At 70.6% G+C, this 57,671-nt stretch carries 46 protein-coding genes; 27 read left to right on the top strand and 19 right to left on the bottom strand.

The features are described 5' to 3' along the window. The first annotated feature begins 153 nt into the window (after nt 1–153). From AB0H62_RS43900 to AB0H62_RS43890, 3 genes are all read left to right on the top strand, one after another. The gene (locus AB0H62_RS43900) at nt 154–1,041 is read left to right on the top strand and encodes a 5'-methylthioadenosine/S-adenosylhomocysteine nucleosidase (RefSeq protein WP_360592224.1); all 888 of its coding nucleotides are present in this window, start codon (nt 154–156) and stop codon (nt 1,039–1,041) included. Continuing rightward, nucleotides 1,038–3,212 (top strand): hypothetical protein, encoded by a 2,175-nt coding sequence (locus AB0H62_RS43895; protein ID WP_360592223.1) that lies wholly within the window; start codon nt 1,038–1,040, stop codon nt 3,210–3,212. Before AB0H62_RS43900 ends, AB0H62_RS43895 begins: the two co-directional genes overlap by 4 nt. Nucleotides 3,213–3,449: 237 nt before the next feature. Then, nucleotides 3,450–3,677 (top strand): hypothetical protein, encoded by a 228-nt coding sequence (locus AB0H62_RS43890; protein WP_220244172.1) that lies wholly within the window; start codon nt 3,450–3,452, stop codon nt 3,675–3,677. A gap of 13 nt (nt 3,678–3,690) precedes the next feature. Here the strand turns inward: AB0H62_RS43890 and AB0H62_RS43885 are convergent, their stop codons facing one another. After that, nucleotides 3,691–4,125 carry a cupin domain-containing protein gene (locus tag AB0H62_RS43885; protein ID WP_360592222.1) on the bottom strand — a complete coding sequence of 145 codons (435 nt, stop codon included), beginning with the start codon at nt 4,123–4,125 and terminating at the stop codon, nt 3,691–3,693. Further along, entirely contained in the window at nt 4,122–4,649 is a 528-nt protein-coding gene (locus AB0H62_RS43880; protein WP_220244170.1) for a molybdenum cofactor biosysynthesis protein, read from the bottom strand. Before AB0H62_RS43880 ends, AB0H62_RS43885 begins: the two co-directional genes overlap by 4 nt. A 114-nt stretch (nt 4,650–4,763) precedes the next feature. Here AB0H62_RS43880 and AB0H62_RS43875 point away from each other — a divergent pair, with 114 nt between their 5' ends. After that, nucleotides 4,764–5,543: a hypothetical protein gene (locus tag AB0H62_RS43875; RefSeq protein ID WP_220244169.1), complete on the top strand. Its 780-nt coding sequence runs from the start codon at nt 4,764–4,766 to the stop codon at nt 5,541–5,543. Here the strand turns inward: AB0H62_RS43875 and AB0H62_RS43870 are convergent. From AB0H62_RS43870 to AB0H62_RS43845, 6 genes are all read right to left on the bottom strand, one after another. After that, nucleotides 5,509–5,736, bottom strand: coding sequence for a hypothetical protein (locus tag AB0H62_RS43870; protein ID WP_360592221.1), 228 nt, complete (start codon nt 5,734–5,736; stop codon nt 5,509–5,511). The two genes, AB0H62_RS43875 and AB0H62_RS43870, sit on opposite strands and share 35 nt — an antisense overlap. A gap of 168 nt (nt 5,737–5,904) precedes the next feature. Continuing rightward, nucleotides 5,905–7,257 (bottom strand): ricin-type beta-trefoil lectin domain protein, encoded by a 1,353-nt coding sequence (locus tag AB0H62_RS43865; protein ID WP_255638444.1) that lies wholly within the window; start codon nt 7,255–7,257, stop codon nt 5,905–5,907. 385 nt (nt 7,258–7,642) lie between these two features. Then, the gene (locus AB0H62_RS43860; protein WP_360592220.1) at nt 7,643–9,061 is read right to left on the bottom strand and encodes a GH1 family beta-glucosidase; all 1,419 of its coding nucleotides are present in this window, start codon (nt 9,059–9,061) and stop codon (nt 7,643–7,645) included. Nucleotides 9,062–9,063: 2 nt separating this feature from the next. Further along, the gene (locus AB0H62_RS43855) at nt 9,064–9,909 is read right to left on the bottom strand and encodes a carbohydrate ABC transporter permease (protein WP_360592219.1); all 846 of its coding nucleotides are present in this window, start codon (nt 9,907–9,909) and stop codon (nt 9,064–9,066) included. After that, a complete protein-coding gene (locus AB0H62_RS43850; RefSeq protein WP_220244165.1) occupies nt 9,906–10,892 on the bottom strand; it encodes a sugar ABC transporter permease in 987 nt (328 codons plus the stop codon). The genes AB0H62_RS43855 and AB0H62_RS43850 overlap by 4 nt, the downstream gene beginning before the upstream one ends. Further along, nucleotides 10,889–12,199 (bottom strand): ABC transporter substrate-binding protein, encoded by a 1,311-nt coding sequence (locus tag AB0H62_RS43845; RefSeq protein ID WP_360592218.1) that lies wholly within the window; start codon nt 12,197–12,199, stop codon nt 10,889–10,891. Before AB0H62_RS43845 ends, AB0H62_RS43850 begins: the two co-directional genes overlap by 4 nt. Before the next feature lie 171 nt (nt 12,200–12,370). Between AB0H62_RS43845 and AB0H62_RS43840 the strand changes: the two genes are divergently transcribed. Beyond that, nucleotides 12,371–13,399, top strand: a complete 1,029-nt coding sequence (locus AB0H62_RS43840) for a LacI family DNA-binding transcriptional regulator (protein ID WP_360592217.1) — start codon at nt 12,371–12,373, stop codon at nt 13,397–13,399. A 6-nt stretch (nt 13,400–13,405) separates the two neighbouring features. On the opposite strand, the gene AB0H62_RS43835 is transcribed toward AB0H62_RS43840, so the two are convergent. After that, complete coding sequence (locus AB0H62_RS43835) at nt 13,406–13,957, bottom strand: hypothetical protein (protein WP_360592216.1); 552 nt, start codon at nt 13,955–13,957, stop codon at nt 13,406–13,408. 563 nt (nt 13,958–14,520) lie between these two features. Here AB0H62_RS43835 and AB0H62_RS43830 point away from each other — a divergent pair. Genes AB0H62_RS43830 through AB0H62_RS43815 form a run of 4 tightly spaced genes read left to right on the top strand, consistent with a single transcriptional unit; the run spans nt 14,521 to nt 19,958 of the window. Then, nucleotides 14,521–16,053, top strand: a complete 1,533-nt coding sequence (locus AB0H62_RS43830) for a hypothetical protein (RefSeq protein ID WP_360592215.1) — start codon at nt 14,521–14,523, stop codon at nt 16,051–16,053. Further along, nucleotides 16,050–16,577, top strand: a complete 528-nt coding sequence (locus AB0H62_RS43825) for a hypothetical protein (RefSeq protein ID WP_220244160.1) — start codon at nt 16,050–16,052, stop codon at nt 16,575–16,577. Before AB0H62_RS43830 ends, AB0H62_RS43825 begins: the two co-directional genes overlap by 4 nt. Beyond that, entirely contained in the window at nt 16,561–19,065 is a 2,505-nt protein-coding gene (locus AB0H62_RS43820; RefSeq protein WP_220244159.1) for an Hsp70 family protein, read from the top strand. The genes AB0H62_RS43825 and AB0H62_RS43820 overlap by 17 nt, the downstream gene beginning before the upstream one ends. Continuing rightward, entirely contained in the window at nt 19,065–19,958 is an 894-nt protein-coding gene (locus AB0H62_RS43815) for a hypothetical protein (RefSeq protein WP_360592214.1), read from the top strand. The genes AB0H62_RS43820 and AB0H62_RS43815 overlap by 1 nt, the downstream gene beginning before the upstream one ends. A 3-nt stretch (nt 19,959–19,961) precedes the next feature. On the opposite strand, the gene AB0H62_RS43810 is transcribed toward AB0H62_RS43815, so the two are convergent. Both AB0H62_RS43810 and AB0H62_RS43805 read right to left on the bottom strand, forming a co-directional pair. Continuing rightward, a complete protein-coding gene (locus AB0H62_RS43810; protein ID WP_360592213.1) occupies nt 19,962–20,837 on the bottom strand; it encodes an oxidoreductase in 876 nt (291 codons plus the stop codon). A gap of 58 nt (nt 20,838–20,895) precedes the next feature. Continuing rightward, nucleotides 20,896–22,092 carry a glycoside hydrolase family 3 N-terminal domain-containing protein gene (locus AB0H62_RS43805; RefSeq protein ID WP_360592212.1) on the bottom strand — a complete coding sequence of 399 codons (1,197 nt, stop codon included), beginning with the start codon at nt 22,090–22,092 and terminating at the stop codon, nt 20,896–20,898. A gap of 170 nt (nt 22,093–22,262) precedes the next feature. Here AB0H62_RS43805 and AB0H62_RS43800 point away from each other — a divergent pair, with 170 nt between their 5' ends. The 5 genes from AB0H62_RS43800 to AB0H62_RS43780 are packed head-to-tail and all read left to right on the top strand — an operon-like array spanning nt 22,263 to nt 27,249. Further along, nucleotides 22,263–22,856 (top strand): LuxR C-terminal-related transcriptional regulator, encoded by a 594-nt coding sequence (locus AB0H62_RS43800; protein ID WP_220244155.1) that lies wholly within the window; start codon nt 22,263–22,265, stop codon nt 22,854–22,856. A gap of 14 nt (nt 22,857–22,870) precedes the next feature. Then, nucleotides 22,871–24,142, top strand: coding sequence for an extracellular solute-binding protein (locus tag AB0H62_RS43795; RefSeq protein ID WP_360592211.1), 1,272 nt, complete (start codon nt 22,871–22,873; stop codon nt 24,140–24,142). A gap of 8 nt (nt 24,143–24,150) precedes the next feature. Continuing rightward, nucleotides 24,151–25,059, top strand: a complete 909-nt coding sequence (locus AB0H62_RS43790) for a sugar ABC transporter permease (protein ID WP_220244153.1) — start codon at nt 24,151–24,153, stop codon at nt 25,057–25,059. Further along, nucleotides 25,056–25,883, top strand: a complete 828-nt coding sequence (locus AB0H62_RS43785) for a carbohydrate ABC transporter permease (RefSeq protein WP_220244152.1) — start codon at nt 25,056–25,058, stop codon at nt 25,881–25,883. The genes AB0H62_RS43790 and AB0H62_RS43785 overlap by 4 nt, the downstream gene beginning before the upstream one ends. Next, a complete protein-coding gene (locus tag AB0H62_RS43780; protein ID WP_360592210.1) occupies nt 25,876–27,249 on the top strand; it encodes a GH1 family beta-glucosidase in 1,374 nt (457 codons plus the stop codon). The genes AB0H62_RS43785 and AB0H62_RS43780 overlap by 8 nt, the downstream gene beginning before the upstream one ends. Here AB0H62_RS43780 and AB0H62_RS43775 read toward each other — a convergent pair whose 3' ends face one another. Together AB0H62_RS43775 and AB0H62_RS43770 are read right to left on the bottom strand one after the other, a co-directional pair. Then, the gene (locus AB0H62_RS43775; protein WP_360592209.1) at nt 27,250–30,957 is read right to left on the bottom strand and encodes a BTAD domain-containing putative transcriptional regulator; all 3,708 of its coding nucleotides are present in this window, start codon (nt 30,955–30,957) and stop codon (nt 27,250–27,252) included. It abuts the gene before it with no gap. Between the two features lie 136 nt (nt 30,958–31,093). Beyond that, on the bottom strand, nt 31,094–34,414 hold the full coding sequence (locus AB0H62_RS43770) for a BTAD domain-containing putative transcriptional regulator (RefSeq protein WP_360592208.1): 3,321 nt from the start codon (nt 34,412–34,414) through the stop codon (nt 31,094–31,096). A gap of 332 nt (nt 34,415–34,746) precedes the next feature. Between AB0H62_RS43770 and AB0H62_RS43765 the strand changes: the two genes are divergently transcribed. The 3 genes from AB0H62_RS43765 (at nt 34,747) to AB0H62_RS43755 (ending at nt 36,194) form a co-directional block, all read left to right on the top strand. After that, on the top strand, nt 34,747–35,055 hold the full coding sequence (locus tag AB0H62_RS43765; protein WP_255638442.1) for a WXG100 family type VII secretion target: 309 nt from the start codon (nt 34,747–34,749) through the stop codon (nt 35,053–35,055). Next, nucleotides 35,052–35,345: a hypothetical protein gene (locus AB0H62_RS43760; RefSeq protein ID WP_220244149.1), complete on the top strand. Its 294-nt coding sequence runs from the start codon at nt 35,052–35,054 to the stop codon at nt 35,343–35,345. The genes AB0H62_RS43765 and AB0H62_RS43760 overlap by 4 nt, the downstream gene beginning before the upstream one ends. 213 nt (nt 35,346–35,558) lie before the next feature. Next, a complete protein-coding gene (locus AB0H62_RS43755; RefSeq protein ID WP_354864277.1) occupies nt 35,559–36,194 on the top strand; it encodes a response regulator transcription factor in 636 nt (211 codons plus the stop codon). Nucleotides 36,195–36,290: 96 nt separating this feature from the next. On the opposite strand, the gene AB0H62_RS43750 is transcribed toward AB0H62_RS43755, so the two are convergent. Further along, nucleotides 36,291–36,842, bottom strand: a complete 552-nt coding sequence (locus AB0H62_RS43750; protein ID WP_220244147.1) for a TetR/AcrR family transcriptional regulator — start codon at nt 36,840–36,842, stop codon at nt 36,291–36,293. An 89-nt stretch (nt 36,843–36,931) separates the two neighbouring features. Here AB0H62_RS43750 and AB0H62_RS43745 point away from each other — a divergent pair, with 89 nt between their 5' ends. After that, nucleotides 36,932–37,942, top strand: coding sequence for an aldehyde reductase (locus AB0H62_RS43745; protein WP_360592207.1), 1,011 nt, complete (start codon nt 36,932–36,934; stop codon nt 37,940–37,942). Nucleotides 37,943–37,962: 20 nt separating this feature from the next. Next, the gene (locus AB0H62_RS43740) at nt 37,963–39,285 is read left to right on the top strand and encodes an amidase family protein (protein ID WP_360592206.1); all 1,323 of its coding nucleotides are present in this window, start codon (nt 37,963–37,965) and stop codon (nt 39,283–39,285) included. Nucleotides 39,286–39,573: 288 nt separating this feature from the next. Here the strand turns inward: AB0H62_RS43740 and AB0H62_RS43735 are convergent, their stop codons facing one another. From AB0H62_RS43735 to AB0H62_RS43720, 4 genes are all read right to left on the bottom strand, one after another. After that, entirely contained in the window at nt 39,574–40,875 is a 1,302-nt protein-coding gene (locus tag AB0H62_RS43735) for a cell division protein DivIVA (RefSeq protein ID WP_360592205.1), read from the bottom strand. 121 nt (nt 40,876–40,996) lie between these two features. Next, nucleotides 40,997–42,988 (bottom strand): SDR family oxidoreductase, encoded by a 1,992-nt coding sequence (locus AB0H62_RS43730; RefSeq protein ID WP_360592204.1) that lies wholly within the window; start codon nt 42,986–42,988, stop codon nt 40,997–40,999. A gap of 388 nt (nt 42,989–43,376) precedes the next feature. Next, nucleotides 43,377–44,084, bottom strand: a complete 708-nt coding sequence (locus tag AB0H62_RS43725; RefSeq protein ID WP_360592203.1) for a class F sortase — start codon at nt 44,082–44,084, stop codon at nt 43,377–43,379. A gap of 16 nt (nt 44,085–44,100) precedes the next feature. Beyond that, a complete protein-coding gene (locus AB0H62_RS43720) occupies nt 44,101–45,606 on the bottom strand; it encodes a hypothetical protein (protein WP_360592202.1) in 1,506 nt (501 codons plus the stop codon). Nucleotides 45,607–45,938: 332 nt separating this feature from the next. On the opposite strand from AB0H62_RS43720, the gene AB0H62_RS43715 reads away from it, so the two are divergent. Beyond that, on the top strand, nt 45,939–46,805 hold the full coding sequence (locus AB0H62_RS43715) for a Bax inhibitor-1/YccA family protein (protein ID WP_360592201.1): 867 nt from the start codon (nt 45,939–45,941) through the stop codon (nt 46,803–46,805). A 340-nt stretch (nt 46,806–47,145) separates the two neighbouring features. Next, nucleotides 47,146–48,702, top strand: a complete 1,557-nt coding sequence (locus AB0H62_RS43710; RefSeq protein ID WP_360592200.1) for a DHA2 family efflux MFS transporter permease subunit — start codon at nt 47,146–47,148, stop codon at nt 48,700–48,702. A gap of 86 nt (nt 48,703–48,788) precedes the next feature. Here the strand turns inward: AB0H62_RS43710 and AB0H62_RS43705 are convergent, their stop codons facing one another. After that, the gene (locus AB0H62_RS43705; RefSeq protein ID WP_220244139.1) at nt 48,789–50,009 is read right to left on the bottom strand and encodes an acetyl-CoA C-acetyltransferase; all 1,221 of its coding nucleotides are present in this window, start codon (nt 50,007–50,009) and stop codon (nt 48,789–48,791) included. A gap of 131 nt (nt 50,010–50,140) precedes the next feature. Here AB0H62_RS43705 and AB0H62_RS43700 point away from each other — a divergent pair, with 131 nt between their 5' ends. The 6 genes from AB0H62_RS43700 (at nt 50,141) to AB0H62_RS43675 (ending at nt 57,412) form a co-directional block, all read left to right on the top strand. Next, nucleotides 50,141–50,443, top strand: coding sequence for a hypothetical protein (locus tag AB0H62_RS43700; RefSeq protein ID WP_360592199.1), 303 nt, complete (start codon nt 50,141–50,143; stop codon nt 50,441–50,443). A gap of 76 nt (nt 50,444–50,519) precedes the next feature. Further along, complete coding sequence (locus tag AB0H62_RS43695; RefSeq protein ID WP_220244137.1) at nt 50,520–51,890, top strand: cystathionine beta-synthase; 1,371 nt, start codon at nt 50,520–50,522, stop codon at nt 51,888–51,890. A gap of 215 nt (nt 51,891–52,105) precedes the next feature. Then, nucleotides 52,106–53,704, top strand: a complete 1,599-nt coding sequence (locus AB0H62_RS43690; protein WP_220244136.1) for a hypothetical protein — start codon at nt 52,106–52,108, stop codon at nt 53,702–53,704. Between the two features lie 1,163 nt (nt 53,705–54,867). Then, the gene (locus AB0H62_RS43685; protein ID WP_360592198.1) at nt 54,868–55,299 is read left to right on the top strand and encodes a hypothetical protein; all 432 of its coding nucleotides are present in this window, start codon (nt 54,868–54,870) and stop codon (nt 55,297–55,299) included. A gap of 85 nt (nt 55,300–55,384) precedes the next feature. Beyond that, nucleotides 55,385–56,122 carry a hypothetical protein gene (locus AB0H62_RS43680; protein ID WP_360592197.1) on the top strand — a complete coding sequence of 246 codons (738 nt, stop codon included), beginning with the start codon at nt 55,385–55,387 and terminating at the stop codon, nt 56,120–56,122. Between the two features lie 132 nt (nt 56,123–56,254). Continuing rightward, nucleotides 56,255–57,412 carry a cystathionine gamma-synthase gene (locus AB0H62_RS43675; RefSeq protein ID WP_220244134.1) on the top strand — a complete coding sequence of 386 codons (1,158 nt, stop codon included), beginning with the start codon at nt 56,255–56,257 and terminating at the stop codon, nt 57,410–57,412. Nucleotides 57,413–57,671 lie beyond the last annotated feature (259 nt).

Genomic DNA, 57,671 nt, shown 5'->3' with positions numbered 1-57,671 from the left:
AAAATATTCGTCGTATTGACGAGAATGTGCCGTGCGGTCTACCGTGCAACTTGCACTCATCACCTCCCGCCGCCGACCCCGTCCGACCGGGCCGCCGGTCACCCCGTGCTGCCCGGGAGGAAACGCCATGACGGAACGAATCGGAGCGACCCCATGATCGTCATCCTCACCGCGCTGGACATCGAGCACGGCGCGGTCCGTGCCCGGATGACCGGTGTGGAGCAGCGCAGCCACCGGGCCGGCACGCTGTTCGACGTCGGCACGCTCGACGACTGGCCGGGGTGCACCGTGGCCCTCGCGGTCACGGGCATGGGCAACATCACGGCCGCCGCGCTCGCGGAACGCGCCGTCGCGGAGTTCTCCCCGGCGGCGATCCTCTTCGTCGGTGTCGCCGGCAGCCTCCGCGAATGGCTCCAGCTCGGCGACGTGATCGTGGCGGACAAGGTTTATGCCTACCAGGGCGGCCGCAGTGTCGACGAAGGGTTGCTGAGCCGGCCACGGGCCTGGGAGCTGTCCCACCGCGCCGACCAGATCGCGCGCTCCCTCAAGCGCGACGGCACATGGAGCCGTTCTCTGTCGGCGGAGAGCCAGGGCAACACCCCGCGTGTCCACTTGGGACCGATCGCGGCCGGCGACGTGGTGCTCGACTCCAGGCTCTCCGACGTCGCGGAACTGTTGCGCAAGAACTACAACGACGCCGTGGCCGTGGAGATGGAGAGCGCGGGCCTGGCCCTGGCCGGTCACCTCAACGAGAACATCCCGGCCGTCACGATCCGCGGCATCAGCGACCACGCCGGAGGCGAAAAGGAACTCACCGACGGCGAAGGCTGGCAGGGGCCGGCTTCCCGCAACGCTGCCGCCTTCGCCGTCGCACTGGCCGCCGCCCTCGACGACGGGCGGGACGGCGAGGGCCGTGCGAAGGAGGATCCGGCGGTGCCGCCGAGTTCCGGCCCGACGATGATCGCGCGAGACAACGCTCACGTCGGCCAGCAGATCGGGATCAACCACGGCACCACGAACTTCGGCGGAGGGCAGTGGTGAACTTCCCTCCCGGCCAATCAGGTCCGGTTGCGCAGGACAACGCGCACGTGGACCAGCAGATCGGCGTCAACTTCGGGGAAACCACGTTCCACAACAACGGAACGTACTACGTCAACCAGGAAGACCCGCCCGAAAGGAAGTTCGCGGTCGCTCTCAACCACCTGCGGGGTGGTACGGCGCGTGCTGCCGAATCGATCTTCGCCGACCTCCTGCGAAACGGACACGCCAGCACGCAGACCGCGTACTACTACGCGCTCTCCGTCTTCAGCGAGCGCTCGCTGAACGAGATGGGCGACGAAATGTACTCGCGGTACCGCGATGCGAACCGCACAGCAGCGCGGTTTCCGGACGACGAGTGGCGGGCCGCGCTCGCCGTGGTGGCCGATCTGCTCTCGTGCGTGTGGCGGCAGGAAAGCGGGGAGGCGCTCGACCAGACCGCGCTGACGAAGGCCATCGACAACTTCAACGCCCTGTCCGTCGGCCGCCAGATCGAGATCACCCGGCACCTCGACATGATGCTCGGCGGCGCGATCCAGGACCACCTCGACGTGGTCGAAGCCCAGCGCGTGGCCGAGGCCCGAGTGGGCGGCGGCCGAGCGAGACGCGCGTGGAAATTCTTCGAGCCCGTCCCGGCGAAGCCGAGGCTCCTCGGCGTGCAGCCCGTGAACGTTCCCACGGCTACGTGGGCCCGGATCTGGCTGGGTGTCGCGGCGTTCGTGATCGCGGTGATCGTGGCGCTGTCTTCGATCGGTTCGGGGAACACGGCGCTGGGGTTGGTCGCGCTGGTCGTGTTCGGTGCCGGCGTCTACGGTGCCCTGCGATTCGGGCTCGACCGGGAGTTCCGTGCCAGGAAGCTGGCGTGGCTGGACGCCGAGCACGGATACACGTTGCAGCGACAGGCGATGGTGTCACCGGGGCACTGGGTCTCGACCGACTTCGTCCGGCAGATCCACGAGCAGGTGGACGCGCGGTTCTCCGAAGCCCGGCCGCACGTCGAAGGTCAGTGGCAGGCGGCGACCGAAGGGGTTCGCGAGTACCTCAAGTGGCGGTTCGTCATCCTCTACGGAAACGCCCAGCTCAAGGCTCCCATGGTGAACTGGCTGATCCGGTGGCACGCGAAACGCGTCGCGGACGGCTGGCTGACCGGCACGAGGTTCGGCTATCGCGCCGGCTTACTGCCGTCCTCACAAACGATCGTGTTGTTCCGCGTGGGTGTCGCGGCGGCGGTCGCCGGATTCGTGGGAATGGCGAGCTCGCAGGCCGGTTACGTCGGAGCCGCGGTCTTCGCCGCGGTCGGCGCCTTCCTCGTGTGGCGTCCGGTCGTTCAGGTCTATGCCGCACGGCAGTTGCACACGGAGCAGGAAGCGGCCGGCCGGCGGTTGTTCGCCGAGGAGCAGCAGGGCTACGACGCTTGGCTGGCAGTGCTCGCCGATCGGCCGTCGGACGCGGAGATGGCTGTGTGGCTGGACCTCGACAAGTCCCACCTCAAGACCTCGGCTCTGCGCCGGGCTTCGCTCGCGAACCGTGATGTGGTCGCTCACGTGGTTCTCACGGAAGGCGATCCGTCGGCGCTCCGCGCCCGGGAAGTCGGTGGGCCGATGCGGTACTCCAAGTATGTGGTCCTGGTCTTCCTCCTGACGCGCAGCGGGGTACGGGAGATCGAGGTGGATCTCGACTTCCTGAACGCGAACACCCACGACGAGCGGCGGACTTCCTTCCGGTACGACGCCCTGGCGTCCGCGCGGGTGTCCGAGGTGGGCGTGCGCTACGCCGACAACAAGCGCTACATCGTGCGGTCCGACGACACCGCCGGGCATCTGGACAAGCACACCCTGCGCAAACGGGCGTTCCGGCTGCGCCTGCTCGACGGGGACGACATCTCGGTGGTCGTCGAGACCTACCGCCGGCAGATCGACGTGACCGAGCAAGAGGACGAGGCCCGGCTCAATTCCCTGGCGCTCGAGGCGTCCGGCATCGTCGGTGCGCTGCACGTGCTCGAAGCCGTCGCCGCCGAGGGCCGGGACTGGATCGCCCGCGAGCAGGAACGTCGCCGGCGGCGGTCCGAGGACTGGCGCCGCGCCGGCGGACCGAGGTTGCTCGGCGACGGGTTGCGGGACCCCTTCGGTGAAGACGGCCCGGAGGCGGGACCGGAGGTCCCCGAGCCACGGTGACCCGGGGGAGGGAAACCCGGGGGCGGTCTTCGGGCCGCCCCCGGGCCTCGGCCGACGGCGCCGTCAACCGCTGAACGAGTGCTGCACGCCCCGGCCCGGGCGGTGAGGGGGCGGGAGTACGCTGGAGTCCTTCGTTGTCGTTGCTGCACAAGGGTTGTGTTGGCGCGCACACGGGGTGATCCGATCGTTTCCGAGGCAAGCTGGGGAGCGTCGGGAGCCGAGGCGCGGGTTGGAGAAGTGAACGTGGTGGATAGCGGGCAGCAGGTGCAGCCGTGCCGACGGCAGGAGTGCTCGGAGGACTCGCTGTGGCGCGGGCTGTGCGCCGCGCACTGGAGCCGGTGGCAGCGTGGCCTGGATGCCCTCGAACTGGCCGAGGACGACGTGCCGCCCCCGCCCGCGCAGGTGTGGTGGCCGCCGGAGCGCCAGGCGGTGCCGTTGAGCAGCCGGGTGCTGCCGGGGTCCTGACCTCGGCGGAGGATCAGCCCTGATCCGAAGGGATCTCCACCTCGGCCCACAAACTGGCCAGGTTCACCACGATCCCCTCCTGGCTGCTGCGCGCGATGATCACCACGGCGTCCTCGCCCGTGGGGTTCTCTTCGCGGTGCGGCACGTACGGGGGCACGAACACGTAGTCGCCCGGCGAGGTCTCCAGGCGGATCTCCGAAGCGCCGTCCGCGAAGACGAACACCGGGTGGCCCGACTGCACGTAGATGGCGGTCTCGGCCTCGCCGTGGTGGTGGTCGCCGGAGTTGGTGTGGGGCGTGACGTGCGTTTCGCCCATCCAGACCTTCTGCGAGCCCACCGTTTTGCCCGAGATGGCCTCGAGCCGGCGCATCCCGGTGGTCTGGTTGGTGTCCCCGGTCAACGAGCCGCCGCGGATGTGGCGCAACGGCTGGTGCCACTGGTCGGTCATCGGGCCTCCACGGTTGATTCCACCACCGTAAGGCGAGCCGGCCCCACCCGCAGCACGCCGTCGTCGAGGGGGACGCAGCGCACGCCGCCGCGGCCGCGCAGGCCGCGGAAGGCGCCGGGGGCGACGGAGACGTCCATCCAGGCGCACGGGTTCGCCGGGCGGCGGGCCTGGAAACGCACGGGGCCGTCACCGCTGTCCAGGGTGAACACGGCTCCCGGATGTGAGCGCGTGGCGGCGAGGTCGTCGACGCGGAAGCCGCGCAAGACGATGTTGCGGCGGGTCAGCAGAGGATCCACCGGGCCGAACGCGTCGAGCGCCGCGACATCGAACACCGTCACGGCGGCGTCGCGGTGCGCGGCGTGGTTGAAGTAGCGGTCGCCGACCAAACCCAAGCCCGCGCGCACTTCGACGCACGAGCGCGACACCGGCCCGGGATCCGGCCGCGGACCGTCGGACGGGCGGCCCTCGAACGCGTGCACCGGTGACACGAGCAGCGAAACGATCTCCACCGGCGTGCCGTCCACGATCCCGACCCTACCCGCGCCAGGATCACACGCCCTCCGAGCGCATCCGGGAAAAGGACAACCAGGATCAAACGGTGGTAGCGTCTTCCGCCACCAAACACGGGGGAGACTGCCGTGAGCTGGTACGACCGCGTCTTCGTCGACACCGGACGCGCCGCCGCGATGTGGGCGGTGGTCGGGTTCCTCGTCACGTTCGTGGTCGTGCGCGGCATCACGCGCCGCATCCGCGCGAAGCAGCGCAAACCCCAAGGTAAAACCGGCCTGATCCACGATATTCACATCGGCGGCGTCCACGTGCACCACCAGGTGTGGGGCATCCTGCTGGTGCTGGTCGTCGGCGCGCTCGAATTCCGGTTCTCGCCCGACGCGCCGTGGGGCGAGATCCTGGCCGCGCTGTTCGGGGTGGGCGCCGCGCTCGTGCTCGACGAGTTCGCGCTCTGGTTCTACCTCGACGACGTGTACTGGGCCGAAAACGGCCGCAAGTCCATCGACGCCGTGCTCATCGGCGGATCGTTGGGCATCCTGCTGCTGCTCGAAGCGTCGCCGATCGGCGAGTCGCGCGGGGAGTCGGCGATGTGGTCATACCTGCTGGGCATCGCCGTGCACCTGGTCACGGCACTGGTCTGCCTGCTCAAGGGCAAGCTCGCCACGGGCGTGCTGGGGGTTGTCGTGCCGCTGATCGCCCTGGTCGGCGCGCTGCGGCTGGCGAAACCCGACTCGGCGTGGGCCCGGCGCCGCTACGCCGGGCGCAAGCTCGACCGGTCGCGCCGGCGGTTCGGCGCCCGCTACACCGCGCGCCACAACCGCCTGCGGGACCTCTTCGGCGGAACCCCGACCCCGGACCTGAAGAAGAAACGCGTCAGCGGGAACGCGGGATCCCGTCGCCCGCAGTGAGCATCCGCTGCAGCCGCGCGCGAGCCATGCGGTGCAGCATCTCGCCGAGCTCCTCCGTCGCGATGCGGCCTTCGAGGTCCCGCCGCGTCGCGCGCACCACGTCCGCCACCGTCGTGGCGGATACCCGTCCCGAAAACTCGCCGGTCAACCAGACGCCGACCTCTTCCACCGCGTCGTGGCACTGAACGGTCATCGCTTTGCCTCGCTTCTGCTCGTGGGCTGGCCCCGACGTGGATTCGACGACCGGCCCCGCGAGCCATGACGGCAAACCGCGAGAAGTTCTTCAGAACAAGAAAAACCGGTGGGGAGCAAGGAAATCGCTCCCCACCGGCCTTGGTGAACCCGGAGGAAAATTACCGACTCAGAAGGACCACAACTGGTTCGCGGCTCCCGTGCACGACCAGATCTGCAGCTGCGTGCCATCGGCCGAGCTGGGCCCGGTCGCGTCGAGGCACTTGCCGGAGCCGGTGTTCACCAGCTCGTTGGACGAGTTGTGCGTCCACTGCTGCGCGGCCGTGCCGTTGCAGTCGTAGAGCCCCACCTTGGTGCCGTTGGTGGTGCCGGCCGCGGCGACGTCCATGCATTTGCCCAGCGCCTGCAGCGTCCCGCTGGTGGAGGTCCACTGCTGCGCAGCGGTGCCGTTGCACGTGTAGATGTCGATCTTCGTGTTGTTGGCGGAGTTGGCGCCGGCGACGTCCACGCACTTGCCGCCGTAACCCGTGATCTGCTTGCCGCCGGTCGGCGGCGGGGTGGTGCCGCCACCGCCGGTGATGGCGTTGAAGATCCGCGAGTACGCGTAGCCGGTGGCCCGGTCGTAGTCCTGAAGCTCCCAGAACGACAGCTCCTGCACGCCGTTCTGCGCCGCGAACGTCTCCAGCTGCTGCGCGTCCGACTGGCTGAACTGCGCGCCGTCATCGTTGCGCCCGGCGATCGGCGTGAGGCCCATCTTGGCGTAGGCCGCCGACGTCGAGATGCCGTAGAGACTCGCGAGCTGGCCCGCGGCCGTGCGCGCCGACGCGAGCGCGTCACCGAGCACCGGCTGGCCGTCGTAGAAGTCCATCACCATCAGGTTCACGACGCTGACGTTGAGGCCCTTGTTCTTGGCGTCGCGCAGGATGTCCATCTGCGTGGAGCCGAGGCCGCTCGGGTCGACGGCGAGGGTGTAGTCCACCTGCACACTCGGGTTCTGCTGCTGCAGCGCCGCGAGCGCGGAGTTGCGGCGCGCGTTGGCCGCGGTGTCCTTGATGGTGTCTTCTTCGATGTCGAAGTCCAGGCGGGGCGTGCCGTACGTGTTGACCACGTTGGCGTAGGCCGCCGTGAGGCTCGAGGTGTTGGTACAGGTCTGCGCGATCTCACCGCCGGCGGCGCCGCCGAACGACGGGATCACGTTGCCGCCCGCGGCCTGCAGCGAGCTGATCTGCGACTTGAACGAGCCGACACCCGTGCCGTTGGCTTCCCACAGCTGGTTGCAGCCGGAGGAGGGCGTGAGGAACGCCAGGGTGTAGAACTTCGTGCCGGTCGCGTTCATGTCGGCGGCCATCTGACCGATGTCGCCGTCGCTGACCTGCAGGTACGGGGCCGAGTAGTGGGCGGGGAAAGCGGCGCCCGCGGCCGGGGCGGCCTCGCTCACGGCGGGGCTGACGGTGGCCATGGCGACGCCGGCCAGCACGGGCAGAGCCGCGGCAGCGAGCGTTCTGAGTTTCGAAATGCGCATTCCGTGAACTCCAGGGGGACGGGGAGGGAGAATTGCGCGCACGATTACCCGCGGCCGGCCGAATTTTCGGGAAACGGCAGGACCGAGTACGGGCGGGCAATTCCGGAGAAACGGTGGGGGACCGAATTGCCAGCCACTTCGTGCGTGTTGTGAAGAAAGTTATACCGGTCGTCCCAGTCCTTGGCAACGGGTTGCGAAGCGATCACAGCAGGTCATGGCCACATCCTGTCCGACAGGTTCAGACCAGACCGGGCCAGTGGTGCGCCCGGTGTCCACAAGGGTGAACACCGGGCGTCCTGTTTGTCGCATTGGTCTCTTTGGTTGTTCCGGTGAATGAAGCTTTGCGCTTTCCGGGTGAAACGCATTCCGGCCGGCGAAATCCGGGTTAATTCACGCCCACGGCGCCGCGCGCGATCACTTCCGAGTACCACTGCGCGCTTCGCTTCGGCGTCCGCCGTTGTGTCGCGTAGTCCACGTGAACCAGGCCGAAGCGCTTGGCGTACCCCTCGGCCCACTCAAAGTTGTCCAGTAGCGACCAGTAGAAGTAGCCGCGCAGGTCCACGCCCTGGGCCAGCGCGTCGTGCGCCGCGCGCAGGTGCGCTTCGAGGAATGCGACGCGATCGGAGTCGGCGATCTCGCCGTCGTGCAGCACGTCCGGATAGGAGGCGCCGTTCTCGGTCACGTAGAGCGGCACCGGCCGGTAGTCGCGGTGCACCTGCAGTAGCGACGTGGTGAGCCCGGCCGGCTGCACCTCCCAGCCCGAGTCCGTGAGCGGCGCGGTCGGGTCAGGGACGAAGTGCACGTCTGCCGCGCCGAGCCATTCCTGGCCGGCGGGTGAGCTGCCGCGCCGAGGAGAGCCCGCGACGCGGTAGCCGCGGTAGTAGTTCACGCCGAGCCAGTCGACCGGTGCGGCGATCACGGCCTCGTCGCCGTCGCGCACCACGTCGGCGAACCCGAACGGCGCGAGGTCCGCCGCCACGTCGGCCGGGTAACCGCCGCGCAGCACGGGGTCGAGGAACAGCCGGTTCTGCTGCCCGTCGACGCGCCGTGCGGCTTCGGCGTCCTCGGGCGAGTCCGAGTCCGCCGTGACCGGATACAGGTTGAGCGTGATCCCGGCGGGCACGCGCGGGGCGTCGCGGCGCAGCACGTCCATCGCGAGCCCGTGGCCGAGCAGCAGGTGGTGGGTCGTGGCGGCCGCGGCGGTGGCCGAGACACGGCCCGGCGCGTGGATCCCCTTCGCGTACCCGAGCATTGCCGCGCACCACGGTTCGTTGAGCGTCGACCAGCTCGCCACGCGGTCGCCGAGCACGCTCACGATCGTCTCCGCGTACTCGGCGAAGCGGTAGGCCGTGTCGCGCGAGGTCCAGCCGCCGAGGTCTTCCAGCCGCTGTGGCAGGTCCCAGTGGTACAGCGTCGCCCACGGCTGGATCCCCGCCGCCAGCAGCGAGTCGACCAGCCGGTCGTAGAAGGCGATACCCCGCACGTTCGGCACGCCGCCGGGCCGGATCCGCGGCCACGCCAGGGAGAACCGGTACGCGCCGAGGCCCAGCGAGCGCATCAGCTCCACGTCCTCGCCGGCGCGCCGGTAGTGGTCGGCCGCGGGCTCGCCGGTGTCGCCGCCGCGGATCGCGCCCGGCCGGGCGGCGAAGGTGTCCCAGACGGACGGTTCGCGGCCGTCCACAGTGGTCGAACCCTCGACCTGGAACGCTGCCGTGGCAGCGCCCCAGACGAACCCGGGCGGGAACGCGAGGCCCGTCTGCGCGGACGCGGACAGGGGTTCGGCGGACAGGGGTTGTGGGGGCATGGTCACCCTTTCACGGCACCTTGCATGATCCCGGCCACGATCTGGCGGCCGAGCAGGAGGAAGACGATGAGGATCGGGATCGTCGCGAGCGTGGTGCCGGCGAGCACGAGCGAGTAGTCCACGTAGTAGCCGCTCTGCAGCTTCTCCAGCGCCACCTGCACGGTCGGGTTGCCGACGTCGAGCACGACCAGTGGCCACAGGAAGTCGTTCCAGGACATCATGAACGTGAACATCGCGAGGATCGCCGCCGCCGGGCGTACGGCCGGGAGGCACACGTTCCAGAAGATCCGGATCATGCTGCAGCCGTCCACGCGCGCGGCCTCGATGAGCTCGTACGGCACGGCGTCCACTGTGTACTGGCGCATCCAGAAGACGCCGAACGCGGTCACCAGGTTCGGCACGATCACCGCCTGCAGCCCGCCGGCCCAGCCGAGCTTCGACATCGCGATGAACAGCGGGATGATGCCCAGCTGCGTGGGCACCGCGAGCGTCACCACGATGAACACGAACAGCGCGTTGCGGCCGCGGAAGCGCAGCTTGGCGAAGGCGAACCCGGCGAGCGAGGAGAACAGCACCGTGGTGAGCGTGACCGTGCCCGACACGATCACGCTGTTGGCCAGCGCCTTCCAGAACGGCACGGTGTCGAACACCCGCGCCGCGTTGGCGAAGAAGTTGCCGCCCGGCAGCAGTGGCGGCACGCGTTCGGTGAGCATCCCGTTGTCGCGGCTGGCGACGAGGAACGACCAGTAGAACGGGACCAGCGAGCCGAGCACGAACACGGCCAGCACCCAGTAGGTGGCCTTGCGCGGTTTGCCCAGCCGGCTCACCCGCGTGGTCAGCGTGGTCATGCGCCCCTCCGCTTCGGGGTTCGGGCGATCCGGCCGGTGAGCAGGTAGTTCAGGCCCGCGATGAGGACGATGATCAGGAACAGCACCCAGGCGATCGCCGACGCGTAGCCGAGGTCGAAGTTCTCGAACGCCGTCTGGTACAGGTACAGCGTCACCGTCTGGAACTGGTGGGTGGAGCCGCCGTTGTTCGAGCCGGGCATGGCGTCGAACAGCTTGGGCTCGGTGAAGATCTGCAGCCCGCCGATCGTCGAGGTGATGGTGACGAAGATCAGCGTCGGCTTCAGCAGCGGCAGCGTGACGTGCCGGAACCGCCGCACGGTGCCCGCGCCGTCGATCAGCGCCGCCTCGTGCAGCTCCTTCGGGATGGCCTGCATCGCGGCCAGCACGATCAGCGCGTTGTAACCGGTCCAGCGCCAGTTGACCATGATGGCGATGGCCACGTGGCTCGCGAACCGGTTGGCCTGCCAGTCCACAGGGGACAGTCCGATGGTCTGCAGGAGACCGTTCACGAGGCCGTATTTGGGGCCGAACAGGTTCGCGAAGATGATCCCGAGCGCCACCAGGCTCGCCGCGTACGGCAGCAGGATCCCGACGCGCCAGCCGGTCGCGCCGCGCAGCCGCGTGGAGAGCAACGCGGCCAGTAGCACGGCGATGATCAGCTGCGGCACGCTGGAGAGCAGGAAGATGCTCACGGTGTTCTCCAGCGAGTGCCAGAACTGCGCGTCGGCGAAGAGCTCCTTGAAGTTGTCGAGGCCGATGAAATCGGGGTTGTCGTCGCCGGCGTCCCAGTGGAACAGCGACACGTACGCGGTGTAGAGCAGCGGGAACAGCCCTACGATGCCGAAGACGACGAAGAACGGCGCCACGTAAAGGTAAGGCGACGCCTTCACGTCCCACCTGGACAGCCGGTCGCGCAGCCCCGGCCGGGGTGCGGGACGCCGCACCCCGGCCTGCGTGCCTTCGCGCCTGACGGTGCTCGTCACCGTGCGAGCTTCTTCGCGCCGTCCACGAGCTGCTGCCAGCCGTCGGCGGGCGACTTGCCCTGCTCCACGGCCTGCAACGCGGGAGCCGTCACGTTCTCCTGGATCTGGCCGTCGTTCGGGCCCTTGTACTGCGGCTTCGCGACCTTCTTGGCCTGCGCCACGAACAGCTCGCCGATCTTCGCGCCGCCGAAGTACGCGTCGGTCTGGTTCAGCAGCTCGGGGCTCTCCAGTGCCTTGACCTGGCTCGGGAACGTGCCCTTCGCCTGGAACGCCTTGAGCTGCTGCTCCGGCGCCGTCAGCCACGCGGCGAGCGCCGCGGCCTCACGCGGGTGCTTGCTCTGCGTCGGCACGGTCAGGTACGAGCCGCCCCAGTTGCCGCCACCTCCGGGGAACGCGTCGGTGACCGCCCACTTGCCCGCGTTCTCCGGCCCGGCCTGCTCCTTGACCACGCCGAGCATCCAGGCGGGACAGACCTTCGTGGCGAACGCGCTCTGGCGGAAACCGGAGTTCCACTCGTTGCTGAACGCGGTGAGCTTCGCCGACTCGCCCTTCCCGACGGCGTCGGTCACCTTCGCCCACGCGTCCTTGATGCCCTGGTTGGACTCGACGGTGAGCTTGTCGTCCTTGTCGAGGTAACCGACGGGCAGCTGGTTGACCATCGCGTTGAAGTTCTGGGCGGCCGAGTCGAACCACGCCTTGCCGCCGGTTCGCTGGGCGTACTGCGCGCCCGCGGCGAAGTAGCTGTCCCAGGTGGCGAACATGGTCTTCACGGACGCGTCGTCCGTCGGCAGGCCGGCCTGCTGGAGCAGGTCCTTGCGGTAGCACATCGCGTCGGGCCCGATGTCCGTGCCGTAGCCGATGAGCTTGCCGTTCTTGTCCTTGCCGGCGTCGTACTTCCACGACAGCCAGCGGTCCGGGCTCGCGTCGGCCGGGCCGATCTGCGTGAGGTCGTAGAACTTCGACGATTTGCTGAGGATGTCGGAGAGGTGGCCCTCCTCCACGGCCTGCACGTCGGCGAGGCCGGCGCCCGCCGCGAGCTTGGTCATCATGTCCTGCGCGTACGGGCCACCCTGGCCCGTCTTGCGGTGGGTGATCTTGATGTTCGGGTGCAGCCGCTCGTACTCCGGGATCAGCGCTTCGTAGCCGAACTCCGTGAACGTGGCCAGCGTGAGCTCCACGTGCTCGTCCGGCCCGGCCGCCGCCGGGATGTCGCTGCTGCTGCCACCGCCGCCACCGCACGCCGCCACGGCTAGCGCCGTCATCGTGATGCCCAGCGTGAGTGCCAGGCCCTTCCGGAACGTTGTCACCGTCGTCAACCCCTTGAAGGTTCAGTTTCTGGGAGCGCTCCCAGACGGTTGACGAGTCTGGGTCCGCTGGAGTTCCATGTCAAGGGTGGTTATCGGAGCGTGCCCTTCCGGGAGCGCTCCCTGAATCGTGCGGCTAAGCTGTCCGACGATCACGAGTGGAGGGGTGGTGCAGTGGCGCCTCGGTCCGAGGACGAGCGCCCGACGCTGGAAGACGTCGCGGCGTTCGCCGGTGTGTCGCGCTCCACCGCTTCGCGGGCGTTGAACGACGACACCTACGTCAGCGCGCGGTCACGCGAAAAGGTGCTCGCGGCGGCGCGCGAAATCGGCTACTCGCCGAACCAGGCCGCGCGGTCGCTGGTCACGCGGCGGACGGGCGCGATCGCCCTGGTGCTGTCCGAACCCGAGGCGCGGCTGCTCGACGACCCGTACCGCACGGCCGTGATGCGCGCCGGCTATCGCGAGCTGGCCGACGTCGGCTGCCAGATGGTGCTGATCTTCAGCGACACCCGCGAAGACCTCACGCGCACGGTGCGCTTCCTCGAAGGCGGGCACGTCGACGGGGTGCTCGTCTTCGCGCCGCACCGCGCCGATCCGCTGCCCCGGGCGTTGCGGCTGCTGCGCGTGCCCGTCGTCTTCGGTGGTCAGGCGGCCGACCTGCGCCGCGGCGTGCACGTGGTCGACTTCGACAACGAGGGCGGCGCGCGGCTCGCCGTGCAGCACCTCGTGTCGGCCGGCCGCCGCCGCATCGCGACCATCGCCGGGCCCCAGGACCAGGGCGCGCCCATCGACCGCCTCGCGGGCTGGCGCAAAACCCTCGTCGACGCCGGCCTCGACCCGGCGGATCTCGCGGAGGAAGCCGACTTCACCCTCGCCGGCGGCGCCCGCGCCATGGCTTCGTTGCTCGATCGCGTGCCCGACCTCGACGCCGTGTTCGTGGCCAGCGACATGATGGCCGTCGGTGCCCTGCGCACGCTTTCGTCGGCTGGAAGGTCCATTCCGGACAAGGTCGCCGTGGTCAGCTTCGACGACAATGCCACGCTGGCGCCCGAGATGACCCCGCCGCTGACCTCCGTGCACCAGGACCCGCGCGAGCAGGTGCACGCGATGGTGGAGACGCTGATGAACCTGCTCGACGGGAAGGAACCCCAGCCGCGGCAGCAGATCCTGCCGGTGTCGCTCACCGTCCGCGAGTCGAGCTGAAATCCGTCAGGGAAAGAGTTTCACCGGCGGTCCACCGAGTTCCGCCGCGGCGCCGCGGGTGACCGACTCCGTGGGGCCGCCGAGGTATGTGCCGTCCGCGTCGAAGAGCACGACGAGCTGGACGCCGTTCGTGCCTTTCAGCGTGTACGCGGTGCCGGGCACGCCGTCGAGGTTGTGAGCCGGCGACGCGGGCGCGAGGAGGGCGGCCGTGCGTTGCAGGGCACGGGAAAGGTCGGCGGGCAGGCCGTTGGCGCGAGCGGCGCCGCGCAGGATCACGAGCTCGGCGTAGGTGCCCGCCGGCTGTTCCACTCCTGCGTCCGAGTGCGGCACGGCGGCCGCCAGCTGTGCCTTGATCACGGCCGGGTCGCGCGGGGCGCGCGCGAGGAACTCCGGTGTCGGGTTGGTCCAGCCCGGCGCGAGCGTGCACGGGTCCACCGACGTGGAGGCGTTGAACGACAAGCACTTCCCGCTGCCCGTCGTCGGCGCGCCGGAGCCGACCTGGCTGCGCCGCTGCCAGACGTCCGTCCACGTCTGCGGCTGCCAGACTTCGCTGCGCACGCGTTCGCCGCCGGTTTCGGGCTTCTGGACTGAGCGATTTCGCGCGGCCCTGGGCCGCGCGAAAATCGGGAGGGAAGAAGCCGGCTTGAAGCGATCTCGCACGCCTCGGCGGAGCCGAGGCAGACAACAGAGCACCGGTCCGCATCCACCTGGCGGCGCGCCTTGTCCGCGGCCGCCGTGGCGCCGGCGTTCTTCGCTGCGGTGAGGTCCTGACCGGCGCGGTCGAGGTCGGACTGCTTCCGGTCGAGGTCCGCGTGCGCGCCCAGCAGGTCCTGGCTGAGCTTCTCGGCCTGGCGCGAGAGCTCGCGGTACTTCGCGAGGGGAGTCGGTTCGGGGGACGCCGTCGCCGGAGTCTCCGCGACTCCGGCGACGACGACCACCGCCAGGACCAGCGGCCACCCCCAGCGGCGACCGGCCCGGCTCTTTCTGGTGCTCATGCGGGGTATTACGCGTTGGGCGCCGTCAGGTTCCACCGGCTTCCGGTGACCTGGGTCACGTCCACGGCGTGGCGGCAAGAGGACGATCGGGACCCCTCCCGGCGACCTCGGCCTAACTTCTGCGCCATGGGTGCGAACGAGAGTCGCGGGCGAGCCGCGGCCGGGCGGTTGCGGGCGATCGCGACGCCGCAGCTGTACCGGCGCAACCCGTTCCGGATCACGGGGCTCAACGCGACGGCGTCGCGGCGGACCGTGCGCGAGCAGCGGCTGCGGGTGCTCGGCGTGCTCGACGTCGGCGGCGCGCGGCCGCCCGGGGTGCCGGCCGATCCGACGCCGGAGGAGATCCGCGCTGCGTTCGACGCGCTCGGCAACACCGAGCACCGGTTCGTCGACGAGCTGTTCTGGACCTGGGGCACTCCCGAGGACTGCGGGTGCCCGCCGCAGCTGCACGACAAGCACGACCTCGCCGTCGCGGCGCACTCGGCCGCGCTCGAGGCCGAAACCGAGCACACCGAGGACCACCCGGCGCCGCTGTGGGACGAGGCCGCGCGCAGCTGGGCCGTCACGCTCAGCAGTGAGGCCTTCTGGGGGCACCTCGCCCACCGCGTGGAGAGCCTCGGCGACCGGCGGCTCGACGCGTCCACTGTGGACGGTATTCGCGGCGCTCTGCCGGACGCGCTCGTCGCCCCGCTCGTGGCGCTCACGGCCGAGTCGAGCGAACCCCACCGGCTCGTGCGGTACCTGCCGCTCTTCGGCGGCGACAAGCACACCGTGGCCGACGCCCGCAGCGAAGCTGCCGAACCCACCTACCTGCGCGTGGAGAGGCTGCTGAAGGAGCTGCGCACGCTGCTGGACCAGGGCAAGGCGCGCACGGCGGCCGAGCGCGCGCTCGCGGAGCTCTCCGTGCCGCTCGACCGGCTCGAAGACCTGGTGCCGCGCACGGACTTCCGGCGCACGGCGAGCGTCACTGAAATGGCGGCGGTCTCGCTGAACAACATCGGCGTCGCGCTCGCCGATTCCGCCGGCGCGCACCACGCGCTGACGAAGGACGTCTTCGCCCTCGCGACGCGATACAGCACGGACCCGGACACGCTCGCCACCGTCAAGCGCAACCAGCAGGGCGCGCTCGGCGTCGGCCGAGTCAACGCCCCCGTCGACGTCGGGCACCTGTGGAACACCGTGACCGGCTACATCAAGCGCGGCCGCTACAGCGACGCGAGCCTCGTGCTGAACACGATCATCGAGATCGCACCGCGCTCCGAGGATCGCGAACAGGCTCGCCGGATGATCGTCCAAATGCGACAGCTGCAGGACGGCGGACCGCCACGGCGCTACGTCTCCGCGTCACGGGTGTTCCTGGCGCTGCTCCACGTGGCCTTCGGCGTCACCTTGCTCGCGACGCTGCTGACCTCGCCGTTGCTGCCGGTGTTCCTCATCGGCGTGCCCGGGCTGGTCGGGGGGCTCGGGCTGGCCACGGACGCGTCGGTCGGCCGCGGGCGGCTGCCGGGCCTGCTCATGACCGATGCCGTGGCGGGGCTCGTGCTGTGGCTGGTGGATTCGACCGGCACGCCGATCCCCGCGTGGATCACGGTGGTGACCGCGGTGCTGCTGCTCGTGGTGGGGACCGTACGCATGCGCACGGAGAGGACAAGGGCGTGACGAACACCGAAGACCGGCGCCAGCGCCGGCACCACAGGGAGTTCCGTATCGAGGAACCCTTGTGGGGAGCGGAAGAGCGGGCGCGGCTGCGGGAGCTCGCCGACCAGGTCTCGGCCTTGCTCGTGGCCACGAAGGGTTCTGCCGCGAAGCCGGCGGGGCCCCGGCTGTCCGAATCGGACCTGGCTGTGGCGGCGACGGCGTTGTGGCGGGCGCGCAAGAAGCTCACCGGCGTGCAGGACCGCGTGGCGAAGCAGGCGGGCCGGTACTTGTCGGCGAGCCAGGAGGCGCTCGACGCGGCGGGCGTGCTGATCCAGGACCACGACGGGGACCTGTTCGACTCGGGGCTCGCGCTGGAACCGCTGGTGTTCCAGGACGAACCGGGCCTCACGTCGGAGCGGGTGGTGGAGACGGTGCGGCCTTCGGTCTACCTGGCGGGGCGGCGGATCCAGATGGGGCAGGTCATCGTGGGGTGCCCGGTCGCCCCCGGCACTACGGCGGAGGAAGCTGATGCGGGACACCCGTGACACCATCGATTTCGGTATCGACCTCGGCACGACGAACAGCGCGCTCGCCGTGCTGGACGGCGGCCAGGTCTCGGTGGTCAAGAACAACGTGCAGGGCGACTACACGCCCTCGGCCGTCTGGATGCCCAAGCCCGGCCTGATCCAGGTCGGCGCCGCGGCGAAGAGCCGCCGGGAACGCGACGCGGACAACGTCCAGATCGAGTTCAAGCAGGCCATGGGCTTCGCCGACGCCCGGCGCACCTTCGCGCGCGCCGGGGTGTCGATGACGCCGGTCGAGCTGTCTGCCGAGGTGCTCAAGTCGCTGCGCGGCGACGCCGCCCGCCGGTTCGGCGAACCGCCCGCGGCGGCGGTGATCACCGTGCCCGCCGCGTTCGCGCTCAACCAGACGGAGGCGACGAGCGAGGCGGCGAAGCTCGCCGGCTTCACGGCGCCGTGCCCGCTGGTGCAGGAGCCGACGGCGGCCGCGTTCGCCTACGGCTTCCAGAACGAGAGCCGCGGCTCCTACTGGATGGTGTTCGACTTCGGCGGCGGCACGTTCGACTCGGCGGTGGTCAGCACGGTCGACGGCGAGCTGTCGGTGCTCCACCACGCGGGCGACCTCGGCCTCGGCGGTAAGAACATCGACGCGGCCATCGTGAGCAGCCTGCTCGCGCCGGCCGCCGCGACGGCGTTCGGGCTGAAGGAGTTCACCGTCGAGAACCCGCGCTGGATCCGCAACTTCGCGTTCCTGCGCGCGGCCGCGGAGTCGGCCAAGATCGCGCTGTCGTCGACCGATCAGGCGCAGATCATGGCGGAGCTGGACCTCGGCGACGGCGTGCTCGAACTGTTCGAGTACACCCTGCGGCGCGAGGACGTCGATCGGCTCGCGTCGCCGTTCTACCTGCGCGCGGTGCATCTGTGCCGCGAAGCGCTGGCGAAGGCGAACCTGCGGCCGTCGGACATCGACCGGCTGCTGCTCGTCGGCGGCCCGACCCTGGCCCCCGGGCTGCGCGAGCTGCTCGCGGATCCGACCGACGGTCTCGGCATCGAGCTCGACCACAGCCAGGACCCGAGCACGGTCGTCGCGCGCGGCGCCGCGATCTACGCCGGCACGGTGGCGTTGCCGCGCGCCAAGGTCGTGCCGAAGCGTGGTGAGTTCTCCGCGACGCTGTCCTACCCGAAGACCACGAGCCTGCTGTCCGTTCCGGTCTCGGGCCGGTTCGAGACGCCGGGTGGCGCCGACTGGAGCCGTTTCCGCGTAGTCCTGAGCGATTCGCGGCGGCAGCCGCAGTACCGCAGCGCGGAGATCACGCTGTCTCCCGAAGGCACGTTCACCCTCGACGTGCTGCTCAAGGACCTGGTCTCCAACCGGTTCGAGGTCGAGCTGATCGACCCGGTGGGCGCGCGGGTGCCGGTGAACCCGCCGGGGTTCACGATCACCCACTGGGCGAACGAGATGCAGGGCCAGACCGTGGTCAACAGCGTCGGCCTGACCGAGGCCGACGGCACGTTCACCCCGATGCTGATGAAGAACCGGCCACTGCCGGCGGAAACCACGCAGGTTTTCTTCTCGACCGCGAGCGTGCACCGCGCGGAGGCCGGCTCGGTCATCCGCATCCCCATCGCCGAGGGAGAGTTTCGGCGCGGCGAGCGCAACAAGCAGGTCGGGCTGATCGAGATCAAGGCCCAGGACGTGCGCCGCGACCTGCCGCGCGGCAGCGAGATCCAGGTGACCTTCGCGATGGACGAGTCGCGCCTGGTCTCGGTCACCGCTTTCGTGCCGTTGCTCGACGCGGAGTTCGAGGCCGCCGTCGAGCTGAACAAGACCGCGGTCCCCGAGGCGCCGGCGCTGCGCCGGCAGCTCAACGAGCTGGAGGCCCGCCACGAACAGCTGCGGTCCGAGGCCGAGACGGCGCGCTCGGATCGCGCCCGCGGCCTGCTGATGCGGCTCGACGAGCGGGGCACGGTCGCGGCGGTACGTGAGGAGGTCACCTCGAGCGCGACCGACGAGGGCGCGGCGGTCGCGGCCGAACAGCGGATGCGCGAGGTCCAGGCGGAGCTCGACGACATCGAGGAGGAACTGCGCATCCCCGACGTGATGGCCCGGCTGCGCGACCAGATCGCGCACTGCCGGGAGCTCGTCGAGCGCGTCGGCTCCGCCGAGGACCGCACCGAGCTGGCCGACATCGAACGCCGCTACGAGACCGTGCACGACAACCGCGACGCCGCGGCCGCCGAACGCCTGTCCGACCGTGCCACGGACCTCCAGGTGGTGCTGCTTCGGCGTGACGGCTCGCTCGATGAGGAGATCTTCAACGCCCTGCGCGCGTCGCAGGACCGGATGACCGAGCCGGCGCGCGCCCGTGAGCTCATCCGAGAAGGCGAGCACGCCGTCAACACGAGCAACTGGGCGGCGCTGACGGACGTCAACCGCCGGCTGCGAGCGCTGCTGCCGCCCGACATCCAGGGCAGCGCCGACGGCGGCATCCTGCGTCAGGAGCGTCCGTGATGACCGTGTTCAGCGGGCTTTCCGAGGAGCTGACGCTCGCGGAGGCGGCCGACCTGGCCCGCCTCGGCGAATACGCGGCCGCCGCCGAGCTGTTGCAGCGCGCCGCCACCGACGACGTGGCGCGCTTGGATCTGCTGGCCCGCGTCCACGCCCAGGCCGGTGATCTGGAGCAGGCCGACGCCGCGTGGGCCCGGGTCCTGGAGCTGGCGCCGGAGTCCGAGCCGGCGCTGGCGGGACGGCGGCTGATCGCGAAGATCCGTTCGGGGCGGCTGCGCAAGCGCCCGGTCGGCCGTCGGCTCGCGGCCGCCGGCGCGGCGGTCGTGGTCGTGGCCGGAGTGGCGGTGATCGTGGCGACGCTGCCGTGGTCTTCCCCGGAACCCGCGCCGACGGCCGCACCGCTCGCGACGACCAGCCTCGCCGTGCAGGCCGAGCTGGACCGGTTGCACGCGTCGCAGTCGAAAGCGGCCGAGGAGGAGCAGAGCCGTCAGCAGAAGCTCACCGCGCTGGCGTCGCACCTCGGCGGCGACGGCGTGCAGGTCACGACCGGCTCGGCTGTCACCATCACCTTCGACGAAGGCCTCTTCGGCCCCAACGCGATCAGCCCCAGCGCCGACGGCCGGCGCGAGCTGGAGCGGTGGGGCGCCGTCCTCAAGGGACAGGACGTGCGGGTCACGGTGATCGGCCATGGCGTCGCCGTGCGCGGTGGCCCGGCCAGCGGCGGCTCGTCGACCGCGCTGGCCCGCGCGGCTTCGGCGGCGCGCGTGCTGGCGACGGCGAGCGGCCTGCCGCTCACGACGTTCGCGATCACCAGCGCCGACCAGGCCACGCCCGTGCACGAGGGCACGGACGCGGCCGCGAACCGCACGGTGACGCTGGAGGTGACTCCCGCGTAGTTCTCAGACGCCGATCGCGTCGAGCTCGGCGACGACGTCGGCCGGCAGCTCTAGCGCGGCGGCCGCGACGTTCTCCCGCAGGTGCGCCATCGACGACGTGCCCGGGATCACGGCGATCGCGGGCGAGCGCTGCAGCAGCCACGCCAGCGCGACCTGCATCGGCTTCGCGCCGAGCCGCTCGGCGCACTCGTCGAGCGCCGAGGACTGCAGCGGGCTGAACCCGCCCAACGGGAAGTACGGGACGAACGCGATGCCGAGCGCGGCGCACTTGTCCACGAGGTCGTCGTTCTCGCGGTGCGCGAGGTTGTAGGCGTTCTGCACGCACACCACCGGCGCGATCTCGCGCGCGACGTCGAGCTGCGCACCCGTCACGTGGCTCACGCCGAGGTGGCGGATCAGGCCCTGGTCCCGCAGCTCGGCCAGCACTGAAAACGGTTCCACGATCGACACGTCCACGGGGTAGCCGCCCGTTTCGTCGCCCAGGCGCAGGTTCACCACGTCGAGCGCTTCGACGGCCAGGTTGCGCAGGTTGTCGTGGACGGCGGAGATCAGCTCGTCGCGCTTGAGCGCGGGCGGCCAGCCGCGGTCGGCGCTGCGGCGCGCGCCCACCTTGGTCACCAGCACCAGCTCGTCCGGGTAGGGCGCGAGATTGGTCCGGATCAGCTCGTTGACCGTGTGCGGGCCGTAGTAGTCCGACGTGTCGATGTGCGTGATGCCCAGCGCCAGCGCCTCGCGCAGCACCGCCGACGCCTCGGCGAGGTCCTGCGGCGGCCCCCAGACCCCGGGACCGGCCAGGCGCATCGCGCCGAAGCCCATCCGGGTCACGGTCAGCTCGCCGCCGAGCTGCAGGGTGCCGGCCGCCGTGGCGTCCGTCGTCATGTGGTGCTCCTCCCGAGACGGTGATCCGGCCGCCAGCCTAGTCCGGAGTGGACTGCGATCAGGTGCACGCGTGCTTCGACTTCAGCACCCGCTTCACCGACGCGGCCACGCGGTCCGCGGGCAGCTCGCCGCTCGACACCGCCTTCACGAGCCGGTCGAGCACCGCGCCGACGTCGCCGTTGCCCGAGGAGAACAACGCCTCGTCGGCGCCCGCCTGCAACGCCTTCAGCACGGCGTCGGGCAGCGGGTACTGGTCGGTGATCGCCTTCATGCCGCCGAGGTCGTCGGTGATGATCGGGCCGGTGAAGTGGTAGTCGCCGCGCAGCAGCCGGTACGCGGCGGGCGAGATCGACGCTGGCACGCCGTCGGTGAGACCCGGCACGTCGAGGTGGCCCACCATCACTTCCACGGCGCCGTAGTCGGCGATGTTCTCGTACGGCTTGAGGTCCACCTTGCGCAGCTGATCGAGCGGCGGCGTGGTGACCGTGCCCTTGTGCGAGTCGCCGGATCCGTGGCCGTGGCCGGGGAAGTGCTTGAGCACCGGCGTCACGCCGCTCTGGCGCAGGCCCTCGGCGAACGCGATCGCGTACTGGCGCACCTTGGCGGGATCCGAGCTGTACGAACGGTCTCCGATCACCGCGTCGTCCGGTTCGTCGCTCACGTCGGCGTCGGGCGCGTAGTCGACGGTGATCCCGCGCGCGTGCAGCTGCTGGCCCCGCTGCACGCCCAGCGCGCGGACTTCGGCGGGCGTCTTCGTGGCGGCGAGCTCGCGCGCGCTCGGCATCGAGCCGTCGAGGTCGTCGATGCGCTGCACGCGCCCGCCCTCTTCGTCGACGGAGACGGACACGGGGATCTTCGCGGCCTTCTGCACGGCGTCGAGCGCGTGGTTCTGCAACAGCGTGGTTTTATCGCCTCCCACGAAGAACCCGCCGATCTGCTGCTGCTGGACAAGTTTTGTCACCGCAGTCGGATCGGCGGCGTCGACACCCGGGACCACCAGCTGCGCCACCCGCGCGCGCACGTCGAGTGAAGAGATCAGCGAGTCGCATGAAGACGGTGAAGCCGGCCGTGAAGACGGCGGCTGTGACGGCTCCGAAGACACCGTCGGCGCGGCGCTCGTGCTCGGCTGAGCACTCGGTTCGGCCAGCGCGGTACCGGAAACCGTGTGTGCGGAAGCACATCCGGCTAGGGTGCCGGCGACCAGCACGGCGCCGCCGATCGCCGCAGGTAGCCGCTTCCGTGCGGGTATCTTCATGAATTCCTTACATGTTTGTTCCCGGTGTCGACGCGACGCTAGCGGAACCCCTGGTGGGAGCCCAACTTCACGTCGTGAAGGATGACTTCATCGCGGCTAGAGAATTCGTGAAGCCGCTGTCTCCAGACTGGCAGACACGGGATGAGTGTTTCTTCAGGGAGGTAGCAGCGATGGATCAGGTCAGGGTGGCGGCGTGGGCTTCGGATCCCATCGCGCTCGCGGGGCTCATCGACCACTTGCAGGCGCGGCCCGAGGTGCAGGTCCTGCCCGGCCCGCGGCGCGGGGAAGCGGCAGTGCTCGTGTTCGCCGCCGGCCGTGTGACGCCGGAGCTGAAGGCCGCCCTGCGCGCGGCCGCCTCGGAGACGCCGGCCGCGATCGTCCTCGTCGCCGGGTACGTCGACGCCGACGAACTGCCTGAGCTGGCCGCGTGCCACGTCGTGGCCGTGCTGCCGCGCGAGGCCATCGCGGGCGACCGGCTCGTGCGCAGCATCACCGCCGCCGCGTCGGGCAGGGAGACCTCGCTGCGCGATCTGCTGGGCCAGGCCGAGAGCCTGCAGCACACCGCGGGAGGTGCCGCGCTGTCGCCGCGCGAGGTCGACGTGCTGCGGCTGATGGCCGAGGGCTGGGACACCGCGGAGATCGCCGGGAAGCTGTGCTACTCGGAACGGACCGTGAAGAACGTCATCTACGGGATGACCAATAGGCTGAAGCTGCGCAACCGACCGCATGCCGTCGCCTACGCCCTGCGCGCAGGTGTTATCTGAGGGAAGCTCACCCCGTGCGAAAGCTGACCCGGCGCCCGGCCGTCGCCGTCCTGACGACCGCGCTCCTCCTGCTGGTAACCGCTTGCAGCGGCGGCTCCGCCGCCGAAGGCGGGAAGATCAAGCTGACTGTGGCCACCTTCGGTGAGTTCGGTTACGCCCCGCTCTTCGCCCAGTACGAGAAGGATCATCCGAACATCGAGATCCAGAGCCGGGTCACCGACTTCGACACGCACTTCAAGACCCTCGCCACGCAGCTCGCGGCGGGCCACGGCGCGGCCGACATCGTCGCCATCGAGGAACAGCAGATCCCCAAGTACCTCGGGGTGAAGGACAAGTTCGTGAACCTCGCGGACTACGGCGCCGACCAGCTGCAGAACCAGTGGGCGGCGTGGAAGTGGGCCCAGGGCACCAAGGACGGCGACGTGCTCGGCCTCGGCACCGACATGGGCAGCCTCGCCATGTGCTACCGCCGAGACCTCTTCCAGCAGGCCGGCCTGCCGACTGACCGCAAGGCCGTCGCCGCGCTCATGCCGACCTGGGACGCGTACGCCCAGCTGTCGCAGCGCTTCACCGACAAGCTGCCGAAGGTGAAGTTCGCGGACTCGGCTGGAACCGTTTACACGGCGATGCTGAACCAGTCGCCGGAGAACTACTTCTCCTCGCGCGACGATTCCTACATCGCGGACAAGAACCCCGCCGTGCACAACGCCTTCATGCTCGCCGGCACCCTCGCGCAGAAGGGCCAGACGGCCGGCGCGACCACCTACACGCAGGCCTGGAACGTCGCGATCAAGCAGGGCAGCTTCGCCACCATCGCCTGCCCGGCCTGGATGCTCACGCAGATCCAAGAAGCCGGCGGCGACGGCAACACCGGCAAGTGGGACGTCACGACCGTCCCCGGCGCGAGCGGCAACCAGGGCGGTTCGTTCCTCTCGATCCCGAAGCAGAGCGAGCACCCCAAGGAGGCCTACGACCTCGCGAAGTGGCTCACGGCGCCCGAGCAGGAGAAGAAGATCTTCCTCTCCGACGGCATCCTGCCGAGCGAGCCGGGCGTCTACAAGGACCCGCAGGTCGTGGCCCACACCGACCCGTATTTCTCCGGCGCGCCGATCGGCCAGATCTACGCTGCGTCCGCCGACACTCTTCGTCCCAACTACCGCGGCCTGCATGACGCCGACGTCCGGCCGGAATTCGGCCGGGCGCTCGGGCGGATCGAGGACGGGTCCGAAAAGGTCGACGCGGCCTGGACGGACGCCGTGAAGCTCGGCCGCGAGGCCATCAAGTAGAGCCCCGCATGCGCGGCCCTCTGTCGGCGCGTTGGGACCGCAAGGTCACGCCGTTCCTCTTCATCGCCCCGTTCTTCGCGGTGTTCGTGGTGTTCGGGGCGTTCCCGCTCGTCTACACGGCCTGGGTCTCCCTGCACGACTGGGATCTGCTCGCCGGTGACCAGGGCGGGTTCGGGCTCGCGAACTACGCCGAGCTGTTCACCGACGGCCGGTTCTACAACGCGCTGTTCAACACCACGAGCATCTTCCTGCTCGCCGCGATCCCCGAGTTCTTCCTGGCGCTCGGGATCGCGGCGCTGCTGAACCGGCCGCTGCGCGCGGCGACGTGGTGGCGCACCGGCGTGCTGCTGCCCAACGTGGTGTCGGTCGTGGCCGTGGGGCTGGTGTTCGCGCAGCTCTACAGCCGCGACTACGGCGTGGTCAACGAGGTGCTCGGCTGGTTCGGGATCGACCCGATCTCGTTCCAGGCGCGCAAGTGGTCCTCGCACCTGGCCATCGCGACGATGGTGATGTGGCGCTGGACCGGCTACAACTCGCTGATCTACCTGGCGGCGATGCAGGCCGTGCCGCAGGACCTGTACGAGGCGGCGGCGCTCGACGGTGCTTCGCGCTGGCGGTCGTTCTGGTCGGTGACGGTGCCCGGCATCCGGCCGACCATCGCGTTCACGGCCGTGGCCGGCACCGTCAACGGGCTGCAGCTGTTCGCCGAGCCGCAGCTGTTCGACGCGACGGGCTCCAGTGGCACGGGCGGTAACGACCGGCAGTTCCAGACGCTCACGATGTACCTGTACGAAAAGGGTTTCGGCAAGTTCGACGCGGGCTACGCGGCGGCGCTGTCGTGGGTGATGTTCGTGTTCTGCGTGCTGTTCGCGTTCTTCAACTACCGGCTGGTGCGCCGGTTCGTGAGCGCGCCGTGATGCCGCGGCGGCGCGCGGGCGCGTGGGTGTACGTGGTGTTGGTCGGTGTGGTCGGTGCTTCGCTGTTCCCGCTGTACTGGTCATTCGTGATCTCCACCCGCGACAACTCGGCGATCGGGGAGACCTCACCGCTGCTCCTGCCGGGCGGGCACCTGTTCGAGAACATCCGGCGCGTGTTCGACACCGTCGACTTTTGGCTGGCGATCGGCAACTCGCTGATCGTGGCCGTGACGGTGATGGTGTCCAATGTGGTCCTCGCGAGCCTGGCCGGCTTCGCGTTCGCGCGGCTGAGGTTTCCTGGCCGCAACAGTCTTTTCCTGTTCGTGGTCGGCTCGGCGATGGTGCCGGCGCAGCTCGGCGTGATCCCGCTGTACCTCGTGGTCGGCGACTTCGGCTGGTACGGGAAGCTGGAGGCGGTGATCGTGCCGGCGCTGGTGAGCGCGTTCAGTGTGTTCTGGATGCGCCAGGCGTGCGAGGGCGCGGTGGCCAGCGAGCTCGTGGACGCGGCCACTGTGGACGGTGCTTCGGTGGTGCGCACGTTCTGGCACGTGGCCCTGCCCGCGATCCGGCCGCAGGCCGCCGTGCTGGCGATGCTCACGTTCATGGCCACGTGGAACGACTACTTCTGGCCGCTGGTGGTGCTCGACCCCAACGAGACGCCGACCGTGCAGGTGGTGCTCTCGCAGCTGGCCAGCGGCTACTACACCGACTACGCGCTGATGCTCACGGGCGCGACACTCGGCGTGCTGCCGGTGATCGCGCTGTTCCTGGTTCTGGGGCGCTACATCGTGCGGGGAATCCTGAAAGGTGCTGTCCATGGCTGAGCTCGAGTTCCCGTCCGGCTTCTGGTGGGGCGCGGCGACCGCGTCGTACCAGATCGAAGGCGGGGTGACCGAGGGCGGCCGCGGACCGTCCATCTGGGACACTTACAGCGCGACGCCGGGCAAGGTCCTCAACGGCGACACCGGCGCGGTCGCGTGCGACCACTACCACCGGTACGGCACGGACGCCGCGTTGTTGTCCGAGCTGGGCCTGCCCGTTTACCGGTTCTCGGTGGCGTGGCCGCGCGTGATGCCCGACGGCCGTACCCGCAACGCCGAGGGCCTCGCGTTCTACGACCGGCTCGTCGACGAGCTCCTGAGCCGCGACATCATGCCGGTGCTCACGCTGTACCACTGGGACCTCCCGCAGGCGATCGAGGACGCGGGCGGCTGGCCTTCGCGGGACACGGCCTACCGGTTCGCCGACTACGCCGCCGTCGTCCACGACGCCCTCGGCGACCGCGTGCCCCAGTGGACGACCATCAACGAGCCGTTCTGCGCCGCGTTCCTCGGCTACGGCAGCGGCGTCCACGCGCCGGGCATCCAGGACTATGACACGGCGTTGGTCGCCGCGCACCACCTGCTGCTGGGCCACGGCCTGGCGATGCGGGCGTTGACGGAACAGGCCCGTCCCGGGCAGGACTTCTCGCTCGCGTTGAACTTCGCACCCGCGCTGGCTGACGGCGATACGGACGCCCACCGCGAAGCCGTGCGCAAGTTCGACGGCATCCACAACCGCTTCTTCCTCGACCCCGTCCTCGGCCGCGGCTACCCGCCCGACGTGATGGCCGACGTCGAACACCACGGTGGCCGGTTCGCGGCGTCCATTCAGGACGGTGACACCGACCTCATCGCCGCCGCCATCGACTGGCTCGGCGTGAACTACTACGCGCCCGCCCGCGTCGCGCCGCTGGCCGACCCGCTCGCCCCGAGCAACTGCCCGCTGCCCGGCCTGCGCGGCATGGACGTTCTGCCCGCCCGCGGCCCGCTGACGTCGTTCGGCTGGGAGCAGACGCCGTCGTCGCTCACCGATCTGCTGGTGTGGCTGAACTACCACACAGGCGGCCTGCCCCTGGTCGTCGCCGAGAACGGCGCCTCCTTCGAGGACACCGTCGTCGACGGCCGCGTCCACGACCCCGCCCGCCTCGCCTACCTCGACACCCACATCCGCGCCGTCCACGACGCCATGGCCCAGGGCGCCGACGTCCGCGGCTACCTGGCGTGGTCCCTGCTGGACAACTTCGAATGGGGCATGGGCTACACCCAGCGCTTCGGCGTCATCCACGTCGACTTCGACACGCAGGTCCGCACGATCAAGGACTCGGGCCGCTTCCTGGGCGAGGTGGCGAAGCTCAACCGATTGCCTTGATCAGCCGATCCGCCGCGCCACAGCATTCGCGACACCGGACCGCGAAGGCGACTCCAACTTACCCAGCAACCGCGCCACATGCGCCTGTACCGTTCGTCGCGGCAAAGCCAGCTCCGTCGCGATGTCCGGGTTCGACCGGCCCTCCGCCACGAGCGTCGCGATCCGGACCTCCAGCGGCGACAGCGAATCCCACCCACGTCCTGGCCGGGCGGCGGCCGCGAGCCGCCCGCCGCGGCGGACGCCGAGTTCGCGCAGGCGCTTCTCCGCGCGCTGCAAGTCCCAGCGGGCCGACAGTGACGTGTACAGCTCCGCGGCCTCGTCCAGCGCCGCGTGGGCCGCGGGCAGGTCCTCGGTCCGGGCGAGCAGCACCGCCGCGTCCTCCAGCGCCGCGGCCAGTTCCGGGCGGCGGCCGACCGAGCGGAAGTGCTCCACGGTCCGCAGCACCGGTGCCGGGTCGCCGTCGATCAGGCCGCGGCACCAGTCCGTCGCCGCGTGGGCCCGGGCCGGCTCGCGTTCCTTGGCGGCCTCTTCCTCGCACACCGCCAGCCCGCGCGACGCGAGCGCCTGGTCGCCGGCCTCCAACGCCAAGCCGACGAACATCGGCAGCCACTGGTGCCGCAACATCATCTGGGCGTACGTCGGGTTGAGGATTGGCTCGAGAACGGCCAGCGCTTCCTTGATCTCCCCGCGCTGCCACGCGACCACCGAGTTGGCCACCAGCAGGAAGTCGAAACTCTCCCGCTCGGCACCGGTCGCCGGCGCGTACTCCTCCGCCGCGTCCAGGTGCGCCGCGGCTTGCCCGCGCTCGCCGCGCCGGGCGGCGATCAGCGACGCCACGCCGTGCAGCAGCAACGCCGCCGCGCCGGGCTCCCGCAGGCCGTAGAAGGTGATCGCCGGTCCGTCTTCCGTCACGGTGTCGAGCTCGACCAGCGCCTCGTCCCAGCGCCCTTCCCAGTACCGGTGCACCGCCACCGACACCTGCAAGCCGATCGGCATCGAATGGCGCTGCGCGATCTCGCCCGCCGCCTGCAGCGTGCGGTCCGCCTCGCCGAGATGGTCGAGGTTCTGCAGCGTGAACACGCGGTTGTCCAGCAGATCCAGGTGCAGGTCGGCCAGCTCGTGCTCGTCGCCGACGGCCTCGACGGCCTCGTCGATGTGCGCCAGCGCGCTTTCGTGGTGGCGGCGCACGGAATCCACCAGCCACAACGTCTGCAACGCGTGCGCCGACAGGTACGGGTCGCCGTCGGCCTCCGCGCGGGCCTGGTGCGCGCTGGCCTCCGCGACGTCGAGGTCGTCGAGCCCACCGCGGCGGAAGTTCGCCAGCAGGTGCCGGCGCCGCACGTGCCAGATCTCGGGCAGCGCCGGATCGTCCTCGGCCTCTTCGAGCGTCTGCACGGCTAGCGCGACGGCCCCGCGCCGGAACCGCAGCGTGGCCAGCAGGTGCCGCATCTCGGCGACGTTCTCCGGATCCTGCGACAGATCAAGCGCTTGCACGGCAAGGGTTTCCGGGTTGCGCTCCAGCCGGAAGAGCACCTTCGTCAACGCGGTGATCAGCGCCTCGCGCCGCGGGTCGGAGGCCGAGCACGCAGTGAGCGCCCGCTCCAGCAGCTCCACGGCGATCAGCGGCGCTCGGTTGGTCACGGCCGTCTGGTTCTCCGTGAGCCAGTCCAGCACCCAAGGGTCCACAGTGGACGGCGCCGCCACGAGCTGCTCCGCCACCCGCTTCACGGGCGCGCCGATCCGCGCCAGCGCCTCCGCGGCCTGCCGGTGCAGGGCCGCCCGCGTGCCCGACAAGAGCCGGTTGTACAACGCCTGGCGCAGCAACGGGTGCCGGAACGCGAGCTGCGTGCCCGTGTCGATGAGGACGTTGGCCGCCACCGCTTCTTCCAGCGGTCCCAGCAGGTCCGACGGCCGGATGCCGAGCACCGCCGCGATGTCGCCGACCGCGAACTCCATGCCCAGCAACGCTCCCCAGCGCAGCACGTCCTGCGTCTCGGCCGGCAGGAAGTCGAGGCGCCGGTCGACGGCCGCCACGAGCGAGCGTGGCGTCTCGAACTCGGCGGGGTCGTCGACGTCGGCGTACCCGCTGTCCACCTCCACCGCACCCGCGCGCACGAGGACGTCGACCATTTCCTTGACGTACAACGGGTTTCCCGCGGCACGAGCGGCCAGCTCACGCAGGCCGGGGCCGGGATCCGCGCCGAGCAGCCCTTCGATCAGCCGCACGACGTCGTCGGACACCAGCGGTTCGAGGTCCAGCACCACGCCGTCGCGCGACTCGACGCCGCGGCGCAGCTGGGCGAGCTCCGCGCGGTCGGGCGCCGGCCGGGTCGCGGCCACGAGCAGCAACGGCAGCTGCCGCGTCGCCGCGCACAGCCGGTGCCACACGAGCACGCTCGACTCGTCGGCCCACTGCAGGTCGTCGACCACGAGCACCAGCGGGGCGTCGGCGCACAGCTCGTCCACCAGGGACAACAGCCGGTCGACCGCTCCGAGCACCGGGTCGCTCGAACCCCACGCGCGTTGCGTCGACCCCTCGCCCATCAGCTCCTTCGCCACGCGCGCGCGGCGCGGATCCGGTGAGGCGGCGTCGATCGCGAGGCACTCCAGCATCACCTGCAGCGGGAACCGGGTGCTCAGCTCGTCCGCCGCGACCCACGCGAGCTGTAGCCCGCCGCCGGTGGCGTGGCTGAATACGCGGGTGAGCAGCTCCGACTTCCCGATTCCCGGCTCGCCCTCGATCCACACGGCCCGGCCCCGCCCGTCGCGGACCTCGGCCAGCAGCTCGCTCAGCTGCGCCGACTCGGCTTCGCGGCCGAACAACGGGCTGTCGTCCCCGTCGTCCAGCGCCCGGCTGACGCGCGGTGGCAGCACGGAAATCGGCTCGGGGCCGGCCGCGGGCTCCGGTGCCTTCGCCTTGGGCAGGTCCAGCGCGGGATCCTGCTCCAGCACGCGCTGGTGCAGCTCCCGCAGCCGCGGTCCGGGCTCCACGCCCAGCTCCGCGCGCAGGGTGGCGCGGGCGTCGCGGAACACGTCGAGCGCGTCGGAGTGCCGGCCGCTGCGGTAGAGCGCGAGCATCAGCGGCTCGCGCACCGCCTCCCGCAGCGGGTGTTCGCCGACGAGCACTGTCAGCTCCGCGATCAGATCCTGATGGCCGCCGAGCTCCAGCACGGCAGCGGCGCGGCGCTCCAGCGTGTCGAGCCGCAGCTCGGCCAGGTGCTCGCGGTGGCGCTCGGCGAACTCGCCGGGCACGCCGGACAGCGCTTCGCCGTGCCAGAGGGCGAGCGCGGCGTCGTACTCCGCGGCGGCCTTGTCGTGATCACCGGCGGCGGCGTGCTGCTGCGCCTGCTCGCGGTGACGTTCGAACACGGCCGCGTCGAGGCCTCCGGGCTCCAGCGCGAGTGAATAGCCTCCGGCGTCGGACACGAGAACGCCCGAGGCCGCCCACTTGGTGCGCTCGGGGTCGAGCGCGCGCCGCAGCCCCGAGATGTAGGTGTGCACGCTGCCCTCGACGCTGGCGGGCGGCGAGTCGCCCCACACCCCCGCGATGAGCTCCGCGCGCGGCACGGAGCGGCCGGCGTTGACCGCGAGCATCGCGAAGATGGCACGCTGGCGCGCTGGCCCGAGCTTGATCTCGGCCGGACCCCGCCAGGCCCGCAACGGGCCGAGCACGTCCACCCGCAACCCGCTGTGCGCATCCCCTGGCATGCCGTTCCATTCGACGTACCGGTCTGACTCGACGAGCTTACCGGGAGCCGGTGATCACCCGGCATCGTACGAGTGGCCAGTATCCGGGCCCATGGCCAGTCCCGCTCAGCGGGGCGCTGTGGTGGCAAAAACGGGATCATTCCCCCGCCGCGCGGCTGCGCACGGGGGTCGCGCGGCGGATGCCGTGCGGGTGCATCCGGGTTTCGGCCCGGCGCACGTCCCAAGATGCGCCGAGCGCGGTGTAGCTGGTGAGCGCCGCACGGAACGCCGAGCGGGCCTCGTCGAGGCGGCCGTGTTCCGCCAGCAGGATCGCGGCGTCCTCGGTGGCGCGCGCGTGTTTCAGCACGCGGCCGGCGGCCTCGTAGTGCGCGGCCGCGCCGAGGATCGCGTCGGGATCACCCGCGACCAGGCCGCGGCAGTGGGCCGCGGCGGCGGTGTGCGCGGGTGGGACGTCGGAGCCGTCGGTGTCGCCGACCAGCCGTAACGCCTGGTACGCGTAGTGCGTCTCGCCCAGCTGCATCGCCAGGCGCACCAGGTCCGGCAGCCACTGCTGGCGCGCCGAAGGCGGATAACCCTGGTCCAGCAACGGGGTCAGCGCGGCGAGCGCCGCCTCCGGGTTGCCCTCCAATTCGGACAGCTGCGCCTCGGCGGCCAGCAGGTAGTCGCCGCCGTTGGGCTCGAGGCCCTGCGGCCAGTGCTGGTGCGAGGCGGCGTCGAGGTGCGCGCTCGCTTCTTCGGGCTCGTCGCGGTGGCTCGCGATCAACGCGCCGACGCCGTGCACCAGCAGCGCGGAACCGGGGCTGCGCAATACGTACGACGCCGTCTCGGCACCGCCCTTGATCACCGTGTCGAGCTCGGCCAGCGCCTCGGGCCAGCGGCCGCGCCAGTAGTAGTGCACGGCGCCCGCGAGGTGCATCTCGCCGGGCACGGCGCGGGTCGCGGCCAGCCGGCGCGCGGTGCTCAGCGGTTCGGCGGCGTCGTCGAGGCCGTCGAGCACACCGAGTTCCGACAAGTCCGGTTCGGACGTTTCGTCCACGGCCAGGCGTTCGAGCGTCGCGCGCAACGTCTCGTGCCGGCCGCGCCACATCTCGGGCACGTTCGGGTCGGAGAGCGTACGGCGGACCTCTTCGGACGCTTCGGCGAACTCGCCGCGGCGGTAGTAGATGTAGGCGAGGATCCAGCGCATCTCCGCGGCCTGCCTGCTGTCCTCGGTCCGCGCGACGACCGAGCGAGCCTCGGCTTCGGGCTCGCGGCCGAGCCAGAACAGCAGCCGCGCGAGCGTGGCCGTGAGCGGTTCGCGGGCGTCGGCGGGCAGCGAGGCCTGGGTGACCACGTGCTTGAGCAGGTCGACGGCCATGCGCGGCGCCTCGGTGGCGACGGTGCCGATGTGCGCGGTGAGCCAGCCGGTGACCCACGGGTCGACCTGCACCGGCGCGGCGGCCAGCTGCTCGGCCACGCGCTCGGGCGACGCACCCGCGCCCTGGAAGGCCTCGGCGAGCTGGCGGTGCAACGCGACGCGCATCGCGGCCGGCGTCTTTTCGTACAGCACGCGGCGCAGCAGCGGGTGGCGGAAGGCGAGCAGCTCGTCGGACTCGGTGAGCACGCCGGCCGCGAGCGCCTCCTCGACGGCGCCGACGAGCGCGGTCGCCTGCCGCTCGGTGGCGATCGCGATGTCGGAGAGCGAGAACTCCTTGCCCAGCAAGGCTGCCCAGCGCAGGACATCGCGCGTGCCGCTGGAGAGGAAGCTCAGGTACAGCGTGATGCGCGAACCCAGCGGCGCGGGGATCGTGCGGCAGCTGTTGCCGTCGACGATCGCCTGCGCGCCGTCGAGCAGGATCATCGCGTTGGAGAGCAGTGTCTCCACGATTTCCTTGGCGTAGCGCGGGTTTCCCGACGCGAACGAGATCAGCGTGCGAAGGACCTGGCCCGGCGGGGCGCCGGCGAGATCACCTGCGAGGTCGCGGATCGCGATTTCGGGCAGCGGCCCGAGCGTGAGCAGATCCGTGCCGTCGGCCGCCAGCTCCGCGCGCAGGCCGTCCAGCTCGGCGGGACGGGGGACCGGACGGCACGCGCCGATGAGCAGTAGCGGCAGCCGCCGCGTCTCGCGGCTCAGGTAGCGCCACAGGCGCAACGTCGTGTCGTCGGCCCACTGCAGGTCGTCGACCACGAGCGCGAGCGGTTCGTCCGTGCACAGCTCGCGCACGAGCCCGAGGATGCCCTCCACAGGGTCGGCGCCGGGGTTCTCGGCGAGCGCGACGGCGAGCTCCGCGCGTCGCAGATCCGACGCGCGCGGGTGCACACCCAGTGCGTCGAGCAGCGGCCGCAGGGCGAAGCGCTGGTCGAGCGCGTCGGCGGAGGCGAACAGCAGTTTGACGCCCGCGTCCTGGGCCATGGACAGGGTTTCGGCGAGCAGCGCCGTCTTGCCGATGCCGGGTTCGCCCTCGACCCACACCGAACGGCCGAGCCCGCCGGCGAGACCGGCGACGGCTTCGCGCAGCAGCAAAGTCTCGCTCGCGCGGTCGAAGAAGATCTCCGCGCGCGGCGGCAGCACCGGCAACGGGAAGCGCGGCACGCGGGCGGGCGCCGGCGCCGGCCGGGGCGCCGGAGCCGGGGTCTCGACCACGGAACCGCCGCCCAGCAGGCGTTCGTACAGCTCGCGCAGCGCCGGGCCCGGCTCGGTGCCGAAGCCCTCGATCAGCTTGTCCTGCAAGTCCGTGTACACGGCCAGCGCTTCGGTGCGACGGTCGCCGAGCGCGAGCGCTCGCATGAGCAGTCCGTGCAGCGGTTCGCGGAACGGGTGTTCGCGCGCCGACTCGAGCAGCTCGTCGACGAGCTCCAGGTGCCCGCCGTTGTCGAGCACGACCTCCGCGCGACGCTCGACCGTCGCGAGGCGCAGCTCCTCCAGCCGGGTGCGCTGCGACGCCGCGAACGGGCCGGGCAGGTTCTGCAGCGGCTCGCCGCGCCACAGCGCGAGCGCTTCGTCGAGCTTCGCCAGGGCCGGGCCGCGTTCGCCGGCCGACAGGTGGCGCTGAGCCTTTTCGCGCAGGGCCTCGAAGTGGTGCACGTCGACGGTTCCGGGCGCCACACACAGCGAGTAACCCGACCCGATGGACGCGAGCAGCTGTCGCCCGGTGCCCTTCACGCGGCCGGGCTCGAGCGCGCGGCGCAGGCCGGAGATGTAGGTGTAGATGCTGCCCTGCGCGCTGGCCGGGGGCGAGTCGCCCCACACGGCGTCGATCAGCTCTTCGCGGGAAACGGTGCGGTTGGGCGACATCGCCAGCACCGCGAGAACCGTGCGGCGGTGGGCGGAGCCGAGATCGAGTTCAGTGCCGTTCGGTTCGGCGCTGTTCAGTTCGGTGCTGTCGAGTTCTGTGCCGCCGCGCCAGGCGCGGACCGGGCCGAGCAGCCGGATCTTCGGCGCGGTGATACCGCCTGCCGCGCCGTCCGCTGCCGACATCGGTCTCCTTTCACGCGTTGACGGATCGTCACACGCCGGATGCCAGTCGTGATCTTACGCCCGAACGGGTGGTGGAGCGGGCCGGGGCCGGGTCTCACCGGCCGCCCTGAACGTCAGTCTCGGGGCGGGGTGTAACGACCACTGGGCGTGACGGCGAACACCCGGGAAACTCCGCTGCTGAGACTCCGGTGGAACGGCAGGCAAGGATATCCGAAAATCGGGCATACCACCTGGTCCCCGGTTTCGCCACCCCCCGTCGGTGGGTCACGCTCGCATGAGCTGCCCGCGCGGCACGGGCGCGGGTACTGGGGACGTGTGGTGAGGAGAGCGTCGTGAAATCGATTCCTCCGACGGTGGTGCCGGACGGTATGCGAGGTGCGGCGGGTGAGTTCGCCCGCGCCATAGACTCGGCCAACGGCCATTTGAGGCGGGTCAACAGCGAGATGGCGGCGCTGCAGGCGTCGTGGCGGGGCGACGCTTCGGTGCGCTTCGGCCAGGCGATGAACGACTGGGAACAGCAGTACGACCTCATCCTGGGCCGGCTCGCCGACCTGCTTGTGGTCACCGGCGGCGCGGCGGACGCGCGCCCGGCCGCCGACGAGCGGGCGACGCCGTGGACGGGTGGCCTGAGCGGGATATGAGTCCAGGGCGTTTCGACTTCACCGACGCCGACGAGATCCTCGACCGGATGGGCAGGACGACCGGCGGGATCCGGGCCGTGCTGGCGGAGCTGGAGTCCACTGTGGAACGGGATATGGCGGGCTGGACGCCGGAGGCGCAGGCGCGCTACTGGGCGGCCAAGCAGGCCTGGACCGAGGCCGTCGGCCGCATGCCCGACTGCGTCGAGCGGGCGCGGGAGGCGTTCCGGGAGATCGCCGGCAATTCCGGCGCGGCGGGGCCGGGCGCGTGCGGGGTGTGCACCGAGGTGTGAAGGCCGGCGTGAAGGTCGGCGTGAAGCCCGGGCCGACGGGCGGCTCAACCCTGCCGTCAAGACCCTCGTGAAGCGGCTCGTAGAGGGCGTTGAACTGCGGTTATAGGGAAATTCTTCACGATCGCGGCGGGCATGAAGAATCTTGGTAAGAAAACGTGAAGTCGTCCGCGCGAGACTTATCACCGTCAACCTGGAGTGGTGGTAGGAGATCTCGTGAAGCTCGTGAAAGTCGCTGTTCTCGCCTCGGACCCGATCACCAAGGCCGGCGCCGCGAGTCTGCTGGGTACCCGCGCCGAGCTGCAGGTCCTCCCCGAGGACTCGGCCGCGCAGGCCGACGTGGTCCTCGTGATGGAGGAGCACGTGACCGATCGCGTGCTGTCGCGGGTCAAGGAGCTGGGCCGCGAGTCCGAGCAGCTGGCCGGACCGGACCTCGTCATCGTCGCCGACCACTTCCGGGAGAGCGACCTGATGACCGCCATCGAGTGCGGCGTCGTCGCGATCCTGCCGCGCCGCGAGACCGGTGGCGCTGAACTGGTGTCCGCCGTGCTCGCCGCCGGCGACGGCACCGCCAGCCTGCCGCCGCGCCTGCAGGGCGCGCTGCTCGGCCAGGTCCAGCGCATGCGCCGCGACGTGCTCGAGCCCAACGGCCTCACCCTGTCCGGCCTCGCCGCCCGCGAGTGCGACGTGCTGCGGCTCGTCGCCGAGGGCTACGGCACGGAGGAGATCGCGACGAAGCTCTGCTACTCGGAGCGGACCGTGAAGAACGTCCTCTACGGCCTGATGACCCGTTGCGGCCTCAACAACCGCGCTCACGCCGTGGCCTACGCCCTGCGTGCCGGCGCCATCTGAGCCACTCTCGCCGGGCGGCGACCAGCGCGGTGTCGCCGCCCTTGTTCCGGGCCTTCTCCCTTTACAAGGGGGGAGGCCCTTTTGCGTGGTGGTGGTTCAGACGTCCAGGACGCGCAGGCAGAGGCGGCGCAGGATGGCGCGCAAGTCGTCGTCGGAGAGGTGGTCCAGTCCTCGCAGCGCGGGGCCGAGCTCGGTGGCCGTCCAGTAGGCGGCGGTCTGGTCGGGCGTCGGGTGGTCGCCGAAGAGCAGGCGCAGGCCGCGCCGGGCCTGGTCGTCGAGCGCCTGACCGATGCTCTCGTGCCGCCGCGCGCCCGGGTCGGTGCGGTTGAGCGGCGAGACGGACCGGTGGGCCACGACCTGGTCCACGAAACCGTCGACGAGCAGCTCGCGCCGCTGCTGTCCGGTTTGGACCTTCGCGGCCGCATCGAGGAGTTCGTCGAACGCCGTGATGCTGCTCTGCAGGAGAGCCGCGAGGATGTCGGCCTTCGAGCGGAAGTAGTAGTAGACGTTGGCTTTCGTGACGCCCATGGTGTCGGCGATCAGCTGCAGCGACGTGGCGTCGAACCCGTGCTCGGCGAACAGCTCCCGCGCCGTGGCGAGCACGGCCCGCCTGGTCTTCTCGGCTTGCTCGGCCCGGGAGGGTGACACCCGGCGATGCTAACCCACGGCATTCGGTGCGGGGATGGACTACAGTGGTTTCATTAGCCGCACGGCTAATGAGCTTCGAGGAGAGACTCATGCGCGTACTGGTGACCGGCGGGACCGGCTACGTCGCCGGCTGGTGCCTCGTCGAGCTGCTGCGGCGTGGCTACGACGTGCGGACGACGGTGCGTTCGGCCGCCAAGGAAGCCGCGGTGCGCCGCGCGGTCGGCAGCGAGATCGACCCCGGTGACCGGCTGGAGGTCGTGGTCGCCGACCTGACGTCCGACGCCGGCTGGGCCGAGGCGGTGGCCGGCTGCACCTACGTGCTGCACGTCGCTTCGCCGCTGGGCGGCGACGGTTCGCGTGACCCCGACGCGTTCATCGGCCCCGCGCGCGACGGTGCGCTGCGAGTGCTGAAGGCCGCGACCGAGGCCGGGGTGTCGCGAGTCGTGATGACGTCCTCGCTGGCCGCCGCCGCGCCGCCGATCGGCACGCGCAGCGCCGAGGTGTTCGACGAGACCCGGTGGACCGACCCCGACGACCGCCGCCTCAACCCGTACCGCCGCTCCAAGGCTGTGGCCGAGCGCGCGGCGTGGGACTTCATCGAGTCCGCCGGCGGTGGCACTTCGCTGGCGACGGTGCTGCCGGGCGCGATCCTCGGCCCGGTGCTGGAAGGCCAGGCGCTCGGCTCTGTGCAGCTGATCGGCGCACTGCTCGACGGCCGCCTCCCCGGCGTCCCGCGGCTCGGCTACAGCGTCACCGACGTCCGTGACCTCGCCGATCTCCACCTTCGAGCCATGCTCGCGCCCGAGGCCGCGGGCGAGCGGTTCGTCGCCGTCGGCGAGTTCCTGTGGCTGCGCGAGGCGGCGCGCGAGATCCGCGCGAAGCTCGGCCCCGACGCCGCCAAGGTGCCCACGCGCGGTCTGCCCGACTTCGTGCTGCGCGGTTTCGCGCTCGTCAACGCCGGCGTGCGCGAGGTGGCGCCGGACCTCGGCCGGAAGAACGTGTACACCTCGGCCAAGGCGCAGAAGCTGCTCGGCTGGCAGCCCCGGCCCGCTGCCGCGACCGTCGTCGACTGCGCGCGGAGTCTTGTCGCTGTCCACTGAGGACGGTTAGGGTGCGAATCATGGTGCAGACTGCGGTGGAGATCGCGCGCGCGGTGCGCGCCGGTGAGCTGGATCCCGTCCAGGTGACCAAGGAAGCCCTCGCCCGCATCGCGGCGGCCGACGGCGTGGTCGGCGCGTTCCGGCGCGTGCGTGCGGCGGAGGCCCTCGCGGAGGCGGCGGAGGTCGCCGCCCGCCCGGACCTGCGTGATTTGCCCTTGGCGGGTGTTCCGGTGGCGGTGAAGGACGTCACGGAGGTCGCCGGCGAATACGCGGGCTGGGGCTCGGTCGCCGGCCCGCAGACACCATTTTCTTCCGACGGGGTGATCGCCGCCCGCCTGCGCGCGGCGGGCGCCGTGATCGTCGGCCTCACCCGCGTGCCCGAGCTCTGCCTGTACCCGATGAGCGACGACCCCACCGGCGTCTCCCGCAACCCGTGGGAACCCGCGTACACGGCCGGCGGCTCCTCGGGCGGCAGCGCGGCCGCTGTCGCCGCCGGCCTCGTCCCCATCGCCCACGGCACCGACGGCCTCGGCTCCGTGCGCCTGCCCGCCGCCATGTGCGGCCTCGTCGGCCTCAAGCCCGGCCGCGGCGTCGTCCAGGAGCCCATCGAGGGCTGGTACGGCATGTCCACGCACGGCCCGCTGGCCACCACCACCGCCGACGCGGCCTTGCTGATGTCCGTGCTGGGCGAGCAACCTTCGCTGGCCGAGGTTCCGGTGCCCGGCCCGCAACGCATCGCCTTCTCCACCCAGGTCCCCGTCACGCGCGCCCCGCTCCCGCGCCCGCTCGGCCAGGCCGTCACCCAAGCCTCGACGTTGCTGACTGGTTTTGGTCATTCGCTGACGGAAGCCACCCCCGCCTACGGCTTCGACACCATGCTCGCCCTCGTCGCCCGCTGGTTCGCCGGCCCCGCCTCCCAAGCCGACGCGGAGTTCACCTTCCGCCACCTCCAGCCCCGCACCCGCGCCCACGTCCGCCTGGGCCACCTCACACGCGCCCTCGTCCGCGACCGCTCCCGCACCGCGTGGATCTCCCGCGCCGAGGCGTTCTTCGCGTCCCACGACGTCCTCATCACCCCGACGCTCGCCACGCTGCCCCCGAAAGCCCAGCGCTGGCACCGCCGCTCCTGGCTCGCGAACGCCCTGCCGGCCGTCCGCGTCGCCGACTTCACGGGCTTCTGGAACCTCGCGGGCTTCCCCGCCCTCTCCGTCCCCGTCGGCCACCACCCGACCCTCGACCTCGCCACCTCGGTCCAGCTCATCGCCCCACCCGGCGCCGAATCGCTGCTGTTGGGTCTCGCGGCTCAACTCGAGGCGGCCAACCCCTGGCCCCGCAGCCGCTGACCCCGGCCCGGTGGTGACATGGCCCCGGTGGTGACGTGGCCTCGCCGGCGACGTAGCTCGGTGGTGACATGCCCCCGCCCTCCCTGGGGGGCGTCCCACGTCCAGTCTATCGGCCACCCCCGACAAAACCCGCTGGTAGCAAGGAAATCCGGCATTTCCTGTGGATAGGCGGCTGCCTGTGGACAACTGCGGGACGGGGGTTGACAGAGGCTCGCGCGGCCACTGCGAGAAACGACGAAGGCCGCTTCCCCAGTCGAGGGGGAGCGGCCTTCGGTCGTGAAGTGCGGGTCAGGAGTTGGACTTGCCCGCCGCCTGGGAGACCGGCTGAGGTGTGGAGCCCTTGGCGTTCTCGGTGGGCTTCGCGGCGGTGGCGGCGATGCCGTTTGCCGGTGTGGGCTTGGGCTTCACCGTCGGGGCCGGGGTGGTCGGGGAGTCGACCGAGACGACCTCAGGCTTCGGCTTCGGGACCGGAACGGGCTTCAGTGCGGGTGCCGGCGCGGCAGCGGGCTTGGCAGAAGCAGCCGGGGCGGGCGCTGGCTTGGCAGCAGCAGCAGCAGCGGGCGCGGCAGCGGGCTTGGCAGCAGCAGGCTTGGCAGCAGCCGGGGCAGGCGCAGGAGCGGCGGGCTTGGCAGAAGCAGCAGACTTGCCCGACACAGAAGAAGCAGCCGGATCATCCCCACCCACCAGCTTCGACGCCGACGGGATCACCGACTCCACCGGAAGCGCCGCCAGCAGGGTCTCGCTGCTCTTCAGCACCTCGTCCGCCATCGCCAGGTTCTTGCGCGCCTGCTCGCGGATCTCGGCGAGGCGTTCGACCTTGCGGGTCGCCGCGGTGGTGCGCTGGGCGGCCTGCGTGGTGGCTTCGTCGAGGCGCCGCTTGGCTTCCGTGGTGGCGTCGTCGACGCGGCGCTTGGCCTCGGTCGTCGCCTCGGCGATGCGGCGTTCGGCCTGGTTCTTGCTCGCCGTGCGCTGGTCGGCGATCAGCTTCTCGTGCGCGGTGCGCTCGGCGGTGATCTTCGAGTCGAAGTCGCGCTCGATCTTGCGGCGCTTGCGCTCGGCTTCGTTGTCGAGGAGTTCCCGGCGTTGCGCCGCCTCGACGGTGAGCCGCTGCACCTCGGCGCGCGTCTCCTTCAAAGCCGCTTCGTGCTCGGAGTGCAGCGCCTCGGCCTGCGTGTCGAGCTCCGAGACCAAACGCGTGTAGCGCTCGCGCAGCTTCGTCGACGCCTCGGTGGACGAAGCCCAGTGCTTCTCGGCCGCCACCTGCGCGCGCTTGGTGATCTCGTCGGCGCGCGCCTGCGCGAGCTGCACCGTGCGCTGCATGCGCTCGTCCAGGTCCTCGAGCCGCTCGGGCGGCTTCATCAGCTCCTCGACGCGGCCCTGCAGCTTGGTCACCTCGCCGCGCGCGGCCTCAAGCTCGCGCGCCAGCGTGGCGACCTGGGTCGCCGCCGCGTCGCGATCACTGAGCAGCCGGCGCAGCTGCGCCTCGATGTGATCGAGGTACTGGCGCACCTCGTTGCGGTCGAAGCCGTGCCAGGCTTGGGTGTACTCGCGCCGCAGGGGCAGGAGGCCGTTGTCTCGCTCGGGAACCATGGGCCCGACCGTACCCGCGCACATTGTGTCGTCGGCGTCAGGACTGGTGATTCACCGCCACGTGTCGGGCCCTACCTGGTGATCGTCCCCTGAACGGCCTCACCCTCGAAACGCACCGTGACTACCAGTGGAACCCGCGCGACAGCCGGGCCAGCGCCATCGCCGCCCGCGACAGGTGTTTCTCGCCACGGCCGATCTTGAGCCGGCCCGAGCCGCCGGCCGCCGTCGAGTCGGGGAAGATGCGGAAACCCTGGTACGCGATCGCGTCGGTGAGGCCCGGCGCCAGCGTGTAGGTGAGCCCGATGGCCTGCCCCGCCGGCGTGCCGATGTGCTTGGGCCGCTGGATCAGCGCCTTCATGACCATGTCGGCCGCCTGCTCCGGCGACTTCGTGGGGAACGCGTCGTAGATCTTCGTCGGCCGGATCATCGGCGTGCGCACCAGCGGCATGTGGATCGTGGTGAACGTGATGCCGTCACCGTGCGTCTCGGTCGCGGCGATTCGCGAGAAGTAGTCGAGCGCGGCCTTCGACGCGGCGTACGCGGAGAACCGCGGCGCGATGCCCTGCACGCCGATCGACGAAACATTCACGATGTGCCCGAACTTCCGCTCCGACATGTGCGGCAGCACCGCGAGGATCAGCCGCACCGCGCCGAAGTAGTTGATCGCCATCGCGCGCTCGTAGTCGTGGATCCGGTCGTACGACAGCTTGATCGACCGGCGGATCGAGCGCCCGGCGTTGTTCACGAGCATGTCGATCCGGCCGTGCTCGGCCAGCATCGCGTCCACGGCCTTGTGCACCGACTCCTCGTCGGTCAGGTCCGCCGGGTACACCGACGCCGTGCCGCCGGCCGCGATGATCTCGTCGCGCACCTCTTCCAGCTCGTGCTGCCGCCGCGCCACGAGCAGCGGTACGCCGCCCGCCGCCGCGACCTTCAGCGCCGTCGCTCGCCCGATGCCCGAAGACGCGCCGGTGATGATCACGCGCCGCCCGTCCAGCTCACCGCGCGGGCCGTGCTTCCGGGCGCGGAACGGGTCGAGGTGCTCGCGCCAGTAGCGCCACAGCGTGGCCGCGTAGTCCTCGAGCCGCGGCACCTCCACGCCCGTGCCCGCCAGCGCCTTGCGCGTCTCGGTCGACGCGAACACCGACGGGAACGCCATCGTCTCCAGCAGCACCGGCGGGATGCCGAGGCGCTCCATCACCGCGTCGCGCGCGATCGTGAAGCCGGGGATGTGCTCGCCGAGCTTCACCAGCCCGACGAGCCCCTTGGACACGCCCTCGCCCAGCTGCGCAGTGATCGTCGGTGCGCCCGCAGATCGCGCGAACGCGTTGTACACCGACACCACCGGCTGCGGCTCGGGGTTCACGAGGTGGAAGGCGCGCCCGTCGAGGCCCGGCGTGGTCACCAGCTCCAGCAGCGCCTTGGCCACGTAGTCGACCGGCACCACGTTGGTGTCGCCGAGGTCCGGCCCGACGATCGGCACGTCGGGCAGCCCGGCGAGCTTGCTGATGGCCGGGAAGAGGTAGTACGGGCCGTCGATCTTGTCCATCTCGCCGGTCTTCGAGTCACCGACCACCACGGCGGGCCGGTACACGCGCCACGGCACCTCGTGCTGCTCGCGCACCAGCTTCTCGGCCTCGAACTTCGTGCGGTGGTACGGCGTGATCAGCCGCTGCCCGACGTCGAACATGTCCTCGGTGAACAGGCCCTCGTGATCACCGGCCACGGCCACCGACGACACGTGGTGCAGCCCGCCGGCGCGCAGGTCCGCGGCGAGGTCGACGACGTGCTGCGTACCGTCCACATTGGCCTTGATGCTGGTCTCGTCGTCGGCGGTGATGTCGTAGAGCGCGGCCAGGTGCACCACGTGGTCGACACCGCGCAGGTCGGCGCGGTCCTCCTCGGACACGTCCAGCATCGGTTCGGCGAGGTCGCCGGTCACGAGCGTCACGCGGTCCGCGTGCGGCCACCCGTCGACCAGCTTCGCCAGCTTCTCCCTCGACGACGCGCGCACCACGAGGGCGACGCGTTCCGCGTCCGGCCGCATGAGCAGCAGCCGGGTGAACTGGCGGCCGATCAACCCGGTCGCACCCGTCACCAAGAACGTCGCCATCTCCATCACCCTCCGCCGTACAACGCTGGACCCTTGCCGCATTCTGCTGCATGGAAGCCGCGCTGACCACAGCGCGCCCGAGTGATGTTACTCGCTAGTAACTTGTGGCGAAACCCGGGTCCGGCAGGTCGGAGGCACCTTTTCCGGCGACGGTGTCCCGATGAGCGGCACGAAGTGACCGTTCGCGACACCCGCCGCATGGTGCGAACGGTCCCCTCGCACCACGTGAACTGCACGCCGTTGCTTGCCACGTAGGAGAAAAAGGCAGAAAAACCGGTGCCCCGGCGAAATCCCGCCGGGGCACCCTCGTCGAATAGCGTCGAATAGCGTCGAATAGCACGGTCGAAAAACGCGGTGAAAAACTCGGTGAAAAACTCGGTGAAAAGGATCAGACCGGATCCGCGATGACGACCCGGTTCTCCTCGTACCCGTCGATCCCGCCGACCCACCGGCCGCCACAGGTCACGAGCACCACCCGGTGCGGCCCCGCCTGCCCGAAGAGATCGTCGGCGCGGGCCGGCAGATCGTCTTTGTGCACGGTGACCAGCTGCGAGATCCGGTATTTCGAGGTCTTCCCCGAACTGTCCACAATGGTCACTTCGCCGCCGATGCGCTCGTTCCACAGTTCGGCGAACGGCCCCGTCGCGCCCTTCCAGTTCACGTGCCCCGCGAAGACGCTGGCGCCGCTCACCGCGTCGAGCGCGGCGCCCCACCAGGCCGCCTGCCCGATGTCCGAGGGCACCGGCAGCGTGTTGCCCGGCCCGAGGCCCTGGCGCACCATCGCGGCCGTCCCGCCGCCCGGCAGCCGGAGCGTGCCCGGCTTCTGCGGCGCGAGCGGGGGCTGCTTGTGCTCCACCGGCGCGGCGGGGGGTGGCCCGGCCGGCGCGGTGGACGACGGTGGTGGAGGTGGCGCCGAAGACGGCGCCTCCGAAGGCGCAGCCGGCCGCAAACCCGCGAGGGCGGCGGGGGCCGGCTGAGCACTCCCGGCCACCACCGCCATCGGGGGTGCGCTGATCACGACGGTGGCGAGCTCCACCACGAGAACGCTCGCCGCGCCGAGGACGAAACCGGTGATCAACCGGCTCTTGCGTGCCATACCCGTTCCGCTCTCACTACCTCCGGGACGCGCGCCGCGCGGCGAACCCGACCAGACCCGAACCGACGAGCGCGAGCACCGCGAGGCCGATCAGCCCCGGCGCGGAGAAGCTCGTCTCGACGGCACCCTTCGCCATCGCCACCGGCTGGTCGCCCGCGGGGATCGCGTGGGGGACCTCGTTCGGCGTGTTGGCGACGGTGAGCGCCAGTGTGTCGGCCGGCTTCAGCGAGCCGCACACCGAGGGCGGGTTCTTCGGGTCGAACGCGTTCTCGTAGCCCGGCGGTGCGTTGACCTCGACGACGCAGATGTCCTGCGGCGCCAGCAGGTTGTCCACGGTCACCGCACCGGTGTCGCCGGCGGTCGTGACGACCACGGGCCGGCCGTCGGGGCCGTTGAGCGGCTTGCCGTCCTGCCCGGTGGCGGCGGTCTTCTTGTCCTTGCCGGTGATCCGCAGCGTCGCGCCGCCGATGCCCTTGCCGGTCTTCGCGTCGGTCTTGGTCACCTGGACCTTGCCCGGCTTCGCGACGGCGACGACGCCTTCCGCCGTCAGCGTCTTCTCGCCGCCGGTGGACACCACGTTCTGGATGCCGGTGTTCACCGGTTTCTGAACGTACGGCCGGTCGGCCGGGGCCGAGAGCGACGTCGCGAGCTTCGGCTGGTCACCGGTCGGCGTGAGCTTCACCGAGATCGTGCCGTCAGCGCCCGTCTTGAGCGTGGTCTCCGTCTGCGCGCCCTGGACGGTGGCGCTGCCGCCGGCCGTGTCGGTGGCCTGGGCGTCGTCCTGCGAGTCGGAGTCGGTGCCGGTGGTCAGCGTCGCGTCGGTGGCGTCGAGCTTGACCGCGACGTCCGGGACGCCGGTGCCCTTGGCGTTCTTCACGGTGACCGTCCAGGTCGCCGCGGCGCCGAGGTGCTGGTCTTCCTTCGGCGGCGTGACCGAGGCGGTCCACGGGCCGCGGTTGGCCTCGGCGTCGGTGGTCAGCTTGGCGACGTCGTCGTACGCCGTGGGGGCCTTGTCCTTCAGCCCCTGCAGGTGCATGTCGATGTCGTAGCCGATCTTGTCCGCGGGCAGCGCCTCGTTGAGGTCGTCGTGCCCGGGCCGCGGCGCGGAGGTCCACGAGTGCAACAGGTGCGCGAGCGCGGCGGCGATGTTCGCGTCCTTGGTGTCGCCGTAGCGCAGCAGCAGGTACGAGATGTTGGCCGCCTTGTCGGCGGGGATCTCGTCGCCCCACTTGGTGAGCAGCTTGTCGCCGGGCTTGTACGTCTCGTTCGAGTCCGGTGCCTTCAGCTGGAAGCTGACGCAGAACACCTGCTTGCCGGCGACGAGGTAGGACCCGAGCCAGTTGCCGCTGTGGTCCTTGTTGTCGAACCGCTGGGCCGGGACCTCGACCCCGATGCCCTGCTGGGTCGCGGCGTCGGCGGCGGTCGGGCCGAGTGCGGTGAGGGAGAGTGCGCCGAGCACGGCCGTGGCGACCAGACCGGCGGCCGCGCGCAGGCGAGCGCGCGGGCGTGAAGACCACCCCATGGTGTGTTGACTCCTTCAACAGGCTCTGCCGTGACGCCTCTGCGTCGACGCAGGTCACCCGATCGAACAACTCCCCGACACGCCTTCGGTCACATTCCGAACACGCGAAGTGAAGGTTCGCGGCTGATCACCCGGATTGTCTAGGGGCCATCGGGTGACCTGCGGTGAACGGGTCGTGATCTCAGTCGCATACGGTGTAGCCCGGCGCGGGTCCGGTCCCCTGATCAGACAAAAGGGTAAAGTCTTCTTTACTCGACGGTCTCGACGGGAACCAGCAGGCCCGAGCGGTCGTTGAACCCCATGCAAGGTGCCAGCAGATCCAGGAGGATCAGGTGCGTTCCAGTAGCAACCCGGCGTTCCGCAACCTGTCCCGCGGTTCGACCGCTTCAGGGCAGTACGGGCCGAACGTGGGCTTCGACCAGCGGCCCTACGGCACTCCGCAGGGCCAGGGCGGTGTGCCCGGCTACGGTCCCGGGCAGATGGCCGCCGGTTCCGCCGACCGTCCGATGACGGTCGACGACGTCGTCATCAAGACCGGTCTTTCGCTGGGCACCGCGCTGGTGTTCGGCGTTCTCACGGCGATCTGGGCCCAGAACCAGCTCGTCACCGACTCGCTCGGCCGCGTCACCGGGATGAGCGGGGCGCTGCTCGGCGCTCTGTTCGGCGGCCTGATCGTGGGCCTGGTCCTCTCGCTCGTGATCATCTTCGGGCAGAAGGCGAGCGGTCCGCTCACGCTGGCCTACTCGGCCGCCGAGGGCATTTTCCTCGGCGCGCTCAGCGGGCTGTTCGAGCTCGTCTACCCGGGGATCGCGCTGCAGGCGCTGATCGGCACGGCGGGTGTGTTCATCGCGATGCTGGTGGTCTACAAGACCGGCGCCGTGAAGGTCACGCCGAAGCTGACCAAGTGGATCGTCGGGGCCGTGGGCGGCGTCGTGATCCTGATGCTGGTCAACCTGGTCACCGCGCTGTTCTTCGGCTTCAACCCGCTGCGCGACGGCAGCCCGATCGCGATCATCTTCAGCCTGGTGGTCATCGGCATCGCCGCGTTCAGCTTCCTGCTCGACTTCGACCAGGCCGACCGCATGATCCGGTCGGGGATGCCGGCCAAGTGGGCGTGGTTCGCGGCCTTCGGTCTCATGACCACGCTGGTGTGGCTGTACCTCGAGATCCTGCGGCTGTTGTCCTACCTACGCGACTAGTGCTCGCGTAGGAATCCCGAGAAGGCGCTCCGTGTACTACGGGGCGCCTTTTCTGTGTACACGTTCTGTACGCGGGGAAATCGCTCTTCGCGCGACGGAGCGCGTACGCAGAGTGCTTGTGCGAGGCCAATTCCCGGCCGCAACAGTGCAGGTGGAGGACTTTCCGCGGGCGCGTGGAGAATGCGAAAAGTCGTCTACGTCGTGCTTCGGGCGAAATCGATGGCTTTTTGTCGGTGGCGTCCTCTAGCCTCGACGACGTCGCGCAAGGGGGACCCAATCTGGGGCTTGCGTGACCTTTTGCTCTCGAACTTGCTCTCGATCGATGGGGATGGTCCACCGCATGTCCGAACAACCGAGCCCGGCCGCGCCGGGCGCCGCCGGGCTCGACGACAAACTCGACCGCGGCGTGCTGAAGATCGCCTCCGTCGTGGTGCTCGGCGCCATCATGGCGATCCTCGACACCACGGTCGTCAACGTGGCGCTGCAGAAGCTCACGATCCAGTTCTCCACGTCGTTCGACACGATCCAGTGGGTCGCCACGGGCTACATGCTCGCGCTGGCCACGGTCATCCCGGTCACGGGCTGGGCCTCGGACCGCTTCGGCACGAAACGCTTGTACCTGCTGGCGATCGGTACGTTCCTCGTCGGTTCGATGCTCGCGGGGCTCGCGTGGAACGTCGAGTCGCTGATCATCTTCCGCGTCGTGCAGGGGCTCGGCGGCGGCATGCTGATGCCCGCGGGCATGACGATCCTGACGCGCACCGCGGGTCCGCAGCGCATCGGCCGCGTGATGTCCGTGCTCGGCGTGCCGATGCTGCTGGGCCCGATCTGCGGCCCGATCCTCGGCGGCTGGCTCGTCGACGCCGTGAGCTGGCGCTGGATCTTCTACATCAACGTGCCGATCGGCGTCATCGCGTTCGTGCTCGCGCTGCGCCTGCTGCCGAAGGACAAGGCGACGAAGTCGGGCCGCTTCGACTTCGCGGGGCTGCTGATGGTGTCGCCGGGCCTGGCGGCCCTGATCTTCGGCGTCTCGCGCATCCCGTCCACCGGCACGGTCACCGCGATCGAGGTGTGGCTGCCGGCGGTCGCGGGCATCGTGCTGCTGGTGAGCTTCGTGCTGCGCGCGCTGCGGGTGGCGGACCCGTTGATGGACCTGAGCCTGTTCCACAACCGGACGTTCTCGGTCTCGATGATCACGCTTTCGGTGTTCTGCATGGGCTTCTTCGGCGCGATGCTGCTGCTGCCCACGTACTTCACCCTGGTGCGCGGCGAATCCGCGCTGCACGCCGGCCTGCTGCTCGCACCGCAGGGCTTCGGCGCGATGATCGCGATGCCGATCGCGGGCCGTTTGTTCGACAAGCTCGCGGCCCGCCGCATCGTGCTGCCGGGCCTGGCGCTGATCGTGGTGGGCATGGTGCCGTTCACGCAGGTCACGTCGACCACGCCGTACGCGCTGCTGCTGTCCGCCGCGTTCGTCATGGGCCTCGGCATGGGCTGCACGATGATGCCGATCACGTCAGCCGCCCTGCAGACGTTGCGCTCCGAGGACATGGCCAAGGCCTCGACCACCACGAGCATCCTGCAGCAGACGTCGGGCGCCATCGGCTCCGCGATCATGTCCATCGTGCTGGCCGCCCTGCTCGGCTCCCGCTTCGGCGTCCCGACGAGCCAAGGCCAGCTGGCGGCCACGGTGGCCACCCTGAACCCCGCCACGCACACCGCCGCGTCCGCCGTCGCCGCCGGCGCCTTCGCGACGCCCTTCCTGATCGCCACGGTGATCCTCGCGCTCTGCCTGGTGCCCGCCGCCTTCCTGCCGAACAAGCGCTTCATCCCGACAGTCCCTTCGTCGGGCTCGGACGACGCGGTGGCCCCGGTCCCGGCGGCGCCGTTGCACTGACTGGGTTTGCTTCAGGGGAGAGGCCGCCCGCAACCAAGGTCGCGGGCGGCCCTTCTTCCGTACCTACCTCAAGAAAGCGGCCTACTTCAGGAAAGACGCTCCAGCACCATCGCCATCCCCTGCCCGCCACCAACACACATCGTCTCCAGCCCGAACTGCTTGTCGTGGTGCTGCAGCGAGTTGATCAACGTCGACGTGATCCGCGCCCCCGTCATGCCGAACGGGTGGCCGACCGCGATGGCGCCGCCGTTGACGTTGAGGCGGTCGAGGTCGATGCCGAGGTCGCGGTAAGACGGGATGACCTGCGCGGCGAACGCCTCGTTGATCTCGACGAGGTCGATGTCCGAAATGGACAGACCCGCGCGAGACAGCGCCTGCTTCGAAGCCTCGACCGGTCCGTAGCCCATGATCTCCGGCGACAGGCCCGTGACGCCCGTCGACACGATGCGGGCCAGCGGCGTGAGGCCGAGCTCGCGCGCCTTGGTGTCGGACATGACGATCACGGCGGCGGCGCCGTCGTTGAGCGGGCAGCAGTTGCCGGCGGTGATGCGGCCGTCGGGGCGGAACACGGGCTTCAGGCCGGACACGCCTTCGATGGTCACGCCGGCGCGCGGGCCGTCGTCCTTGGACACGACGGTGCCGTCGGGCAGCGTGACCGGCGTGATGTCCTTGGCCCAGAAGCCGTCGGCGATCGCCTTCTCCGCGAGGTTCTGCGAGCGCACGCCGAACTCGTCCATGTCCTCGCGCGTGATGCCCTTGAGCCGCGCCAGGTTCTCGGCGGTCTGGCCCATGGCGATGTAGACGTCGGGCACAGTGCCCTCACCGCGCGGATCGGTCCAGGTGTCCGTGCCCGACGAAGCGGTCGCCACGGTGCGGGCCTCGGCGTCGGCGAAGAGCGGGTTGTGCGTGTCGGGCCAGGAGTCCGAGCTGCCCTTCGCGAAGCGCGACACGGCCTCGACGCCCGCGGAGATGAAGACGTCACCCTCGCCGGCCTTGATCGCGTGCATCGCCATGCGGGTGGTCTGGAGGCTGGAGGAGCAGTACCGGGTGATCGTGCAGCCGGGCAGGTGGTCGTAGCCGAGCTCGACAGCCACCGCGCGGCCCATGTTGAAGCCGGACTCGCCGCCGGGCAGACCACAGCCGAGCATCAGGTCGTCGATGTCGGCGGGGTCCAGCTGCGGCACCTTGTCGAGCGCCGCCCGGATCATCTGCACGGCGAGGTCGTCGGGGCGCATGCTGACCAGCGAGCCCTTGGCGGCACGGCCGATCGGGGAGCGGGCGGTGGAGACGATGACGGCTTCGGGCATGGCGTGACACTTCCTCGGGTCGGTGACAACGGCGGGCGCTAAGCGGTTGCTCACCATAGTGCCGCCTGTCCCGTCTCCCGCAAAGCCCAACGCGACGCGGACCACTATCGGGCGCCGGCAGGACCTCCGCCGTGACCGTGCACCTCCGCCCCGCCGAGGACGGCGACAGCTGGTTCTGGCCGAACGTCGACCTGGACCTCTCCGGTGCGAAGCTCGTCGACCTGTCGCTGAAGTACTGCCGGGTCCGGTCGGCGGTGTTCGCCGAGGTGGAGTTCGCCGGGACCACGACGTTCCGCTACACCAGCTTCGCGACCAAGGCCGATCTCACCGGGGCGACGTTCGCCGAGCCGCCCGGCGTCGAGGGGATCGAGCTGCCGCCCGGAACGCCCATGCCGGGCGGGACTGCCACCTTGGAGTCGAGCCGTTCCGCCTGAGTGGACAGCGCCGCAGGTCCAGCGTTTAGGCTGGGCTCGCCGCCGAGATCCGGCGCGGAAGGGCAGGAGCGCAGTCGTGGAGTACGCCGAGCACATCGTCGACCTCGTGGGGAACACCCCGCTGGTCAAGCTGAACTCCCTCACCAAGGGGCTCAAGCCGCTGGTGCTCGCGAAGGTCGAGTACGTGAACCCGGGCGGCAGCGTGAAGGACCGCATCGCGCTGCGGATGATCGAGGCCGCCGAGGCGTCGGGCGCCCTCAAGCCAGGCGGCACGATCGTGGAGCCGACGTCGGGCAACACCGGTGTGGGCCTGGCGATGGTCGCGCAGCGCAAGGGTTACAAGTGCGTGTTCGTCTGCCCGGACAAGGTGAGCGAGGACAAGCGCAACGTCCTGCGCGCGTACGGCGCCCGCGTCGTCGTGTGCCCGACGGCCGTCGCGCCCGAGCACCCCGACTCCTACTACAACGTGTCCGACCGCCTCGTCCGCGAGATCGACGGCGCCTGGAAGCCGAACCAGTACGCCAACCCCGCGAACCCCGAGAGCCACTACCTCTCCACCGGCCCCGAGATCTGGCGCCAGACCGAGGGCAAGGTGACGCACTTCGTCGCCGGCGTCGGCACCGGCGGCACGATCTCCGGCACCGGCCGCTTCCTCAAGGAGGCCAGCGACGGCCGCGTGCAGGTCGTCGGCGCCGACCCCGAGGGCTCCGTCTACTCCGGCGGCAGCGGGCGCCCGTACCTGGTCGAGGGCGTGGGCGAGGACTTCTGGCCCGAGACCTACGACCGCGGCATCGCCGACCGGATCATCCCGATCTCCGACGCGCACTCGTTCGACATCACCCGCCGCCTCGCGGTGGAAGAGGGCCTGCTGGTCGGCGGCTCGTGCGGCATGGCCGTCGCCGCCGCGCTGAAGCTCGCCGAGGGCCTGACCGAGGACGACGTCGTGGTGGTCCTCCTGCCCGACGGCGGCCGCGGCTACCTCACCAAGGTTTTCAACGACGACTGGATGTCGTCCTACGGCTTCCTCCCGCCCGACTCCTCGGGCGCGACGGTGGGCGATGTGCTCACCAAGAAGAGTGGCTCCCTGCCCAGCCTCGTGCACACGCACCCGAACGAGACCGTGGCGGAGGCCGTCGCGATCCTGTCGGAGTTCGGCGTGAGCCAGATGCCCGTGGTCAGCGCGGAGCCGCCGGTCATGGCCGCCGAGGTGGTGGGCGCTGTCAACGAGCGCGACCTGCTCGACGCGCTGTTCACCGGCAAGGCCCAGCTCGCGGACAAGCTCGAGACGCACATGTCGCCGCCGCTGCCGACGATCGGTGCCGGCGAACAGGTCAGCTCCGCGATGAAGGCGCTCGAGGGCGCGGACGGCGCGTTGGTCTTGATCGACGGCAAGCCCGCAGGGGTCGTCACCAGGCACGATCTGCTCGGGTTCCTCGCGGGGCGCTAGCTGACGACACTGCGCTGTTGGTCACCGATCCGATCACAGCCACGGCGGGAGTGTTGCCAGACCCGGCAGCGTCCGGTTAACTTCCCGCCTACTTCTGGTCGGATCGGTAAAACGGCAAAGCGGGCCGGGGCGTTCCGAGCGCCCTGCCCCGCTATCCGATAGCGTGGGCGCGATAGAACTTTTTCGCGTCCTCGTCAAGGGGGTTCAAGACCCACATGAGTGCTCCGCAGCCACCGAACCAGCCCGGGGACGGCGGCGAGCAGCCGCCGCAGGGCCCACCGAGTGGTCCCACACCTCAGCAGGACAGTCCTTTCGGCGCGTCGGAGCCGACCCAGGTGGTCCAGCCGGGCCAGCCGTACCCGTCGGCCCCGTCTTCGGGCGATGGCGGACTGTTCGGCGAAGCCCCCGAGCCCACGCAGGTCGTGCGGCCCGGTGACGCGAACATCGGCGGCGAAAGCCACTTCGGCGCCGAGTCGACGCAGCTCGTCCCGCCCGGCTCGCAGCCGCCGGCCATCCCGTACTCCCCGCCGCCGAGCGCGGCCGACAACCCCGCTGCCATGGGCGGCGGGTTCGGCCAGCAGGGCTTCGGGGGACAGCCCGGTGCTCCGGGTGCTCCTGGTGGCTTCGGTCAGCCGGGCCAGCCGCAGGGCTTCGGCGCCCCGGGCGGGTTCGACCAGGGCCAGGGTGCCTTCGGTGCCCCGCCGCAGGGCGGTTTCGGTCAGCCGGGTCAGTCCGGGCAGCCGGGTCAGCCGGGCGGTTTCGGAGCGCCGCCGGCCTTCGGTGCCCCGCCTGTCGCGTCCGGTGGCGGCAACAGCATGTACGGCTTCATCGCCGGTGGCGTCGTGGCGCTGCTGGGTGTGCTGTCGCTGATCTGGTCGTTCCTCTACATGGGCGACGCGAGCGACTACTCGTCCAGCCTCGACCAGGCCCGCCAGTCGGCCGGTGACGCGAAGGTCGACGAGCTGCTGGGCCAGTCCGGCCTCGCTTCGCCGGGCGCCATCTGGTTCTACGTGATCATGGTCCTGGTCGGCGCGGTCGTCTCCATCGCGGGCGGCGCCGGGCTCATCCTGGCCGGCCGCCTCGGCGGGATCAAGAAGATCGTGCCGATCGTGGTCGCCGTGGGCGGCGTGCTGCTGGGCGTCTTCGGCGTTCTGCTCATCGCCGGCTCCACGCCGAACCAGGAGGTCCTCGACCAGGCCGGCGGCAACGCCGCCGACAGCATCGGCATGCCGACGCTCATCTTCGGCATCCTGATCTTCATCGTCGGGCTCCTCGGCCTGATCCCGCCCACCGCCCAGTTCGTCGGCCTCGGCGGCGGCACCCCGGGCGGCGCGGGCGGCTTCGGTGGCCCCGCGGGTGGCGCTGGTGGCTTCGGCCAGCCGGGTCCCTTCGGCCAGCCGCAGCAGGGCTTCGGCCAGCCGGGCCCCTTCGGCCAGCCGGGTCAGCCCGGTCAGCCGGGTCAGCCTGGCTTCGGCCAGCCCGGCGAGCAGCCCCCGTTCGGCCAGCCCGGCTTCGGCCAGCAGCCCAACCCGAGCAGCGGCGGCTTCCCCCAGCCCGGCGGCTACGGTCAGCCCCCGCAGCCCGGCTACGGCCAGCCCGGCGAACAGCCCGGCAGCGGCGGTTTCCCGCAGCCGGGCCAGCCCCAGCCCGGCCAGCCCCAGCCCGGTTACGGCCAGCAGCCCCCTCCGGGCTACGGCCCGCCCCCCGGCTACGGCCAGCCCCAGCCGGGTCAGCAGCCGCCCCCGGGCTACGGCCCCCCGCCCGGGCAGCAGCCCCCGGGCTACGGTCAGCCGCCGCAGCAACAGCAGTGGTGACCAGCTGAGCTTGACGTGAAGGGCCCCTTCGGTGCATCGCATCGAAGGGGCCTTTTGCTGTCCGGCGGCTCTTCGGCTCTGCAACTGGCTCGACCCGCGCTCGCTTTCGCGCCGCCGCCGGGCAATCGCCGAGGCCTGTCCTCTCGCAGGTCGCACGGCGGCCCGCGCCGCCCGCGCCGCGCGGTGGCGGACGGCCGCACTTGGTTGGCGCGATCGACTTCGCAGGGCGGAGACCAGGCTGGGCATCCGCGCAGGGCTTGGCTCGACCCGTACTCGCCTTCGCGCCGCCACCCGGCAATCGCTGGGTCCGGTCCTCTGGCAGGTCGCACGGCGGCCCGCGCCGCGCGGTGGCGGACGGCCGCGTTTGGCTGGCGCAATCGACTTCGCAGGGCGGAGGACCAGGCTGGGCAACCGTGCGGGACTTGGCTTCCGTCGCGGCGCGGAACAGCGGTGAGCCGCGGAGTTTCGCCGGCCGCGATTCACGTCGCGGCGCGGAGGACGCGGCCGAGTCTCGCTCTTCGGGTTCGGATCGGCGATGAACCCCACCAGAAGGGGCGAGCCGCGAAGCGTTGCCGCCTGCAGTCGTCTCCGCGACCTTCACGCCTGAGCGGATTCCCGGCGAGGTTCGGGTTTGCGACCTCTGCCGCAGGCGGTGGCTCGCCACTCGCCTTGATGAACTGCCGGAAGTTGCCACCAGCCGTCGACCTTTCCTGACCGGAAGTCTGGTCGGCCTGCCGAATACCGCTCGGTATCGCGAACTGCACCGGCCGAAGCAGACCCGCCCCCAGTCTCCGCGGCCCATTTCCGCACTGTCGGCACTTCTCCCGTTGCGCTCCGGCAGCGTGGAGCCGCAACACAGCGCCCGGTCACCCGTACAGCCGATCTTTGCGAAAAATTGAGAAATGCTGTTTTTCAGTAACGCTTCACCCTTCTGATCTTGACCCATTACCCGACCTGGGCGGAACGGGCACTGGTTCTTCATCGCTTCACCATTTCTCGTCCATGATCGCGATTTCCGGGCTAGGGTGAGCCGTTCGTTTTCGCCTTCGGCCCGAGGGGGAGCAGAGTTGAGCGGCCCGTACGGATCTCCAGCGCAGCAGCGGTCAGGTCCCGCGCACGGGGAACCGCCTGCGCGGCGCGGCCGGCCGTCCGGGGCGACGGCGTTGGTCGCGGCGCTGCTGGGGCTCGTGGCGGCCGGGGCGGCGGGCTACTTGCCGGCGACGTTGTTCATCGACATCCCTTCGGGGTTCAGCCTCGGCGACCTTCCCGTGTGGACACTCGTGGATCTCGGCGGCTACCTGGGTGCCGGTCTCTTCCTGCTCGTCGGCGCGCTCGCCACGATCTTCCGCGCCACCGCCGGCGCCGTGCTGCTGATCCTCGGCGCGGTGATCGCCATCGGCGCGATCCTGCTGGAGCCGACGCTCGGCAACGGCGGCTACGCGGCCTACTTCGAGGTCGTGTTCGCGCTGAACGGCTTCGCGGCCGTCGACCGGGCGGTGCTGGTGGTGCTGGCGCCGCTCGTGCTGGTGCTGGCCGCGCTGCGCCCGACGTTCTCGTATCTCAGGTACCGGGCGTACGTGCCCGGGCAGTGGTGATTTTCGCCCCGGAAACGTCTCCGGCCTGGCACGATACGGGGACATCTCCCCGCAGCCGGTGGGGGCCGGATTCCCGAGGACTTCCGTGAGCTATCCCCAGAACCCCGGCCAGGGGCAGAATCCGCAGCAGCCGTACGGTCAGCAGCCCTCCGGCCCACAGCCCGTCCCCGGCCAGCAGCCCAACGGTCAGCCGTACCCGGGCCAGCAGCCGGCGCCCTACTCCGGTCCGCAGCCGATGCCGGGGCAGCCGTACCCGGGCCAGCAGCCCGTGCCCGGCCAGTACCCCCAGCAGTACGGCCAGCCGAGCCAGCCGTTCCCCGCGTACCCGGGCGGTCCGGGTGTGCTCCAGCAGAAGCCGGGCGGCGGAACCGCGATCACCGCGGCCGTGCTGGCGATCCTGGGTGGCATCGTCGCGCTGATCGGGGTGATCGGCTCGATCATCGGGCTTTCGGCGCTGCACGGTGCCGAGGTGCTCTTCATCGTCTCGCTGGTCGTCGATCTCGCGCTCGCCGGTCTGCTGCTCTACGGCGCCATCGCGCTGATCATGCACAAGCCGGCGGGCCGGATGTGCGTGATCATCGGCTGCGGCGTCTCGATCGCGTTCTCCGTGATCTCGTTGATCCTGACCGCGACCGGCGCCACCGCTCTAGGTTCGTCGGCCGAGTTCCTGGGCTACGGCGTCGCGAGCGGCATCGTCGCGCTCATCCCGCCGGTGGCCACGCTGGTCCTGGCGATCGTGAAGCCCACCCAGCTCTGGGTCGGGCTCGGCGCGCCGGCGCAGCCGCAGTACCCGGGCACCTACCCTCCGCAACAAGGCTGGTGACGGACCGGTCCCGCCAGGCGCAATCGCCGCCGGGTGGGACCGCACCGGCGGGACCTGCGATGACAGGTGGCAGCAGGCGTGAATTCCATCCCACCTGGCGGGATTGTCGGTACCGGGCCGTACCCTGGAACCATGGTCGACGACTACTCCGTGCTGGGCTTCGAAACACGCGCCATCCACGCCGGGCAGCAGCCCGATCCGCGGACGGGCGCCGTCATCGTGCCTATTTACCAGACGTCGACCTACGCGCAGGACGGTGTCGGCGGCACCCGTGAGGGTGACTACGAGTACTCGCGCACGGCGAACCCCACGCGCACCGCGCTGGAGCAGGCCTTGGCCTCGCTGGAGGGCGCTCGGCACGCGCTGGCGTTCGCGTCCGGCATGGCGGCGTCCGATGCGGTGCTGCGCACGACCCTGCGCCCGGGCGACCACCTGGTGCTGGGCAACGACGCGTACGGCGGCACGTTCCGCCTGATCGACAAGGTGCTGAGCCTCTGGGGCATCGAGCACACTGTCGCCAACCTCGCGAACGTCGACGAGGTCCGCGCCGCCTTGCGGCCCGAGACCAAGCTGATCTGGTGCGAGACGCCCACCAACCCGCTGCTCGGCATCGCCGACATCGCGGCCCTGGCCGGCGTGGCCCACGACGCGGGCGCGCGCCTGGTCGTCGACAACACCTTCGCCACGCCGTACCTGCAGACGCCGCTGGCCCTCGGCGCCGACATCGTGGTCCACTCCACGACCAAGTACCTCGGCGGCCACTCCGACGTCGTCGGCGGCGCCGTGCTGACCAACGAGGACGAGGTCCGCGAGCAGCTCTTCTACCTCCGCAACGCCGCCGGCGCCGTCCCCGGCCCCTTCGACGCGTGGCTCACCCTGCGCGGCCTGAAGACGCTGGCCCTGCGCATGGAGCGGCACAGCGACAACGCCGAGCTGATCGTGCAGACGCTCGCCAAGCACCCGAAGGTCTCGAAGGTCTACTACCCGGGCCTGCCCGAGCACCCCGGCCACGAGGTCGCGGCCAAGCAGATGCGCCGCTTCGGTGGCATGGTGTCCTTCCGCCACGCCGACGGCGAGCAGGCCGCGCTGGACGTCGCGTCGCGCACCGAGCTCTTCATCCTGGCCGAGTCCCTGGGTGGCATCGAGTCCCTCATCGAGCACCCGGGCCGCATGACCCACGCCTCCACGGCGGGCTCCACGCTCCAGGTCCCGGCCGACCTGCTCCGCCTCTCCGTCGGCATCGAGGACGGCACCGACCTGGTCGCCGACCTCACGGCTGCGCTGGGCTGAGCCTGTTCTTCAGGGAACCCCCGTGCCGGTCGGCGCGGGGGTTTTCTGCTGTGAGCAGGCAGTTCGAGGCCGGCGGCCTGCGTGCGGTCACTGGCATGGCGAACCTGCCCGTGTGCGAGGCCTGCTCGCCGCGCGACTGGCGGGGCCGGTCCGAGCGCTCTGCGTGGCGGTTCGTCAAAAAATGTGCTGACGATCAGGCTGCCTCGGTGCCCGATCGAACCCGCGCGTACGCGAGAACCCCGCGCCGATCATCGGCCAC

Origin of the sequence: Amycolatopsis sp. NPDC050768 (assembly GCF_040654155.1) — a bacterium.
GTDB lineage: Bacteria > Actinomycetota > Actinomycetes > Mycobacteriales > Pseudonocardiaceae > Amycolatopsis.
The sequence above is the reverse complement of the archived record's forward strand: the minus strand, read 5'-3'. Positions and strand labels throughout refer to the sequence as shown.

Coding starts and splice junctions, on each gene's coding strand:
- AB0H62_RS43855 (WP_360592219.1), bottom strand. CDS start 9,909: ATGACCACGCTGACCACGCGGGTGAGCCGGCTGGGCAAACCGCGCAAG.
- AB0H62_RS43865 (WP_255638444.1), bottom strand. CDS start 7,257: ATGCGCATTTCGAAACTCAGAACGCTCGCTGCCGCGGCTCTGCCCGTG.
- AB0H62_RS43790 (WP_220244153.1), top strand. CDS start 24,151: ATGCGCGGCCCTCTGTCGGCGCGTTGGGACCGCAAGGTCACGCCGTTC.
- AB0H62_RS43690 (WP_220244136.1), top strand. CDS start 52,106: ATGAGTGCTCCGCAGCCACCGAACCAGCCCGGGGACGGCGGCGAGCAG.
- AB0H62_RS43725 (WP_360592203.1), bottom strand. CDS start 44,084: ATGGCACGCAAGAGCCGGTTGATCACCGGTTTCGTCCTCGGCGCGGCG.
- AB0H62_RS43770 (WP_360592208.1), bottom strand. CDS start 34,414: ATGTCGGCAGCGGACGGCGCGGCAGGCGGTATCACCGCGCCGAAGATC.
- AB0H62_RS43760 (WP_220244149.1), top strand. CDS start 35,052: ATGAGTCCAGGGCGTTTCGACTTCACCGACGCCGACGAGATCCTCGAC.
- AB0H62_RS43735 (WP_360592205.1), bottom strand. CDS start 40,875: ATGGTTCCCGAGCGAGACAACGGCCTCCTGCCCCTGCGGCGCGAGTAC.
- AB0H62_RS43720 (WP_360592202.1), bottom strand. CDS start 45,606: ATGGGGTGGTCTTCACGCCCGCGCGCTCGCCTGCGCGCGGCCGCCGGT.
- AB0H62_RS43710 (WP_360592200.1), top strand. CDS start 47,146: ATGTCCGAACAACCGAGCCCGGCCGCGCCGGGCGCCGCCGGGCTCGAC.
- AB0H62_RS43860 (WP_360592220.1), bottom strand. CDS start 9,061: ATGCCCCCACAACCCCTGTCCGCCGAACCCCTGTCCGCGTCCGCGCAG.
- AB0H62_RS43810 (WP_360592213.1), bottom strand. CDS start 20,837: ATGACGACGGACGCCACGGCGGCCGGCACCCTGCAGCTCGGCGGCGAG.
- AB0H62_RS43885 (WP_360592222.1), bottom strand. CDS start 4,125: ATGACCGACCAGTGGCACCAGCCGTTGCGCCACATCCGCGGCGGCTCG.
- AB0H62_RS43780 (WP_360592210.1), top strand. CDS start 25,876: ATGGCTGAGCTCGAGTTCCCGTCCGGCTTCTGGTGGGGCGCGGCGACC.
- AB0H62_RS43870 (WP_360592221.1), bottom strand. CDS start 5,736: ATGACCGTTCAGTGCCACGACGCGGTGGAAGAGGTCGGCGTCTGGTTG.
- AB0H62_RS43815 (WP_360592214.1), top strand. CDS start 19,065: ATGACCGTGTTCAGCGGGCTTTCCGAGGAGCTGACGCTCGCGGAGGCG.
- AB0H62_RS43805 (WP_360592212.1), bottom strand. CDS start 22,092: ATGAAGATACCCGCACGGAAGCGGCTACCTGCGGCGATCGGCGGCGCC.
- AB0H62_RS43740 (WP_360592206.1), top strand. CDS start 37,963: ATGGTGCAGACTGCGGTGGAGATCGCGCGCGCGGTGCGCGCCGGTGAG.
- AB0H62_RS43730 (WP_360592204.1), bottom strand. CDS start 42,988: ATGGCGACGTTCTTGGTGACGGGTGCGACCGGGTTGATCGGCCGCCAG.
- AB0H62_RS43705 (WP_220244139.1), bottom strand. CDS start 50,009: ATGCCCGAAGCCGTCATCGTCTCCACCGCCCGCTCCCCGATCGGCCGT.
- AB0H62_RS43745 (WP_360592207.1), top strand. CDS start 36,932: ATGCGCGTACTGGTGACCGGCGGGACCGGCTACGTCGCCGGCTGGTGC.
- AB0H62_RS43775 (WP_360592209.1), bottom strand. CDS start 30,957: ATGCCAGGGGATGCGCACAGCGGGTTGCGGGTGGACGTGCTCGGCCCG.
- AB0H62_RS43800 (WP_220244155.1), top strand. CDS start 22,263: ATGGATCAGGTCAGGGTGGCGGCGTGGGCTTCGGATCCCATCGCGCTC.
- AB0H62_RS43820 (WP_220244159.1), top strand. CDS start 16,561: ATGCGGGACACCCGTGACACCATCGATTTCGGTATCGACCTCGGCACG.
- AB0H62_RS43900 (WP_360592224.1), top strand. CDS start 154: ATGATCGTCATCCTCACCGCGCTGGACATCGAGCACGGCGCGGTCCGT.
- AB0H62_RS43675 (WP_220244134.1), top strand. CDS start 56,255: ATGGTCGACGACTACTCCGTGCTGGGCTTCGAAACACGCGCCATCCAC.
- AB0H62_RS43830 (WP_360592215.1), top strand. CDS start 14,521: ATGGGTGCGAACGAGAGTCGCGGGCGAGCCGCGGCCGGGCGGTTGCGG.